We start from the raw sequence: 57083 nt of genomic DNA on the forward strand, positions 1-57083 counted from the left end.
TTCACTCCCAATATGATTTAGTCCAGTGTACACAAAAACCCTGAGCAGTAGACTTTTTTTTAGTGTCTACTACTCAGGGTACAGTTTATGTCACATAACGCGTTTAAATAGCTTCTCGAGCTCGTACGTGCTCCACTTCACTAAAATCGGACGACCGTGCGGACACGTGTACGGAGACGTCGTCTGATTCAAATCGTGAAGCAATTGCCGCATCATCTCGTGGTTCAACGGATAGTTCGCTTTAATCGACCGTTTGCACGCCATCAAAATCGACGCATCTTCCCGATATTTAGCGATGTCAATAAAGCGATCCCGAATCGCCATCTCTATCAAATCACGGACCGTTCCTTCTAAATCATGTTGCGGGTACCACGTCGGAATCTCTCTAACGAGGAACGTATTACCGCCGAACGGCTCCAATTCGAGACCTGCTTCTTTTAAAAGCGGAGTGACTTCTTCAATCGCGAGCGCCTCTTCTTGCGTGAACTCGAGCGTGAGCGGAAGCAGCAACAATTGGTATTCCTTGTCAGGATTCCCGAGCTGCTCGTAAAACAACTCATATTTGATTCGTTCCTGGGCCGCGTGTTGGTCGATGACGTACATCCCGTCCTCGGCACCACAGACGATATAACTCGCATGCAATTGACCGATGACGTCGAGCGGCGGCAACCGCTCTCCTTTCGTCTCGATTGTTTCCGATTCGACCGTCGACTCTGTCAGCTCAGGCGCTTCATTGACGAGCGGGGTCGGCGACCAACGACTCGGTGACGTGACAGGCTCACGTGGAATTGGATAATTCCACGTCGGCGCTTCTTCCTTGACCGGCGTCCGTTCAACCGTGAAATCAAGTCGCTCTTGTTCGGTCCGATTGACCGGTCGCTCTTTCGGTTTGACCGACGGGATTAAACGCTGTTCCCGGAGTGTCAGTTGGACCGTCTCACGAATCAATTGACAGAGCTCTTTCTCTTTTGAAAGCCGAACTTCTCGTTTCGTCGGGTGAACGTTGACATCGATTAGCATCGGGTCCATGTTCACTTCGAGGACAGCGATCGGATAACGACCAATCGGTAGCAGCGTGTGGTAGCCTTCGAGCACACTTTGGGTCAACGCAAAGTTCTTGATGCTCCGACCGTTCAAGATGAGCGTCACGTACTGCTTGTTCGACCGGGTCACTTCCGGACGGACGAGATGGGCGCTCAAACTATAGTCGTTCGTCTTACTCGACGCCGTGACAATTTGGGCCGCGACTTGACGCCCGTAAATGGCGAGCATGACTTGTTTGATGTCTCCGTTCCCGCTCGTCCTGAGCAGCTCCTTGTCTTCATGGAACGCCGTGAGGCGCACTTCCGGGTGGGACAAGGCGATCCGGTTCAACGTGTCGGTGATGCTCGCCAGTTCCGTCGCGGACGTTTTCAAATACTTCAATCGGGCTGGTGTATTATAGAACAATTGACTGACGGCTATCTCCGTCCCGACGTTCGCCGCGGCCGGTGTTTGCGCCGTGACAACGCCGCCTTGAAGCGTCATCTCGAACCCGTCTTCCTCGGCCCGGCGTGACTTCAGCGTCACATGGCTGACCGAAGCAATCGAGGCGAGCGCCTCCCCACGGAAGCCGAGCGTGCGAATCCGGAACAAGTCGTGCTCGTCCCGAATCTTACTCGTCGCATGACGTAAAAAGGCGCGCGGGGCGTCCTCTTCATAAAACCCGTGCCCGTTATCGCGGACTTTAATGAGACGGATGCCCGCTTCCTCCAAATCGACTTCGATCTTGGTGGCGCCGGCGTCAATCGCGTTCTCGACGAGCTCTTTCACGACCGAGGCCGGTCGCTCGACGACTTCGCCAGCCGCGATTCGGTTGGCCAGTTGTTCCGGTAACTCCTGTATGATTCCCATCGACTCACCCCTTCTTCGCGGATTGTTGGAGCGCATAGAGCGCTTGCATCGCCTCGATCGGGTTCATCGCCAACAAATCGAGTTCGAGCAATTGTCGTTTAATCTCGTCTTCCGCCTCAAAGAGCGATAGTTGGGCCACGGGTTCTGCCGTTCCCGGATGTTCAACAGCTGCCCGTTCCGGTTTCGAGTCCGTCTCAAGTTGAGACAAGATGGTCCGCGCTCGTTCAATCAAATCACGGGGCAATTCAGCGAGCTCAGCGACATGAATCCCGTACGACTTATCGGCCCGCCCCGGATGTACTTCATGTAGAAACACGACACGCCCGTCTCGCTCGATGGCGCGGACGTGCACGTTCTCAAGAGCAGGGATCGTGTCTTCGAGCACGGTCAGCTCGTGATAGTGGGTCGAGAACAACGTCTTCGCTCCAATTGTCGAAGCGATGTATTCGACGATAGCCTGGGCGAGCGCCATGCCGTCATACGTCGATGTCCCCCGACCGATCTCATCGAGCAAGATGAGGCTGTGTTCGGTCGCCTCTGTCACCGCTTGGCGTGTCTCCGTCATCTCGACCATGAACGTCGACTGACCGCTCACCAAGTCATCGGCCGCACCGATGCGGGTAAAGATTCGATCAAACAATGGAATCTCAGCCGCTTCAGCCGGCACGAACGACCCGATTTGATGCAAGATGGCGATCAAGGCGAATTGACGCATATACGTCGATTTACCGGACATGTTCGGTCCGGTGATTAAGAGCATGCGCCGCGTGTAGTCTAGCGTCAAATCGTTGGCGACGTATTCACCGCGTGGTAGCACCGTCTCGATGACCGGATGGCGCCCACGATCGATTTGGACGTTGTTTGACGTCGTCGGGCGGACGTAGTCCCGTTTTTCGGCGACGATGGCGAGCGCGAGCAAGACGTCGAGCTCACTGAGCGAGCGCGCCAGTTGTTGGAGCGGTTTCGTCTCTTGCTTGACTTGGTCACGCAAGGCGACGAATAAATCATACTCGAGCGTGCAACTCTTCTCTTCAGCCCCGAGAATGAGCGCTTCTTTCTCTTTTAACTCGGGTGTGACGTAACGCTCGGCGTTCGTCAGCGTCTGTTTCCGTTCGTAACGTCCCTCTTCGAGCAGGCGGGCGTTCGCTTTCGTCACTTCCAAGTAATAACCGAAGACACGATTATAGCCGATTTTCAGCGACTTGATGCCGGTCGCGACCCGTTCCTGTTGCTCGAGATTGGCAATCCATGTCTTTCCGTTCGCTTTCGCCTCGAGCAGTTCGTCGAGTTCGGCCGAATAGCCGGCACGAATCATCCCACCCTCTTTAATCGAGATCGGTGGCGCCTCGACAAGCGCTGCCTGGAGCATGCTGGCTAAGTCGTCGAATGTGTCGAGCGTATCATCGATTTGACGAAGCCGTGAGGCCGTGACGCCTTCGAGCAAGGCCCGCACCGCCGGGATGCGCTCGAGTGTGTTCCGAAGTTGGACGAGGTCACGGGCGTTGGCCGTCCCGTAACCGACTTTGGCGACGAGCCGTTCGATATCGTAGACGTGACGTAGCTGTTCACGCAACTGGTCACGAAGCATGAAGTCATCGACCAAGTTCTCGACCGCATCTTGTCGGTCCCGAATCGCCTGCTCGGTATAGAGCGGCTGTTCGAGCCAACGTTTCAGCAACCGTCCCCCCATCGCCGTCGTCGTCTCATCAAGCAAGGCGAGAAGCGACCCTTTCCGTTCACCGGACCGGGCCGACCGAAACAATTCCAAGTTCCGGGCCGTGTTGGCATCGAGTTGCATATGGGCCTCGACTTCATAGGCGACGGCCGGTTGGAGATGATCGAGGGCGCGTTTTTGCGTGCGCGTCAAATAAGCGAACAGCAATTCAAACGCGCTCACTTGCGCCTCGTCTTTCGCTCCGCTCGACAACGGGCTCGCTAGCCGCTCTGTCTGGACCGACAACGGGATGCCTAGCGGAGCGAGTTGTTGTCTTAATTCGTCGTCGGCAACAATAATCTCACTCGGCGCTAGCCCTTCCACTTCTCGTGACACAGCTTCTTGCGATGACAACGTCGTTAACCATGACTCACCTGTCGTCACATCGCCGCGGGCAATCCCGAAACGGCCTGCTACGTTCACGACCGATAGTAAATACCGGTTCTCTTTCTCACCGAGTGCAGCCATGTATGTACCCGGCGTGATGACTTGGATGACTTCACGTTTGACGAGCCCTTTCGTCGCTTTTGGATCTTCCATCTGTTCACAGATGGCCACGTTGAACCCTTTTTCGATCAGCTGTTCAATGTAGATAGCGGCAGAGTGATGTGGTACGCCACACATTGGAATCGGGTGCTCAGCGTTCTTCCCGTTTTTCGCGGTCAATGTCAACTCAAGTTCTTTGGCGACGATTTGGGCATCTTCAAAGAACAGCTCGTAAAAGTCACCTAGCCGGTAGAAGAGAAAGGCGTCTGGATAATCGGCCTTGATTGAAAAGTATTGTTTCATCATCGGGGTTTGATGTATCGTTTCCATTCGTGTTCACCTCTAGAAATTAGAACAGCTGACCAAAGGCCAGCTGTCTGTTTGTTAGTATCCGCAGCCGCCGCGTGATTTCTCCGCTGCCATACCGCTTCCTGTTTTACCCGCTAGAACGTCACCGTCCGTCGACTCGATAATGCGATCTGTCACCGAGTTGGCGAGTGTGACCGTCACGTATTGAAGCAAATCGTTCACTTCGACTTGCGTCTCCTGAAACGCCTGGACAACCGGGATCGAATCGAGTTCGTCCATCGCCTTGTCGATTTTCAGCTCGACTTTGGCGAGTGCTTCCGTCTTCCCGTAGTGCTTGCAGTTGACGGCTTCTTTTTGTAAGTATTTGATACGTTTGATCAACGTTTGAACGCGTTCACTTTCGTTCACTTTCGTTTCCGCTTCTTTGAAGCGGGCCACTTCCGGCGTGCTCGCCAATAAGTCGGCTAATTCTCTCGCTTTTTGAATCACAGTTTGATCAGTCACCATCGTAAACCCCTTTGCTCTCTATGATTGAACGCACGTCTTGACGCACGCAAGTATTCCTCATCATTCTACCACGAACTTATGGCAAACGGTACCGCATCGATTCACTTCGAGACGGTCGCCATCCGAACCATATCGACGTGAGGAATCCCGTCCTCTAAGTACTCCTCGCTCGTTCGTGTGAACCCGAAGCTCGCATAGAACGGCTCCACGTATGTCTGTGCTTGCAAGTACAAATCGCGATCCCCAAAGTCAGCCACGGCTTCTTGCATCAAACGCCGCGAATGGCCTTGTCCCCGATGCGTCGATTTCGTGACGACACGGCCGATGGCGACCGGCGACTCCTCCTCGAGGACACGTAGCGCCGCGATCGGGCGACCATCAGCCTCAATCCAGTAATGGACCGCCGCCACGTCTTTCCCATCGACTTCTTGATATGGGCAATCTTGTTCCACGACAAAGATTTCGGTCCGGAGCGCCAATAACTCATAGAGTTCTCTCGTCGTCAATTCGTCAAACCGTTTTTTATGCATCTCCACTTGTCTCCCCTCATAACTTCGAACCGAGCGCTCGGGCGACATGAAGCCCGCTCGTCATCGCCCCGATTGTGCCTGCCCCCGGAAATACTGTATCCCCGCAGACATACAGGTTCGGCAAGGTTGTCCGGTAGCTCGCCGCATGGAACAAAGCTTGTTGCGGTGTTTGGGCATAACCACCGACCGCGCCGTGCGGACGTTTCGTATATTTCACCCACGCCCCCGGTCCTCCGGGCAACATGACAGACGATTCGCCGTTCCAGTCCGGGAACGCTCGACTCACAACCGAGACGAGGCGCTCGGTCCAATCTGTCTCTAGTTTCTCATACGTCGCCTTGTCTTTCCAAGCCTGCCACTCTGTCAAATCGATATGGGTCGAGACGGTGACGGTCCGTTCCGGTCGCTCGGTCCGGAGCGAATCATCTGCGGCTGACATCGAGATGAAGGCGTGTCCTGACGGTAAGTCATCGCTATACACTTGTTGGAACAGCGGACGGTTCATGCATATCGCTTCGGGTAACGTGACGTACAGACTGAACGTTCCCCATTGCGAGCGCTTTAAGTGACGCCCGTACTGCTTGCTGAATTGACGTGACGTATCTCCGCTCAGCAGTTGAGCGGTCGCCTCGAGCGGGATGGCGGAGACGACGACATCGACGAGGTCGAGCCGGCCCCGCCGATCGGTCAAGAGCCAACCGTCCGCCACGCGCTCGAGTTTGACGATTTGTCGTCCGAGAAGGGTTTGTCCGCCGTCTTTTTGAATCGAGCGCTCCAAGGCGTGAGCGAGCGTGTACAAGCCGCCATCGATGTAAAATGCCCCTTCGTGGTAAATCGATAACGCGACGGCCGCGAGCAAGTGACTCGCCTCGCGAGCTCCGGTCTGAAGACTATCGAGCAAAATCCCGTCGATGACCCGTTCGAACGCCGTCCCGTTCAATCGATGCCGTTTTAACGTTTTACCGAGCGGCCGGTATAACTTCCGAAACGCACGTAGTTGCGTCGGTCGAAAACCACGTATCGCAACCGATGCGTCATGAATCGTTCGAAACGGCAACGCCGGTAGCGTCTCAAACAAAGGACGGATCGTCTCAAAATCGGTCCATACTTCATTCAAGAAGGCACGAATCCGCGGAGCGAGCTCGGGAAATGTCGATTCAAGTTCAAGTAAAAAACGAGTCGGGTCTTGATAATAGCGGACCGTTTTCCCGTCCACATGAATCTGCATCACCTCGGTTAACGGGCGAACGTCAATCGTTTCACCTAAGTAGGACAAGACTCGCTCATGCAGGCCGCCTGGTTCAAATCCCATCCCGAGCGTCGCCCCGGCTGGGAACCGGTAGTCACCGCGCTCGAACTTACCGGCGCAACCACCCCACTCCTGCGATGATTCAAACACCGTCACGTCATGACCAATCCGACTTGCCAACGCCCCGGTCGTCAACCCGGCAACTCCTCCACCGATAATCCCGATTCTCATTCCTCATCCCCTCCTGACTTCATCATACATGGGTTCCTTGTATCCGAGATGTTTCGACGTGTTTCGGCAACATATTCAAGCTTTAGGCAGGGTTCTGCCAGAAGATGGCGAAAAAAATCGATAAAGGACAGGTGAAACTATATGCGAAGTCGGGTCATCATTTATCTGCTCATCCCTATCTTAATTTTTATCGGCATTCTCATCACCCCGCCATCGGAAGAATCACAAAAATTGGCCACGATGACGGCTGTGAATATTCAAGAGATGATTCCGTATGAACGCGAGTACACGGCACAAAAAGTGTTACTCAAGGAAGTGAACGATGGCCGCGAGGCAATTATCGAGGAGTGGCGACTCGAACGCGGGGCGCGCACGACTTATAGTTACGTGTTACGACTCCAAGGGTTCGATACGGTGATTCAAGTCGATGCTGGGGCGGCCAACACGCGTTCGGACGGTTATTATGCCATGCAGGCGCACAGTCCCGTCTTCGAAGCGGACGAACCGCTGTCGACCGGTTATCCGATTGTACTCTTCGCCACCGAGCAGCGGCTCGTTTTAAACCAGATGGAAGTACGCGTCCTATACGAAGAGGACGGTGTCATTGAAAAATGGCGTATCCTTGAATCCACAGACTCCTAACAAAGGCGGAATCGATATGAATCTCACGTTTCAACGAGCAACCGAATCACAACTGACCGAAATTTATAGTCTTGCAGGTGTCAACCGCGAAGAAGCAACCAATCACGTCTCGGCTGATAGCCGGGAAAAGATGATTGAAGCGTACGAACACTCTGCGAAATTTGGTGCCTATTTCCTCTGTCTCGTCGATGGTGAGACGCTCGTCGGCTGGACGCAAATCGATAAAGCATTCGACTATTTGACGGGTGCAGAGGTCGGTTGGGTGAACGACCTGTATATCAAGCCCGCGTTTCGCGGTCACGGCTATGCCAAACTATTGATGCGAGAAGCACTCGATACGTTCAAACAGATGGGCCATACTGATGTGCGCCTGAACGTGTATGCTCACAATCAAACGGCGATGCAACTATATGAACAACTCGGTTTCACAGACGTCAGTAAATTTATGAAGATTGACATTTGAAAGGTGGTATTCGATGCAAAAAATACTTCTCATCGGCTCAGGCGGTTCGGGCAAATCGACGCTCGCCCGCGTGTTGGGAACCCAACTCGGCATCGACGTCCATCACTTAGACGCCTTACTATGGAAACCAAATTGGTCACCCGCCACACGGCAAGAACAAATTAAAACGCAGTCCGCATTGATTGGATGCGATTCATGGATCATCGACGGCAATTACGGGAGCACGCTCGATTTGCGCCTTCATGCTGCCGACACGATTGTATTTCTCGACTTGCCGAGGATCATTTGTACGTATCGCGTCTTGAAGCGCATGCTTTCCTATCGTGGCAAGACACGTCCGGACATGGGCCCAGGTTGTGAGGAACGGTTTGACCCGAAGTTCTTGAAATGGGTGTGGGATTATCCGAAATCGCAACGCCCGAATGTGATCAACCGATTGCAAGCCCTTCCTGATAACAAACAAGTCATCATATTGCATTCACGGACAGAGGTTCGTGACTTTATAACGCGCGTCGGTACGGAGCAACACCTATGATTCCTAAACTTGAACCAATTGTAGCAGCGAAGACGTTCGTCACAACGCGTTTCCCCCACTGTCGGGCCGCACTGCTCGCCGGGAGCGTCGTCCGTGGTGAGGCGACCGAGACGTCAGATTTAGACATCGTCATTTTCGACGACACGCTCGTCTCGTCTTTTCGGGAATCGTTCATCGAGTCCGGATGGCGCATCGAGCTGTTCGCCCATAACTTGACGTCGTATCGGACGTTCTTCGAGCAAGATTGCCGACGTGCCATTCCGTCGTTGCCGAGAATGGTCGCCGAAGGGATGGTGATGAAGGATACGGATGTCATCGAAAATATCAAGCGTGAAGCGAGAGCCTTGCTCGACAGCGGGCCCGAGGCTTGGGTGGACGAGACGATCGAGATGAAACGATACTTTCTGACCGATGTGCTCGATGACTTGATTGGATGCACAAGTCGTGCAGAGGGCTTGTTCATCGCGAGCGCCCTCGCCGCATTAGTCTGTGAGTTCATCCTGCGCACGAATCGACAATGGATGGGCTCCTCCAAATGGACATACCGCGCTCTCGACCGCTACGATACGCATGCAGCCCGAGAGCTCGTCGCTGCCCTCGAACGCTATTATCAAACGAACGAACCCGACGCGCTCATCCGTTACGTCGATGAGACGCTCTCCCCGTTCGGCGGCCGGTTGTTCGCCGGATTCAGCCGCGGGAAATCAAACGAAACGTGAGGGTACTCCATGTTCTTTCTTCAAATGTCCGGTTTCCCTGGGTCCGGCAAATCGACGCTGTCTCGGGAAATCGCTCGACGACTGGATGCGGTCATCGTCGATCACGATGTCACGAAGACGGCACTGCTTAAATCGACTTCACAACACCGTTTATGCATACGCTTACAATTGATACGGACTGCCCCCTCGAGACGTATTTACCCGACGCCATCGCCTATCTCCAGGCGATGGATTGACCACCTGATGCATCCTGTGACTTTTTCTTGGATGTATTTTTTTTAATCGTTTTTGTATTTTTATGCTTTACAATTAATAATCATACATATACACTTAGTCTCATATCTTGAAGGAGGAATTCATACATGAAAAGGTGGGTCATTACAGGGGGATTAGTGGCAAGTGCATTACTAGCAGGATGTAGCCAAGAGACGACGGGCGAAGAGAAAAAAACACTCGTCATGGGGACGAGCGCCGATTACTTCCCGTATGAGTTTGTCGATACGGCGAACGGGGATGAGATTGTCGGATTTGATATCGAGATCGCCGAAACCGTCACGGAACGCCTCGGCTACGAACTCAAAATTGAAGACATGGACTTCGGCAGCCTGCTCGGGGCACTAAACGCCGGACGTGTCGACTTCGTTATGGCCGGTATGACGCCGACCGAAGAGCGGAAAGAAAATGCCGCCTTCTCGGATATCTACTTGTCGGCGGCGAACTTAGTCATGACGAAAGATGAGTCACTCGAGTCGATTGAGGCGCTCGCCGGCAAGAAAATCGGCGTCCAAACCGCTTCGATTCAAGAGAACATCGCCAAAGACCAAGCTCCGGAAGCAGAGCTCGTCTCATTGAACAAGATTCCAGAGATCGTCCAAGAGTTGAATACGGGTCGGATCGACGCGATGGTCATCGAGGACACGGTCGCCCAAAAATACTTGGACCAAGATGCCGGACTGTACACGTTCGCCTTGAAAGAAGATGGCGAGAAAGGTTCAGCAGCCGCCTTTAAATTGGAGGACGACCTTCGCGATCAGTTCAACGAGGAGTTGAACAAGATGATTGACTCAGGTGAAATCGACAAACTCGCCAAAAAATGGTTCTCGATGGAGCCGACGGAATGAGACCAGTCTCGCTGCCGATTTATCCAGTCACCTATCTAGACGGGTACCGTTTGAATCAAAACGAGAGTCAGTTCCCGGTGCCGTCCCGCCTCTATGACCAGCTCGCGACGATTTCGTTCCAAGACTTGCATGAGTATCCGATCCAACCGATTGACGAGTTGTTCACCCGTTATGCGGCCTACGCCGGTGTCGAGCCGAATCAATTGCTCGTCGGTTGCGGCAGTGACGAGATGATTCACGTCGTCACCCAGGCGCTGTTGGCACCGGAAGACGTCGTCTTGTCACCGAGCCCGGATTTCGCACTCTATCCGATCTTCACGACAATCGCGCACGGCCGGCACGTGCAAGCCGATGACCTGTCGTATGACGCACTCGTCCAGGCGATCACGCAACACACACCGAAGCTGTTGCTGTTGTCGAACCCGAACAATCCGACCGGAAAATTGTGGAGCGTCGCTGAATTGGCCGAACTCGCGGGACTCGTGCCGTACTTGATCGTCGACGAAGCCTATATCGACTTCACACCGACGTCGAGCATGGTGGCCCATCTTGATTCATTTGCGAATGTGATTGTACTGCGGACGTTATCGAAGGCGTTTGGCCTGGCCAACGTCCGCCTCGGTTTCATGGTCACGACGACCGAACTCGCCGCTTATTTCCGTCAGTTCGTCCCGCCATTCAACATTAGCGGTGTCAGCGCGAAAATCGCCAACATCTTTTTACAAGATGCGACGTATCTCGATGAGGCCATCGCATGGCACGCCGACATGCGCGGACAGTGGACCGACTTGTTCGCCACCATCGGACACGTCCATCCCGCCGAGGCGAACTTCATTTACGTCACGCTCGATGAGCCGGAGGCCGTCTGGGCCCACCTCGCCGCGCATGGGGTTCACACATCGAAACAACCGAACGGGATTCGCATCACGCTCGGCAATGAATCTGCTCTCGAAGCAGCACGTCAGGCACTGGTCACCTACGCGTCACAACCGACAGCATAAGCAAACGACCCGACATCACGTCGGGTCGTTTCGTCATGGTATGAACTTGAGCACTTTTGCTGGATTCCCCCCGACGACGGCACGGGCTGGCACGTCTTTCGTCACAACGGCGCCAGAGGCGATGACGGCATCGTCCCTGACTGTCACCCCTGGGTTTAGAATGGCACCGCCGCCGATCCATACCCGATGTCCGACCGCGACCGGTTTCCCGTATTCAAGACCCGAGATCCGTTCGGTCGGGTCGAGCGGATGCGTCGCAGTATACACATGGACACCCGGCCCGAGCATGCAATCGTCACCGAATGTGATCGGACAGATGTCGAGGAATACGCAATCAAAGTTAGCGAAGAACCGTTCTCCGAGATGAATGTTATAACCGTAGTCGCATTTGAACGTAGGCTCCAAATAAAACGAACTTCCGGTCGAGCCGAACAGCTCCGCTAACACTGCTTTTCGGTCGTCGAGTTCATCGATCCCGGATCGATTAAATCGTTCCGTCAAACGCCGGGCCTGACGCCGGTCGGCGACGAGTTCCTCGTCCCCGGCCAAGTAAAGCTCGCCCCGAATCATCTTTTCTTTTTCAGTCATCTGCATCTCCCCCTATTCTGTCATCATTATAGAGGAATTTCTAGCGAAATGGGGAATAGGAACATGACGAACTAGAGGAGGAATAGACAGATGAAACGAATTCTTGATTGCAGAGCCAGTGATTTCTTGACGTTCAACCGCTCGGATTTGATTGGATCGATTCGCAAAGCCGAAGGCCGGACCGTACTCGCCGAAGTCATCCCGACCGTACAACCACTCTATCCGGAAGTGACGAACGCCGAACTCGCGCGGGCGTTCGGTGCCGACATGATTCTTTTGAACATGCTCGACGTGTTCCACCCGTACATAAAAGGTCTCGAAAGCCACGCCTTGTTCGGAAACATGCCGGGCGAGACGATGTCTGACAATCCAATCATGGAATTGAAGCGGCTCGTCGGTCTCCCGCTCGGGGTCAACCTCGAACCGGTCGACTTCTCTGAGAAATCGGAGGATATGTATGATGTGAAACAAGGACGGCTCGCGACACGGGAAGCGTTCGCTAGAGCGTCAGAGCTCGGCATCGACTTCATCTGCCTGACCGGAAACCCGAACACCGGGGTGACGAACGAGGCGATCGAGCAAGCCATCATCAACGCGCGCCAAGAGTTCGCGGGCGTCATCATCGCCGGGAAGATGCATCAAGCCGGCGTCGGCCGTGTACTTGATCAAGAGGCGTACGTCCGTTTTGCTGAAGCCGGGGCCGATATTATCTTGATTCCAGCGCCCGGCACCGTTCCTGGCGTCCGTGAAGATGAATTCTATGAAGTCACGCGCGAGATTCAGGCGTTGGATAAACTCGTCGTCGCCGCCATCGGCACATCACAGGAAGGGTCCGATGAAGCGACGATTCGTGACATCGCCTTGTCCTCGAAGCGCGGTGGGACGGACATCTTCCATATCGGCGATGCTGGGCTGTCCGGAATCGCCACACCGGAGAATATCCAGGCGTTATCGATTGCGATTCGGGGACGGCGCCATACGTACATCCGTATGGCCGCCTCGGTCAACCGCTAATCAAAAGGAACGAAGCCGATTGTGGCTTCGTTCCTTTTTGTGTTACCAGTCGGTGACGTCTCGGCGTGGTTTCGCCGGAGTCGTCGTCCCGTGCCGTTTGGCGAGGAGCGCCTCAACGTCTTGTAATGACACGCCTTTGGCGGCGAGCAAGACGAGCAGGTGGTACAAGAGATCGGCCGACTCTTCGACCAAATTTTCATCGTTCAGCGCCGCGATGACGACCTCGAACGACTCTTCCCCAAACTTCTTGGCAATCTTGTCGACACCTTGGTCGAATAAATAAGATGTATACGACCCTTCTTTCGGTGACGCCTGTCGTTCTTGAATCAACTTCTCTAATTCGTGAATCATCCTTCCACCTCCGTGAAAAAGCAGCTTCGATTTCCTGTATGGCACGTCGGCCCATTGGCACGGACACGGACCAACAACGCGTCTTGATCGCAATCGACGTGGATGCTCTCGAGTTCGAGCGTATTCCCGCTCGATTCCCCTTTCATCCAAAGTCGCCCTTTTGAACGTGACCAGAACGTGACCGTGTTCGTCTTGAGCGTCTTCTGAATCGCCTCCTCGTTCATGTAGCCTAACATGAGGACGGCGTCGTCTTTGGTCGACACGATGATGGCCGGGATCAATCCATTGTCGTCGTAACGAACCGCATCGGCAAGTTGTGCTCGCTGCATACGTGTTTCACCTCTTCCACTGTCGTTTTCCGGTCATGCAAAATCGAGGCGAGTAGCGCCGCATCGACCTTCTCGAGCGCGTCGACGACGTGATTCGCGTTCCCGGCACCGCCAGAGGCGATAATCGGGATATCGACGGCGTCCCGGAGCAAATCAAGGATTCGCAAATCGTAGCCGCTCTGCTTTCCATCCTGATTCATCGACGTGACGAGCAGTTCACCCGCCCCAAGTGCGGCCACTTGCTTTGCCCAATCGACGGCCCGCAACTCGGTCCGGTTCTTCCCGCCATACGTATAGACGAAGTAATCGTCGTCTTCGAACTTAACGTCGATGGCGATGACGATACATTGTGACCCGAACCGCTCGGCCGCTCGTTTGATCAAATCGGGTGATTCGACGGCGAGCGTGTTGAGCGACACTTTATCGGCCCCAGCTTTTAAGAGCGAGGAAATATCCTCAAGCGACCGGATGCCGCCACCGACCGTGAGCGGAATGAACACTTTCCGGGCGACAGCACTGACGACGTCAAGCATCGTCTGCCGGCGTTCCGTACTCGCGGTGATATCGAGAAACACGAGCTCATCCGCACCGGAGGCGTCATAATACTTGGCAATCTCGACCGGGTCGCCGATGTCACGTAACGCGATAAACTCGATCCCTTTGACGACACGACCGTCTTTCACATCAAGACACGGAATGATGCGACGTTTAAGCATGGCGCGCCTCCCACTCGATCAAGTCATCAAGACTGACTTGTCCGGAGAGTAGTGCCTTCCCGACGACCGCCTCGTCGATGCCGGCCGCTTGAAGCGCCTCGACGTCAGCCTCGGTCGTCACGCCACCCGAGGCGATGATCGTGACTGAAACAGCATCACGGAGCGCCTTCATCCGCTCGAGGTTCGGTCCGTTCAATTTCCCGTCCGAACCGATATCCGTATAGAGAATCGTCTTGACCCCACGGTCGACGAGTTCTTTCGCGGCATCGATATCTTTTAAGTCGGTCGCTTCTTGCCATCCGTTGACGGCGACGATGCCATCATAGGCGTCGAGGGCGACGGCGACACGATCCCCGTACTTCGCGAGCGCCCGGTCCAAGAAATCCGGGTCTGTAAACGCCTTTGTCCCAAGCAAGATACGGTCGGCGCCGGTCGCCATGACCGCATCGAGCGCTTCCTCGGAACGGATGCCTCCGCCGGTCTGGACGAAGAAGCCGCACGATTTGGCGAATCGGACGACATCAAGATGTCTCGGTTCGCCGGCTTTCGCCCCTTCGAGATCAATCAAGTGAAGCATCGGAACGCGCCCTTGCCATTCCTTCAATTTTTCGTATGGGTCGCCATACTGTTCTTCTGTATTGAAATCGCCTTCCGTCAAGCGGACGATTTTTCCGTCAATCAAATCAATGGCCGGTAGTAATCTCACGTTCGACCGCCTCCTTCCATTCTGTCAATAAACTTAATCCGAACGCGCCGCTCTTCTCGGGATGAAACTGCATCCCCGTGACGAGTCCTTTTTGCACGATGGCTGGCACGGTTTCACCCATATAATCGGCAGAAGCGATCACATGGACCGGGTCGGTCACGACGTGATACGAGTGGACGAAATAGACGTCCTCGTCTCGCAAAATCGAGTTCCATCCGACGTGTGGCAGACGTTTCGCCCGCATCCGCTCGACGCGCCCTTCAATCAAACCGAGTCCTTTCGTCGGCACCCCTTCCGTGCTCGACTCGAATAAGAGTTGCATGCCGAGACAGATGCCAAGGAACGGTTTTTCCTGTGCCGACCGTTTCAACAGCGGAATCAGCCCCGTCTCGCTCAGCGATTGCATCGCCTGCGGGAACGCTCCGACCCCAGGCAGCAAGATGGCATCAGCTGCCTCGATTTCCACTGGATCGTTCGTGATGATGACGTAACAGCCGATAGCTTGGAGTGCCCGTTCGACGTTGAACACGTTACCCATTCCATAATCGATGACCGCGATTTTCATCCTTCGATCAGTCCTTTCGTCGACGGCAATCGATTCGACCCGTCTTGCCCAATCGCCTCGGCGAGGGCGCGACCGAACGCCTTGAACAACCCTTCAATCATGTGGTGCGAGTTCGACCCGTAGAGGACCTCTAGGTGCAGTGTCAACCGGGCGTTCATCGCCACGGCCCGGAAAAACTCTTCGGCGAGCTCGGTATCAAAGTCTCCGAGTTTCGGATTTTTGATATCGGCGCGGTAGACGAGGAACGGACGGCCCGATACGTCAACGACGGCACGCGCGAGCGTCTCGTCCATCGGCAAATAACTCGTGCCATAGCGGCGAATGCCGACTTTGTCGCCGAGCGCTTGATTGATTATCTGCCCAAGGGTGATCCCGACGTCTTCGACCGTATGGTGGGCGTCGACCCACGTATCCCCTTCGACATGGACCGTCAAATCGATTTGGCTGTGGAACGCGAACAGTGTCAGCATATGGTCAAAGAAGCCGACACCTGTCTTGATGTCACTTTGTCCTGTCCCATTCAAATCAAGCTTGAGCTCGATGTTCGTCTCTTTTGTCTCTCGTTTCGTCTCAGCTGTTCTCAAGTGAAGTCACCTCTTCTATCGTTTGTTGAAGCAAGCGGTACGCCTCGTCCGTGCCGGCACTGACACGAATCCCGTCTGCGAACGCGCGAACATGGACATCCTTTTCTAAGAAACGGGCGGCCCAAGCTTCGCTGTCCGGTGTTTTGACGTATAGGAAATTGGCACGGCTCGGTAAGACGTTTCCAATCGGTGCGAGCAACGTTTCAAGCTTTTGTCGTTGCGTTTGATGGAAGTTGATCGACTCCTCGATATATTCGGAGTCGTTCAACACGACCGTCGCCACGGCCGCACTCAGCCCGCTCACGTTGAATGGCGAACGGAACCGGTCAATCTTCTCGATTAAGCGCTCGTCGGCAATCATGAAACCGATGCGCAGATTCGCGAGTCCGAACGCTTTCGATAACGTACGGAGAATGATGACGTTCGCGTGGTCCGCGAGTCGGTCTTTGAATGAATCTTCCATCGTGAAATCGATATATGCCTCGTCCACGACGAGATATGGAACACGGCTGGCGACCGTTTCGAGTTCATCGAGTGACCACATCTTTCCCGTCGGATTGTTCGGGTTCGACACGAGCACAAGTTTCGGCCGTTCCGCCTCGATCGTCTCGAGCAATGATTGAATCGACAATCCGTCCGCATCCGGCTGCACAAAATTCCCGCGAGCGATATGCGTATAAATGCCGTACATCGAAAAATCGGGAATCGGGGCGGCGACGACGTCATCGGCGTCAAGGATTGCCTGACATAAAATGGCTAGCAGTTCGTCACTGCCGCTCCCGACCATGAGTTGTTGCGGATCCACACCAGCATATGTCGCATAACTTTGTTTCAGCGCTGCCAACTCATCGACCGGATAATGGCTCAAATCGAGCGGAAGCTCTCGGATTGCCGTCTTTAACCGCTCTGGGAACTCATATTGGCTCTCGTTTTGATTCAACGCATGTCCTTTGACCGCCTGCGGGATGTAGCGGGGAATCGTCTCATAGTTCAGTCTCATACGTCCTCCAATCGAACCGCCATCGCTCGGGCGTGGCCGTCAAGTTGTTCTTGTTGTGCGATGCGAATCGCGGCGCGTGTGACACGTTCATCGAGCTCCGTCATCTGAAGGAACGTCTGTCTCCGGTAAAAATCATCGACCGAGAGGCCGCTCGAGAAGCGGGCCGTCCCGCTCGTCGGCAAGACGTGATTCGGTCCCGCGATGTAATCGCCAAACGCTTCCGCGGCTTCATGACCGAGGAAGAACGAACCACCGTGACGGATGGCTTGCATGTAGTCTTCCGGGTCGGAGACGGCAAGTTGCACGTGCTCGGCTGCCATCTCGTTGGCGACTTCGATAGCACGTTCGCTCGACATGATGCGTACCCCGCCTCGTTTCAATGCCTCGACCGCAATGTCACGGCGTGGTAGCTCGGCCAGCTGGCGTGCCAATTCCTGTTCGATCCGTTCGGCCAACTCGACTGACGTGACGAGAGCGAGTGCCGTCGCTTCGACGTCATGTTCGGCTTGGGCGAGCAAGTCGGCGGCGACCCATTTCGGATTGGCCGTCTCATCGGCGATGATGAGTACTTCAGACGGCCCAGCGACCGAGTCGATGCCGACGATGTGAGAGACGAGCGACTTCGCGGTCGCGACATAGGCGTTACCAGGTCCGACAATCTTGTCGACCGGTTTGATCGTCTCGGTGCCAAACGCAAGCGCGGCCACGGCTTGTGCCCCGCCGACCAGATGACACTCATCTGCCCCTGCGATTTTTGCCGCAATCAATAGCGACAAGTCGATGCCATCTGGTTTTGGCGGCGTCACCATGACGATCCGTTTCACACCGGCCACTTTCGCCGGGATGACGTTCATCAAGACGCTCGAGGGATAGACGGCCGTCCCACCCGGTACGTACACGCCGACCGAGTCGAGCGGCATGAAGCGACGTCCGAGTCTGAACATGCCATCTTCATACGCGTCGTCTTGACGACGCTGACGCTCGTGGAACGTGCGAATGCGTTTGGCGGCGAGCGTCAACGCCTCGGTCAACTCCCCGTAAGCTTCAGGTGGCGTGAAGGCCGTCAAGTCGACCGTTTCGATTACGTCGACACCGTCAAATTTCTTTGTAAACTCTAGGAGCGCCTCATCTCCGTTCGACTCCACGGCCTCGAGAATTGGCTTAACCGCTTCCGCCCAGCTTTCACGCCGGCTCCGATTCGTTTCCGTGCTCATTTCGCTTCCTCCTTGCTTAAACGACGAATCCAGGCCTTCAATTCATCAGGATCGTTGGCGAGCGCCGTCTCACTCGTGATGAACTTGGCGTTCACCGTGAAAATCGTTTCGTATTCCTCGAGGTCGTTCGCACGAAGCGTCGCCCCCGTCTCGACGATATCGACGATGCAATCGGCGAGTCCCGTGAGCGGTGCGAGTTCGACCGAACCGTTCAACGCAATCACTTCAACGTTCTGTCGCTTCGAAGCGAAGTGAGAGATGGCGATATTCGGATACTTGCTCGCGACTTTCAATTTTTTCGTCCCATTTTTCCGTTCTTTCGGTCCACAGACCGCCATCCGGCAACGGCCGAACGGCAAATCGACGACTTCGAGAACGCCAGGCGTCTTCTCTCGCAAGATGTCGCCTCCGACGACGCCGACATCAGCCGCGCCGTGCATGACATATTTATAGACGTCATCCCCTTTGACGAAGATGAACTCATGCCCGTCGACTTCGACAGTCAGTTCCCGGCCGCGTTTTTCGGGCCAGACGGTTAATCCGACTTGTTCGAAATAGTCTCGGGCCGCTTTTTCAATGCGTCCTTTCGCGATGGCCACTTTCATAAAATCACCTCACCTAACTGTTCTAAATCAAGCGACAATCCGAACGCCCGTCGCGACTGGCCGAAATGTCCATATAGCGAATCATAGCGACCGCCCGAGAGGACGCGCCGTCCGTCGATGCTTCCTGTCACCGTCAATCCTGAATAATAATCAAAATCGCCGGTCTGTCCAAAGTCGTACGATACGTTCAAACCGATGGCGCGTAAATGTTCGACCGCCCGCTCGACTTCATTGATCGCAGCCGTCAACCCTGGCTCGGCGACTTCTCGTAGTTCAGCGAGTGCCGAATCACCGATTAAGAACGGTAGCTTCGCGATTAACGGGTATTGGTACGTATCCGCGAGGTCACGAAGTGATTCCAAGTTACGGAGCGCCAAATATTGACGGAGCGTCCGCTCTGGGATCCCGGCCTCTTCCGCCACGGCCGCGACCAAGGCAGCCGAGCCGACTTGAATCCGAAGCCCGTCTTGCGGCAACACCCGCTCGGTCATACTGAGGAATGACGCGATCAACTCCATATCGGGAGCGTCCCCGTCAATCCATTCAAGCCCGAGCTGTTGACGCTCATGCGGCTGACCCGAATGTTTCGGGGTACGCCGATAGACGGCACCGGCATAGGCGACTCGCATCGGTTCATGACCATCGGCGAGCTTCCGAGCGATTTGCAACGTATAGTCCGGACGCATGACGAGCAACTCGCCGTCATTCCCGAACAGACGATAATAGGCCGACTCATCGAACAAGGCCAAGTCTTGATAGTGCGAATAATATTCCACGAGCGGCGGCTCAATGACACTGTAGCCATTTGACTCGGCTCGCTCTAAAAATGACAACATCCACTGCTTCGGACGCAGAACGTCTTCCCCTTGCAATTCGTGCCATCCTTCCGGGATGGATCCTTTTGTATTGAACCAGATCATCAACATCACCCTTTATCTTATTATCACTTTACCAAACTAAAGTAGTGTGTTAAATTTATCAAACCAAGCCGTTGCTGTCAACCGGCGAACTCGAAAGGAATGTCGACTGATGATTGACTTTACCCGTGATGGTCACCTTCACACCCCATTTTGTCCGCATGGCTCATCCGATTCGCTCGAAGCGTATGTAAAGCGCGCCTTGAACCAAGGAATCAAGACGCTCACGTTCACGGAGCACGCTCCTCTCCCAGCCCGGTTTCAGGACCCGACGCCAGAACAAGATTCAGCGATGGCACTCGATTTGCTCCCTCGTTATATAGAAGCTTTGCAGACGTTGAAGCGGTCGTATCCCGAACTTGATCTCCGCATCGGTTTGGAGATCGACTATTTGCCCGGATATGAGTCCGAGACGCTGGCGTTGCTCGAGCCGTATGCCTACGTATTAGACGAAGCAATCTTGTCCCAACACTTTCTCCTCGTCGACGACGAGCTCCTGCCTATCGACTTTTCGGCCGACACGTTTGATGTGCTCGTCGAACATGTCGGCTCGTTCGAGGCCGTGATGAAACAATACTACACGGCGCTTGAGGCTGGCCTCGCCTTCCCTTGGGAGCGCTTGAAAGTGGACCGCATCGGACATATCGACTTACCGATCAAATATCAACACAATTACACGTGGGACCGCTCGAACGTGCAGGACGACCAGACGCGCTTGCTACAAACGATCGCTACGCGCGGTTTCGGTCTCGATTTGAACACGGCCGGGCTCCGCAAGCCCGATTGCGGCCAACCTTATGCCATTGACGTCGCGTCCGAGGCGGCCGCACTCGGCATCCCGTTCGTGCTCGGTTCAGACGCCCATATCGCCTTTGATGTCGGCGCCGGGTTCGAAATTATACAAAAAAAAGCCACGTTCCTATGAACGTGGCTTTTTCACAGCGATCTAGCTATCTAGATCCCCATTTTTGGTTGTCGATAACGATATGGCGTTCCATTTCTTCATCTATTGACAATAATACCATACTGAACCCGCATTGCAACCCGAAAATGAAAAAAGGATGACGTGGGTGTCATCCTTAAAAAGTTAGACCGCCATCTCGGCGTATAGGTCTTTTAACTCTTCCGTCGCTGCCTCGTCCATTTGTAACGCGACGAGTTCAACAAACCGGAGCGCCGGATCCGTATCCCCTGATAAGGCGACGATCTCAGCTGCGGCACCATCGAGCGCTAGCAAGATGCCCGAGACACCGAGCGTCGGATAGTAGCGAAGCAACGCCCGAACGTGCTTCAACTCCGAAACCTCATTTCCGTTGATCTTTAATGACTTAACGGCGAGCTCTTTATGCGTCCCGATGGCAAATTTATCTTCCCACACCTCTTCGAGTGTGATCAACGCTTCCACATCATAGGCACCATCTGTGAAACGAACTTGTTTTTCCATGTAACATTTCCCCTCTCGTTAATCTACTTTCATTATAAGAAAGAAACCTACGAAAAGATTGTGAAATATTGAACATTATGTGTAAACTTTGTCTCACCTGTGCTTAGCCATAAAAAAAGGTCCCTCCGAAGAGAGACGAATAATGGAAGAGTAAAACACCATTGGCAGTACATTAATAATATAACATCGAATGTAAACGTTTACAATGTGTTTTTGAAACTTTTTTCGAGTGGCATATGTACCACGTCAATCCCACTCTCACGCATCAAATCGAGGCCGTCACCGTGCTCATAGCCGACCGCATAGACGACACGGGCTACGCGTGATGCGATCAAAGCGAGCGAACAGGCATGACATGGTGAGTGGGTCACATAGGCTGTCGCCCCGAAGGCGTTCGTCGAATCCGCGGCGAGCTTACCGATCGCGTTGATTTCGGCGTGGATTTCATGTTGCTTCGACCAATTATGGTGGTCGTATGGGTCCGAACATCTAATAAATGTCACACCCTCATGGATGAATGAAACCGGTGCCTCGAGCAAATCGACCGCATCTTCTGACACGTACTCGGCCCGTTTATAAAAACCGTCTTCCCGTTTTAAAAAGATCTCATTGCAGTTCGTATGCCCGGGTGGCGTCCCATTGAGCCCAATCGAGATCGGCTTCTCATCTTTGACGATGACGCAAGCGACACTTTTCGAGGCGCATTTCGAATGGCGTACCGCCATCATATCAGCGAACTGCAACCACGTCTCATCCCATAGTCGTTGTTTTTCCATTTTCTTATCCTCCTCAAAGAAAAGGAAAGTCTGAGAGCTCAGACTTTCCTCGTTCAATATCCAGTCTCTTTTGGCAACTCTTTGTTTTTTGAAGCAATCTCGATAACTTTTTCTTTCAACTCGTGCTCCATGCGATCGAGTTCACGTTCGGCCTCACGGCGCTTCTGACGTCCTTCTTGTTGAATGCGGAGCGTCTCGTCGAGCGTCGAGAGCAAGTTCTCGTGCGCCACTTTGAGCGATTCGACCGAAACGATGCCTTTCTCGTTCTCTGTGGCGATCTCGATCGATGAGTCTTTCAACATCTTCGAGTTCTGCTCGAGCAACGTGTTCGTCGTCTTCGTGACGTCTTGCTGCATGCGGAGCGCCGTCTTTTGTCGTGTCAAGCTGAGCGCGAGCACGACTTGGTTTTTCCAGAGCGGAATCGTATTGACGACCGCCGACTCGATTTTCTCGGCTAGAATCTGGTTGTTCTGTTGGATGACCCGGATTTGCGGTGCCATCTGCAGACTGATTGTCCGGCTCAGTTTCAAATCGTGCAATTTTTTCTCGAATCGGTCCGCGAGTTGAATCATGTCGTTCAACTGTTGAAGTTTGACCTGGTCTTTCGACATCTCCACTTCTTGACGGAGCGGGGCGATCTCATAGCTGCGCACGTGGTCAAGTTTCGTCTCACCGGCGGCGATATAGACGTTAAGCTCTTCAAAATAACGCTTGTTCTTATCGTACATCTGATCGAGCATCGTGATGTCCTTCATCAAACCGAACTTGGCCCGGTCTAGATTATGGATGACTTCTTCTAAATAGACGCTCATTTTTTCAAACTGGAGTTTGTAGTTCTCGGCTTTCTTCTTGGCCCGTCCGATGAGCGGCAAGTTGTCCATAAAACTCTTCTTCTCTGGCTGCAACATGTCCGGGTCCATCTTGCGTACGTTCTGCATTAAGTCGGACAATAGCTTTCCGGCGTCACCGCCATCCTTCATCCGGACCTCGGTCAAGATTTGGTCTGAGAATTGTGATAGTTCACGTTGCACGTTCGAACCGAACAACATGACGGAATCTGTCTTTTTAATATCGATCGACTCGGCGATGCGCGTGATTCGTTCCCGGTGTTCCTGCGGGACATCTGGATTCACTTGAATCGCCGGCACCTCATGTTTCTCTGTCATAGATGACCAGTCCACGGACGGGTCCGAAATCGCATCGGTCTCCGTCTTCGTTTTCGTCTGTGAAGTGAGCTCTTCTTCTGGCCATGACTGCCAGTTCGTTTCATTCGATGAAGTCATGTTTTTTTCTCCCTTCTGGTTGATCGGCCAATACTTTTTCCATCATGATCAACTCTCGTTCAAAGTCAACCGCATCATCTTCTAATAGACGGCTGCGTTGCTGTTTGAACTTGTCGACGATGAGTCGCATATTGGTGATCAGCTGTTCACGTGTCTCTTCTTGAATGACGACGCGTTTTCCTTCTAGTTCTTTAAATTTCAACACGACCGACACAAGCGAATCCAAATAGAACGTGAAGAGATCACGAACATGTTTCGCGTCTTGTGGATTCTCGAACAGTTCGGCGAACAGTTCGTGAGCTTCCTTCGAAACGGCCTTCATCTCACGCCGCACGTCGATGTCCTTGATTTCCGGCAAGACGCGGTCAATCTGTTGTAGCTTTTCATAGCCTTGCTCAATCGTCCGCTGTAAAAATTGAAGCTCTAAGTCGTCGGTCGCCTCGAACTGACGCACCGGTGCCGCTTCTTCAAGCGGTTTCAAGATGCGCGAACCAACGAACGGCTCGTCTTCATCGAGCAGCAGTTTCTTCTTGGCCCGTTTGGCAACAGGAGCCGGCGCCCGTTTCCGGCGTTTATTGGTCGACCACACTTCGTTTAATACGAGCGCCCCGACGATGATAAACAGCCAAGAAAAATCAAAAACGTTTATGGCAAAATATAGGATTGCCCCGGTCAGGGCCCATTTCATCCATGTTTTCATCCGTTTCACCTCGTCTCATGATACTTCTATTGTACCTTACGTGACCCTTCAAAAAAAGTTTCGTCATCTTTATAAGCTTAGCATAATGATACCTGGCGCTCTCTCGGTCGCAAGAACGAAATAGTCTCGACCATCCTTCACCTAATACTCGAAATTAGCTTTTAAATAACAGGGCATCTTCATATACAAGTACTCTCAAAGCCAAGACGATTGTTATTCGTCTCAACGAAGCACAAAAGGAGCTGAACAGCATATTTACATTTCCAAAGATCTCATTTGGGAAACTTTCCATCGTTTTTTTCCTATTTGTTGTCTTGAGCGCCATCTAAACTACTTTAGCTTTCATAGGTATATCTCGAATTACAGTGAACATCTTCTCTATTGAAGGACTTGTGGTCATTATCGCTGCGACAGTCATGGGCATCAATGCCATTTGGCGTCAGACAGAACGGAATATGTGGGTGTTTGCCATCGCTACCCTAGGTGTTCTCATCATGTTGTTTTTAGTGCATAAGCCCACCTTCTCCTGAACCTTTTTAAACGAAAAACATCCTCTTACTACACCATAGGTAGCGAGAGGATGTTTTTAATAAACAGGTTACGTTTCAAGCAACGTAGTGATCCATGTCGACACCATGACGACGGCGACCGTCACCGGAATGATGTAGCGAATAAGGAAGCGCCACACTGGATACAGCTTCACACCGACATCCGACGTTTGAATCTCTTCTTTCAAGATGCGTTGATCAACGACATATCCGACGAAAATGGAGGTCAGAAGCGCGCCGATCGGCATCAAAACGTAGCTGACGACGTAATCCATCACATCGAAGAACGTCATTCCATCAAAGAATTGTAACTCGCTCATGACACCGAACGAGAGAGCTGAAGGGATACCAACCGCAAAAACGATCGCTGCTGACAAGAGTGTGACGTTCCGTTTCGACATCGTCTGTTTCTTTTCGTTCAGTCGGTCGGTCACACCGGCGACGACGACTTCAAGCATCGCAATCGATGACGTGATCGAGGCGAACGTGAACAGCAAGAAGAACAATACCATGAAGAAACCACCGAGCGGGACTTGATTGAAGACGGCCGGCAAGACGACGAAGAGAAGCGCCGGGCCTTCAGCCGGGTCGAGACCTGATGCGAACACGGCCGGGAAAATCGCGAGACCCGCCAACAGTGAGACGGCGATGTTCAATAGAACGATCATGTTCGCCGAGCGATTGAGTGTGCCTTTCGTTTTAATGTAGGACGCATACGTCAACATGGCCGCAACCCCGAGTGATAGCGAGAAGAACGCTTGACCGAGGGCGAACAAGACCGATTCCCCCGTCAAGGCAGAGAAGTCAGGCTGCAAGAAGAAGCGAACCCCTTCCATCGCCCCGTCGAGCGTCAATGAGCGGATGACGAGGACGATGAAACTGACGAACAAGAGCGGCATCAAGATCTTGCTCATCCGCTCGATTCCAGCTTCGACGCCTTTTAGCACGATTAAGAGCGTGATCAATAAGAATAAGAATTGACCGAACACGGCGATGCCTGGTGACGAGACGACATCTCCGAAGACGGCACCAAATTCGTCAGGCGATCGGCCGTTCAATGTCCCGCTCAAGCCGAGACCGACATAGATTAAGACCCAACCACCGATGACACTGTAGAATGAGAGCAATAAGAAACATGCGATGACACCAAGGTAACCGACGATCGTCCAACGGCCGTGTCCTAATTTTTTGAATGCGAGCAGTGCCGTTTTTTGTGTCGAGCGTCCGACGATGAACTCACCGATCAATAACGGGAGACCGAGTAAGAGCGTAAACGCTAAAAACATGAGCAAAAAGGCGCCGCCTCCACTTGTGCCGGTGACATACGGAAATTTCCAGATCGCACCGAGACCAATCGCTGACCCTGCAGCCGCTAAGATGAATCCAATTTTTGAGGCGAACGAGTTTTGCGCCATTGCCGTCCCTACTTCCTGTTTTCATATCTATTTTCATAATAATAGTGAAATACTAACACGGTTCAGAAATGAGAACAACAAAAAACAGAGAAAAGTCTGAATTCTTTTCTCTGTCTGGTTTTTAGTGGGATGGGACAAGGAATGTCAGTTCACTTGTCAAGACATCGATGTGTAATCGGTCCGCCTCAAAATGTTCCCCATCGACGTCGATAATCTGTGATTCGCTCAAATGGACGGTCAGTTGAGACATCTGTAGATGGACCCACTCCGGCGACGAATGTTCGAGTCCGAGTTGTTGCGTAAGCAGTTGCCGAATCATTGGAAAGCCGATGGCCGAGCTGTGCACGACTTCGACGAGTCCGTCGGTGAACGATTGGGTCGGTAACTTTGTCGGTACCGTACCAAGATATGCCCCGTTTCCGACGTACAAAAAACTGATCGGCCCATCATGGACGACTTCTCCGTCCTGCTCGATGCGGACGTCGAACGGGTCGAGTTCACGAAACTGCCGGATTGTCGCTAAAAAATACCCGATGGATCCGAGTGATTCTTTTTGGAGCGGATCGATTTGTCGCGATGCGTCGGCGATCAGGCCGACCCCAATAAAATTGAGGCCATATCGATCATTGACCCGCATGACGTCGACGGGCTGGACATGACTCATCTTAAATAACCGGGCCGCCTCAATCGGTTCGACTGGTAAATCGAGCGCACGGGCAAAGTCGTTGCACGTACCACCGGGGACGAGGCCGACCGTCGGCCGCTCGTCCTTCGGAAGTGACATGAGGCCGTCGACGACCTCATGCAGGGTCCCGTCCCCACCGATGACGATTAAATGCTCGAACGACCCACTCGCCTCGGCAAAGCGGGCAGCATCTCCTTGTCCGAGCGTCTTTCGAATCAGAATCTCGTCATACAAGGATTCGACCGTCCCGACAACCTCACCGAGCATCGTTTCACTTGCACCGGATGTTGGATTCGAGATAATCATTGCTCTCATAGGAGACCTTCCTGCTCCAAGAAGTCTTGTGCGACGTCATAAGCACGCTCATTCCCATACGCGACGCGGCGGTTGAGTTCAGACATTTCTTCATCTGTAATTTTACCAGCCAATTGATTGAGCGCGTCCTCGATTTCAGGGTGCTCGTCTAATGTCTCTTGCTTGAGCAACGGTGCCCCTTGATATGGCGGGAAGAACTGTTGATCATCTTCAAGGACGAGCAAATCATTCTCGGCGATATCCGGGTCCGTCGCGTATGCATCGACAAGGTTGACGTCACCACGAGCGATGGCGCGGTAACGGAGTTTCTGTTCCATCGAGACGACCGACGGAAAGTCGAGACCGTAGGCTTGCTGAAGTCCAGGGTATCCGTCTTCCCGGTCCGTAAACTCGAGCGTGAAGCCGGCTTTAATGTCCGTTTGCACGTTTCGTAAATCAGAAATCGATGTGATGCCTTCCTCTTCGGCGTAGTCGCGTGGGATGGCGATGGCATATGTGTTGTTGAACTGCATCGGCTCAAGCAAGGCATAGCCGTCGTCTGCCAGCGCATCACGAGCCTGTTCATACACTTCGCGAGCGTCATTTGAGTTCGGTGTCTCTTTCACGAGACTGGCGAGTACCGTCCCTGTGAATTCTGGGTAAATATCGACATCACCAGATTGGAGCGCACCCCAGACGAATGTCGTCTCGCCAAAGTTTGGTCGGACAGAAACAGTCAAATCAGTCTCTTCCTCGATCAATAATTTATACATGTTCATTAAAATTTCAGGCTCTGGTCCAAGTTTTCCGGCGACGACGAGATCGGTCTGTTGCGTGCGACCGAGCGCGAGCGGTGCCGCGACGATTAACGCCAAGACGGTAGAGACAGCAATCAATTTTGTCTTATTCCGCGTAGCTGTCGCGCCTTCCATTTGTCGGAGCAGGAAATCGAACAAGAGAGCAAGGATGGCGGCCGGGATGGCGCCGAGTAAAATCAAGTAGTTGTCATTCCGGTTGATTCCTAGAAGAATCAACGTCCCGAGCCCACCTGCTCCAACGAGGGCAGCGAGCGTCGCCGTCCCGACGATGAGAACCATCGCCGTCCGAATCCCGGCCATAATGACCGGCAAGGCGAGCGGGAGCTCGACTTTCATCAAGCTCTGGTTCGGCTTCATGCCGCAAGCTCGTGCCGCTTCGATGAGCGATTTGTCGACCTCGTTCAGTCCGGTGAACGTGTTTCGTAAAATTGGGAGTAAGGCGTACAACACGAGGGCAATCGTCGCCGGCAAGGCGCCAATCCCAACAAGTGGAATCATCAGTCCGAGGAGCGCCAAAGAAGGAATCGTTTGAATGATGGCAGTGACACCGATGGCGGTCTCGGCCACTTTTTTACGGCGCGTCAACCAAATACCGAGCGGGACGGCAATCAAGACCGCGATCAATAAGGAGACGACGGAGAGCTGCAAGTGCTCGATGAGCGCCTCGACGAGTTCCCCTCGTCGGTTTTGGAATGTCTCAAGCATCAACCTCACCTCTTCCGCGTTGTGTAAAGTCGAGGACGAACCGGTCCGTGCTCGCTCTGATTTCGTCTGGTGTCCCGACGACGACCAACTCGCCGTCACGCATCAATGCGATACGGTCTCCGAGTTTCATCGCTTCCTGCATGTCGTGGGTCACGAACAAAATCGTTTTCCCAAGTTCATCGTTCAAGCGTTTAATATCGTCTTGGAGTTGACCCCGGCTGATTGGGTCGAGTGCCGAGAACGGCTCATCCATCAAGATGACGTCAGGATCGGCCGCGAGCGCACGGAGCACCCCAACGCGTTGCTGTTGTCCACCGGATAGCTCGGTCGGCTTTTTAGCCCGCAAGACGGGATCTAATCCGGCGATTTCCATGAGTTCGGTCACGCGGTCTTTCGTCTTTTGCTTTGGCCACTTCAATAGTTCAGGAACGACAGAAATATTTTCTTCGACCGTTAAATGAGGGAATAAGGCAATTTGTTGAAGTACATAACCGATATTGCGGCGTAACTCATAAATATCGAATTGGTAAATCTCTTTCCCATCAATCAAAATTTTCCCGTCGGTATGATCGATCAGTCGATTCACCATTTTCATGGTTGTCGTCTTGCCACACCCTGATGGGCCGATCAAGACAAAAATCTCGCCTCTTCGTACTGTTAAATCCAAATCTTTGACGGCTAACGTCCCGTCTTCGTAACGCTTAGATACATTTTGGAATTCTATCAACTCTACCCCTCCTCGGCTCGTAACTTTTCATAAAGGTCAAATATTAGTTTGCCCGTTTCCAACGATTGTTAAACAATGAAACGTGCTGGGACGCGGTCGAAAGACTGCCAACCCACGAGGCGAGACAAAAAAGGTTCCCCCGCAGGAGAACCTTTAGATTATGGCAATGTGATTGTGATATGACGACGACCCCAATTGATGGCCTCGCTCTTCGTGTCGACGAGTAAATCGACGATGTTCCCTTTAATGCGTCCTCCTGTATCAAGGGCGATCGCTTGGCCGATGCCGTCGATTTGAACGACCGTACCGAGCGGGATGACAGATGGGTCGACTGCGATGATACGCATGCCGTTATAATAAATCGAGTCTGTCACGTCATGGCCTGTCGCCGTCAAGACGCGCCCCCCGTAAGAACCGTTGTCAACTGCATCGTTCGTGTAGGCCGTTGACTCGGCTTGAATGACACGTCCTTGTGTCGAGACCGGTGTCACGGTCGCACTCGATGCCGCTTGTTGCTTCTTCTCGGTTTTTGCTGCGGCTTGGCGTTTCGCTTCTTCTTGTCGTACCTTTTCGGCAGCGACGCGCTTTTCTTCTTCCAAACGTTCTGCTTTCGCTTTCGCTTCACGCTCGGCCTCTTCACGTTTGGCTTTCTCTTCTGCCAAGCGCTTTTCTTCGGCTAAACGTTTTTCTTCAGCGAGCCGTTTCTCTTCGGCAAGACGTTTCTTACGTTCGATTTCTTGTTGGCGCTCCAACTCAATGGCCTGACGTTCTAATTCAAGTGGGTTTTGGACAATTTTCTGTTCAGTCCCGATTCCAATTTGGGCGGCATCGGCATTCGCAGCAAACACGAATGTTCCAACAGCGGCAAATAAAATCGCGATTATATATTTTAAGGAATGCATTAATAGGTCAGCACCTTTCTCGTCATCTAACGAACAGGAGTAAATTTACCATGTCGTTTCAATCACGAGAAGGGATTTTGACGAAGTGAAATATTTCTGACACATCAAGAAGGAACTGGTTACAATCTGTAACATTTACAATAAACCTAGGGTTACCAACCGTTTTCGAAAAAAATTACAGATTCGTTACAACATAACGTGTAACAAATCTGTAATCTGATTGTCATTCTGTTTCAGCTTCAATCGAGCGTAAATCATGGGGGCGAACCATGCCCCAAGGTGCCACGTCGACATCCACTTCGAACGTTTTCGCACCTTCGATCGCCGACGTTTCTTCTTCGGCGACCCGATACGAACTCATGTCATCGATATACACTTGCCGGTCATAGTAATTGGCACGAGTGCCACCGAAGAACGGCCGTGAACTGACCCGATCAATGGTCGCGTAACCGTCGTCCCCCGTTTTGAACGACACGTATACCGTCCCTGATTCGACATCTTGTCTGCCGTCGAACGAATCGTATTCCAAATAGACAAAGTCTCCAAAGAACGGATCGTACGGCTCATAGGAGGTCGCTTTGAACGTATACGTCTCTCCGAACCAGGAGACCGCATAGACGAGCAGAATAAAACCGACAGCGATCACTACTTGCAAAACCGGCACTAGCCAAGGCGTCAATCGTTTCATGTCTGAGCATCCCCTCTCGTACGGCTACGGCTGCGCCACCACAAAGCGAGCGACAGTGCGAAGACGATCAATGCTCCGATGAGGAAGAACAGCGAAATGTCGAGTCGATCCCAAACGTAAATGAAGTAGATCGTCATTTGGACGAGCAAGAAATAAATGAAAGCAAGCACGATCGGTTTGCGATTGTGGTCTTGATAGACGAGATAGGCGAGTGCGACCACTTCAAGTAGCACCGCTAGCAAGATGCCGGAGTCTTCGAATAACGAGAACGGGATGACAGCGAGTAAACTGACCCACATCAAGTCCTGGCGTCGGTGAAGTAAATAGACGGCGACGAGGATGACCGAAAGGATCGTCGCCTCGATGACCGAGGGCGTTCGTTGCGACAACCAGCCTTCCGTCGCATTGATTAAATAACCGATCGATAGGACAGCTGCGACGAAGAGGTACAAATAATTCCACTGGGCCCGCTCACGATAGATAAGGAATAGGACATGTAAGGCAGCAAGGGCCCATAGCGGCCAAAAGCGTCCTTCGTAGTCGGCATATTGACCGATTGTGATGAGGAGGCCATAAAAGCCGAACCAGGCGAAGATACGATCGAGCTCGTTGTCTCCGTAATGGAACCAGACCCAGGTCACGAGGAACCCGAACGCGATCAACGTGATGCCGATGCCTTGAAAACTGTTCGTGACCGCCAAAAAGGCAGCGAGCGCGGCCAGGAACGTGTAGATGGGATGCTTATAGATCAATTTATGCAGAACAGCGACGGCAAGGAAGAGCCAAAATAAGAGCGGAATTTGCGAGGACAGATTATAAGTGGAGAAGATGACGATCATCGTGGCGACGAAGAAAGCGACGCCTAAAAGCCGGAACAGCGTGACATAGCGTGACGCCTTCACTTGCAGGCGTTCGGCGGTCACATACATCCCGACCATAAACACGAGGAAAATAGCGACTTTCACAAGGTCAGGAATCGCTTGCCAATTGGCCGCGACAAAGCTGAATAGACTGAGTGCGAGCAAAATAGAACCGATGATCACAAGAATAGGCGGTTTGTGCTCACGTTTGTCACCGACCGCCAATTTCTTATGTTCATATTCGACCAAGCGCTGACCGGTCACTTCATCAAGTAAACCGGCCTCTTCCCATTCACGAACTTTTTTGTCAATGGACACCTGAATCATCCCTTTCGATTAAAAGGTCAGCTGGCGCGTTCGATCAATTCCAAATCTTTTTTCAGTAAAACTTGCTTCTCAAATTCGAGACCAAGCTGTTGAAATTCTTCCATGATGGAAACGTCCCCGATGACCGTATTGGTCAATACGGCAGTCACTTCTGCGACCCAACCTTCACGAGTTGACTTGACGATATCACCCACAACGAATTCTACAGACACAGCCATTCACTTCCAATCTTAAATTTGTTTCTATCATTATAACGAAATTATATCGGTTTGAATACGTTTTCTTTAAGTCGTTTAATAAATTGTGTCAAAATTTTTCCAGTCAATCCCCAAATAATGTAGTCTTCATGTTCATAAAAAGGTTCTCTCATTTTAATTACCCGTTTTTCGTACGCTTTAGCATTTGCCATCCGTTCAAATGGGATATTTTGATCCGGGTTCATCGTCCATTCCATCTCCCCATGGAACGGGTCTAGCAAAAGCAACGTCTCGACCGGGATTGAAAATAAATGGTCGACCTCATCCGTATGATGCACGTCCGGTAGCAGTGGAATTACCCCGACGAACGGATAGATCAGTTGCCGGTGCGGCGTCGCGAGCGGCTGCAGGCGACCGATGACTTCGATATCGGATAAGGCGAGCAATAACTCCTCACTCGTCTCTCGAACAGCGGCCTCGACCGGTGTCTCGCCGGGATCGAGACGGCCGCCCGGAAATGAGATTTCTCCGGGTTGACGCCGCATTGTATGGGCGCGTACTTCAAAGACGACGTGCCACGTCCCGTCGACCTCGGTCAACGGGATCAAAACGGCTGCCGTCTGTTCATAGTTTTCTTCCATCGAGAAACTGTCACGTAGTTGTTGTTCCGTGATCCACGATTTGTCCATTCTCTCCACCTCGTTCTCTTTGTTTCTACACTTCCACCGTTGTCTCCTCGTTTAAACGCATCAAATGTCGGAAATATCATTATTAACGATAGGAGTTGGTGGATGTGGTGGATAAAAAAGTTGATGTATTGATCGTCGGAGCGGGCCCGACCGGACTCACGCTCGGATTGACGTTAGCCAGATATGGGATCTCATTTGAAATCATTGATCGTAAGACGACCCCGTCGAACAATTCCCGGGCCATCGGGATTCAACCGCGAACGATCGAAGTGTTCTCTCGTCTCGATGTCGCCAAGGAAGTACTCGGCCGGGCACGGACCATCGAGAAAGGCAATCTATACTTCTCGGGTCAATGGACGGCCAAACTTGAATTTTCTCGCCTCGTCACGCCGTACCCGTTCGTGACGCTGCTACGCCAAAACGAGACCGAGGCGATTTTAGAGGATGCGTTAAACGGACACGGTCATTCCGTCCAGCGCGGTGAATCGCTCGTCTCGTTGACACATTACCCGTCTCGAGTGCTCGCCCACCTTGAGTCAGATGCATCAAACCGGACGATCGAAGCCAAATACGTCGTCGCTGCCGATGGGGCGAACAGTTCGATTCGTCGGATGCTCGCCCTTCCGTTTAGCGGAAAATCATTCAAAGAGTCATGGGTGCTCGCCGATATGAAAGCCAAATGGAACATCTCGCGCGAAGAAGTGCATATTTTCTTTTCCGACCGGGGCGTCTTAGAAGTTTTCCCGCTCACGGATGACACGATTCGCATCACAGGGAACCTCGCGAGCGACGAGTCGTTCAATGAGTCGGAACTGCGCAATTTGATTGAACAGCGAAGCCATATGGATGTCGAGATCGACGAAGTTGAGTGGTTCTCGCTCTTCCGGGTCCACAACCGTATGGTCGACTCGTTCATCCACAATCGAGTCATTTTAATGGGAGACGCCGCCCATATCAACTCACCCGTAGGCGGACAAGGGATGAATACCGGCATCGCCGACTCGTTCAACCTCGGGTGGAAGTTGTGGCTTCATTTGAAGGCTGGTGCCCCGTTCCGCGTCGTCGCCTCGTATCGCGACGAACGTGAACACGTGGCTCGTAACGTACTTCAGACGACGAACGTGGCGACTGAGGTGTTACAGACGACGTTGCCTGTCTTCTTGCCGTTCCAAGCGCTCGGCGCCGACGTCTTTACGCGCGTCAACTTGGTCAACCAAAAAATAACGGAACGAATCGCCCAACTGCACTTGTCTTATCCCGGGCATTCCCGAATTCCGTTTTTGCGTGTCGCCAAGGGCAAGATCTTCCCGGAGATCGAGATCATCCGGACCGATGACGGGTTGCGCACCAAAATCTCGGAGATTGCGGACGGCCGGTTCCAAGTGCTCATCCTAGACGATGATAAACGTGATGCGACCGAACTCTATGATTATTTGAACGATCATCAATCGTTCTTCCAAATCATCACGCTCTCGAAGACGAGTCGTCCCTTCTTCGACCAAGGCAACGAGCTCGCGAAATCATTGTTCATGAAGCGCGGCGTGCTCGTCATCCGACCGGACGGCTATTTGCTTCATAAACAGCGGCACCTGCGCCCTGATTCGTTGCAAGAGACGATGTCCACTTGGCTCCCGACACCATGACAAAAGCTCCACTCGAGATGAGTGGAGCTTTGTTTACGCTTGGTTATAATAAAGCGTCCCTGGCTTCGAGAGCGTCAAATCGTAGAACGCCTCAAACGCTTCAATGTCCTCTAACTTGCGGAAATCGACTTTGTCCGTCTCTTCATTCGGAATCGCGACGACGATTCCGTCTTCGGTTTGTTTGATCATCCCGGTCTGCCCGTTATGGATGCGGATGTAGAGCACGTGCTTGTCTTCTAGCAGCGTCACGGCTTCGCGACGCGATTGAATCGTTGTTTTCATCGTCATCCCTCACTTTCTTTTGAGTATACCGGTCTATCGTTGTTGCTTTCAAGCGGTTGCACCCTTAAAATTATGTAAAGAAGGGGTTGAACGCTTTGGATTTGGAAACGCTATTGATTATCGTCTTAGGCATCACATTCGTCGTGCTCGTCTCGATCCGCGCCGTCCGTAATTTACAGTGGGTCCGTTTCGGCGAGGCGTTTGGCAAGCAAGGCGAGGCGCTGCTCGACGACTATACGTATTTGACGGAACAAGGCATCACGTGTCGCGTCGAACACGGCTTGCCGACCGGGCGCCTGTTCCGCCCGCTCGCAAAAAACTTGGACGACCGGGTCGCTTTGTTCGTCCATCGTAAAGATGCAGAACAAGCCCGACAATTATTGAAATGAAAATGGCGCTGAAGCTTCAGCGCCATTTTCATTTATGTACTTGACGCTCCGAGCAATAGTAGGCGATGTGTTTAATTGTCGCCTCCGACAACAGCTCGAGCTTCGTTTTCGCGATGACGTCATCGATCACATCGAACGTATCGGCACAGTTGGCTTTGATGCGTTCGACCTTGAGACGGGATGTCTCAGGGAAAATCAAGAACGACGTGACAGGGACTGCCTGTCCGCATTGCTTCTTCAGGACGCTCCTGACGTGCTTCGTCATCCGCTCAAGCTCTTCCATCGGATGCGGATAGATGTTTTTCCAACCGAGCGACGTCTCGAGACGACAGTCACGGTTCGTCATATGGACGGCCGACGTCGTCCGATTGATGCGGACTAAAAAGACGCCTTTCGGGCCGACCAACACATAATCGAGAACGTCATCGCCGAGCTGGACGTGTTCAATCATCATCCAATCAAAGCGACACGTATGACGAATGATCTCAACGATCTCGTCCGTGTACGACTTCGGCGGTGCGATGACTTCTTCTTTCGTGCGGAACAAGCCTTTCGTCTGTCGTTTCTCAGGTTCTTTTTTGACGGCCGTCAATACTTGTAACATCTTCTCCACCTCCTCACTTTATTCGCTCGGGCCGACCTGTTTTCCGAAGACGGCCTTTTCTAAATTCGAGATGCGACGCAACATGTCATAGTTCGACGCGACAGGCTGGGCCGGTTTGACCGGTTCTGCTTGTTCGTTCGAACCGCGGCGGAGCGACTCGTTCTCTTGGCGCAACCGTTCGATTTCTTTCGTCATCTTCTCATAATCGCGGATGACGACGTCCAAAAACTGGTCGACTTCTTCTTGTGAGTACCCACGAAGGGCGGTCTTGAATTCTTGTTTATAAATGGCTTCGGCTGTTAATTCAGTTTGCATCATTTTCACTCCCAATGTTGTTCCCATTGTTTTTCTTCTTCGATCACGCGTAATTCTTCCTGTGTGATCAAGAATAACTCCATCTGGTGTTTTCGTTTAGCCCCTTCGACGAGAAAGCGTGGGCTTCCTCCCGTCTCTTCGTCATACAGTGTGATTAATCCTGCTGCTTTGTCTAAAAAGAAGGCAGTTTTTGCCCGCAACTGGCTCGGGTCCTCGTAAGGACGCTGGGTCAGTGCTTCAAAAAAGTCGGCCTCGAGCTGCAAACGAATGAACAATTCTTGCTCGTACGGCTTATACTTCTCTTCCATCTGTAAAAAAGGTGGAAATACGGCGATTTTGATTGGATAAGTTTCTCTTAACTCTAACAATACTTCTCCAGCCCATAATTCACAACCGTTCGTGCCACTAAAAATGAACCATTCGGCTCCTAGCTCGATGGCTTCGACAATTTTTCGCTCATACGCTTCCTTGATGATGCCGATACCGGGATGGTCGGCTTTGAAGATGCCGAGCTCATGCGGCCGGTATCCTGTGATGGCGACAACTTTCATGACTGCTTCCTTTCTAGCCGGTTCATCCGGTGCCGAAGCGCCCGCATCTCGGTCAAAGCGGTCTGTCGAAGCACCGTCTCTTTCCGTTCCGCCAAAGCGATGGCCTGTTCGGTATAGATGATGGCCCGATTGATGTCTTTTTCGCGATGTTCGGCGTATTTCGCCAATTCGACGAGCGCCTCGACCGTACCGACTTGTTCGAACAGCGGCAACGCCTGCTCCATCTGACCGGTCCGTTTTAACAGGAGCGCTTGACGCATCAAGGCCCGCTTCGTCGGCTGTTCGAGCCGCTCGTACTCTTGAAGCGCCGCCTCGGCGTTGCCGAGGTCGTTCAACCAGTGCGCCCGTTCTTCACCAAATGGCGTCTCGTCGGCTTCGACGAGATGACAGAGCCGTTTGTAGAGCGAGACGAGGCTTAGACAATCGGCATGATGGTGTTCGATGACCGGCTGTAAAATATCCGGTTCCCGGTCCTTCACATATTGGAAATAGTGCATCGGGGCCAAGAAGCCGGGCAAGTCGTCCGTCCGGGCGTGACCGAAATGGGCCTCGACCGCCTTGAGCGATACCGATTCGAGCGTCGGTTTCAGCAATCGCCGTGAGGCATGCAACAAATCAACATGGCCGACGGCCGGTAACGCTTTGACTTTCGAGCGGACGAACGTGTGCCGTGTCTTGATTTGGGGCCAGTCGAACGATTTTCCGTTATACGTCACGAAACGGACCTCGTCGCCGATGTCGTTCAAGAAGTGATAATAAAACGCTGTCTCGAACGCGGGATGAGGCAACACGTATTGGATCATCTCGAGATGGTCTCCTTGGAAACGCGCGAATCCGATCAAAAAGATCGAGGTCCCCGATCCGCGGAGCCCAGTCGTCTCGGTATCCATGAACAACACCTGCTCGGACGGGACATCGACTTGGAAAAAGGGATGGGTCGATGTCGCGAGTGAAGCTTTGGCGGAACCGAACGTAAAGTCGTGGTACGTCTCGTCGAGCGGATAAATCTGCTTCAAGCGGACACACCACTCTTGTTCGAACGTCAGGATTTCTCCACCCCGGGCCCGCCATTTTGCTTGTTCGACGTCGTCCGGCGTCACGGCTGTTTGTTTCGGTTCATTCGTTTTGATGAGTCGTGATAGTTTTGCTTTCATATCGATCCTTTCAATGCATGCAACTGCTGGACGACCTGCTGTTTGAAATCACCGTACCCAATCATGCCGACGCACCGCGGACAGCCGCTCTCACACGGACAGTCCTCGACCGTACGGATGGCTGCACCCAAGACCTCATCGGCGTCGCGATAAAGTGCCTCGCTCAATCCGATGCCGCCTGGGTAGCGGTCGTATAAATAGACGGTCGGTTTGTTCGTATGGGTCGCTTTCATTTGAATCGTCGTGAACAAGTCGAGCGTGTCACACATCAAATAGAGCGGGGCGAGCCGCCGTAAGAGATCACTGACCGCTTCGAGCTGATCTTCCATGTCGGCTTCCGAGTAGGCGAACCGTTCGTCGAGCGTGAACCACGTCGCCGTCGTGTGCAGTTCTCGTTCCTGCAAATGAATCGGTCCGGAACCGATATTCTCGTGCGTCCCGAACTTGATTTTCTTAAATAGTGTCGCCATCGCGATGACCGATACTTCTCCGAACGTCTTCACGCCGGTCGTCTTGTTCTCTTCCAACACTTTCAGTTCGACCGCCAAATTGGCGTCCGTATAGTAATCGACGTCGACACGTCGGACATAAGCTTTCTTCTCTTCAAAGTCGAGTCGTTCGACTTGGTATTGTTCGGCCCCATGTAAATAGATGGCTTCGTCGTGGAGCAACGTCATCGCGCTGAACGTATCCATCTCACCGATGACCTGGTTCTTCGCGGTTTGATCGACGATGACGACGTTCTCTTGGTCACTCGTCCGCAGCGAGATGTCGTGAGCCGGGAATGCGTCCGTCATCCAATAATATTTATTGGCCCGTTCATGCAAGATGTGGGCGTCCGTCAAGAAATCGAGAATTTCTTCCGTCTCGACCGTGCCGAATCGTTCCCCTTTTGAGAAAGGCAGTTCGAAGGCGGCACATTTCATATGGTCAACGAGAATGATTAAATTGTTCGGGTCGAGACGAGCCGCTTCCGGAGACCGGTCTAAAATCAAATCGGGTTGTTCGACGACGAGTTGGTCGAGCGAAGACGACGAGGCGACAAAAATGACGAGCGCCTCGGAATGACGGCGCCCGGCCCGGCCCGCTTGTTGCCACATCGAGGCGACCGTGCCCGGATAGCCGTTCAAGACACACGCCTGCAACTGGCCGATATCGACGCCGAGTTCAAGCGCATTCGTCGAGACGACAGCTTTAATCTCACCGTTACGGAGCCGACGCTCGATTTCACGACGCTCCGACGGTAAGTAGCCGCCCCGATAGCCAACGATCGATTTTGGTCCGAGCTCGCGCCGCGTCAGTTCTTGTAAATACGTCAACAACACCTCGACCCGTACCCGTGAGCGGGCGAAGACGATCGTCTGAATGTCCGCTTCGACGAGCTTTGAGGCGATCCGCTTCGTCTCGAGCGTAGCGCTCCGACGAAGCCCGAGCGCCTCATTGACGACGGGCGGATTGTAGAAAATCAAATGTTTCTTCCCTTGAGGCGCCCCGTTGTTGTCGACAAGGACGACGTCCTCTTCGGTCAACAGTTCAGCCAGCTCGACCGGGTTGGCGATCGTCGCTGACGTCATGATCCATTTCGGATGGCTCCCATAATAGGCACAGATCCGTTTCAAACGACGAAACACGTTGGCGACGTGGCTACCGAATACCCCTCGGTACGTGTGCAACTCGTCGACGACGATATATTCCAAGTTCTCGAACAAGCGAATCCATTTCGTATGATGCGGCAAGATTCCAGAGTGAAGCATATCGGGATTCGTGATGACGATATTGCCGGCGTCCCGTACTTTCGTACGAGCCGCTGGCGCCGTGTCCCCATCGTAAGTGAAACAGCGGAGGTCACCTTCGAGCGCCTCGACCATCTCCATCAAATCACTGTTTTGGTCTTGGGCGAGCGCTTTCGTCGGGTACAAGTAGAGCGCCCGGGCATTCGGTTGTTCAATCATTTTCGATAAAACCGGCAGATTGTAACAGAGCGTCTTCCCGGAAGCAGTGGGGGTGACGATGACCGTCGAGTTGCCTCGAGACGTCTGCTCGATTGCTTCGGCCTGATGGGTGTACAGTTGTTCGATTCCGCGGCCATGCAGCACCCGGACGAGATCTGGCGGGACGCTCGATGGAATCGGCGAATACCGGGCCGGCTTCGCCTCGACCGTGTGCCAATGCGTCACGTTGCCCGAGAAACCCGGGTCGGTCTTGAGCGTCTGAATCATTTCTTCCACGGAACTTTTTTTCCGCATAGAGTTCACCTTCTTTACGATTTCGAAGGTGCAAGACGTTCCACGACAGCCTTGACTTGGCTGATCCGTTCGTCATGTACGAGCCGATGGACGGCCGGCAAACGGAGCACGTCCATCGCTTTGAACGAATCGGCGACATGCTCATTCTCTTCTTCGAGACGCGTGATCGCATCGTCATACAACCGTTGCGTCGACCGTCCGAACAAGACGATGGTATGTAGCTTCGTGCACTTCGAGTGGACCGCTTGTAAATGCTTCGTGTAACGCTGCACCGCTTTATGATAATCTTCATGCGTCGCGAGCGCTTGGCGCTTGCCCCGCAGAAGTTCAGGGTAATATGACTCGTCGCCGAGAAACATCGTCTCAACGCCGATCCGTTTCAAATAGGGATGGCCACTGGCCTCGGCCACGGCTTGATCATCAATCAAGCGTCCGAACGGAATCGATTCCTCGAGGAGCAATCGGCCCATCTTCAAGCCATTGACGCCATGTAACGGGATGCCTAAATCATCCTCTTGCAGTCGGTCGATCACAAACAATACTTTCATCTTACGTTTCAATGAGAGTTGTACCATGTGTCACCATCCTATTCGCTTTCTTTTCATTATAGCAAACGAAACAGAAAAACAGGGCGCTGATGTCGCCCTGTTTCCTGTGAGTCAGATTAGTCACGACCCCCGTTGCCATTCCCGTTGCCGTTGTTACGGTCATCCGAGTCTGACGTCGATTGACGGCTGACGTCCCCCTCCGAATCCGACTCCCCGTCTGTCTCATCGGTTGTCGGTTCTTCTTCGGTCGGTTCTTCCGTGTTCTCGTCTTCGGTGTTGTTGTCGTTTCCGTTATTCTCATTGTTTTCGTTATTGCCATTGTTCTCGTTGCTCTCACCATCGGTTTGCTCGCCTTCTTCTTCAGGAGGCGTCTCTTCCGTGGCTGGCTCTTCTTCCTCTTCGGCAGCAGGCTCCTCGCTCCGTTCGACCGTGTAGGAAGTTTGGAGCGGGCTCGACTGTTGATCGCCGACGAGCGCGTTCGTCGCGTTGGCGACAATCGTGAACGTCGTCTCCCCTTCACCGAGGCCAGAGATGGCGATGCTCGTGTCTTCGGTCGTCCCGACGACACGCTCGCTACCGTCCGGACGTGTCTCCGTCACGGTGAACGAAAGTCCTTGGTAACCAGCTGCTTCGACTGCTTGCTTGTCGTATGACCACGAGAGCGTACCTGTCTCGCCTGGCACATCGTAGTCAATCGATGCGCCGGTCGGCGCGGCGAGTTTGTCCGGCTGCAAGTCTTTTGGTTTCGTTCCTTTGACGTACAACTCGTTTCCGAGCGAGAGCACCGATTCCGGTTGCTGGAAGCGATCCGGTTGACCCGTCGCTTTCGTCACTTCTTGCATCATATACTCGAAGTAATATTGGGCGTAGTTCGGTTTAAACAACGATACGGGTATGTCATTTGATGCACGAGCCGTCCATACCGAAATTGAGTAATCGGTCGTATAGCCGGTAAACCATTTATCATTCTCCTCGCCCTTTTCATCGTTCGTCGTCCCGGTCTTCCCGGCGACGTCGTACGGGAACGCGCCTGGTTCATACGTCCCGTTCGAACCGCTGACGACGTCACGAAGCATATCCGTCAACATGTAAGCCGTATAATCTTCCATCGCCTGCTTCGCTTTGATCGGCGAGTTGATCGTCGAGCCGTCGTTGAACTCGATTTTTTGGATCAAGTGCGGCTTCGTATACATGCCGTTCGTGCCGAGCGCAGCGTAAGCAGCCGCCATTTGTGTCGTGCTCGCTTCTGCTACACCAAGACTGTTTGCCGGCAGAATCTCGTCACCCGCACGCGCCGGCTCGATGCCGACGTTCTCGACGAACGACTCAATCGCCTCCGAACCGAACTCTTCCTGTACTTCATAGAAGGCACGGACGGCTGGAGTGTTACCAGAAACCGTCAAATAGTAACGCATCGTGTTGGCACCGCGGAACCCTGGATAGTAGTTCCCTGGTTTAAAAGTTTCGCTTTCGTCAAACTCTTTATCAATCAAGACTTTCCCAGTCGACCACTGTGCGTTCTCGATCCCTGGACCGTAATCGAAGAACGGTTTCGCCGTCGACCCGATTTGGCGTTTCTCGCGCGAATAGTCGCGATAGTTCTTATCGCCTTGTTTCGCTTGTTCACTGTCGATGACGGCGACGATTTCACCCGTCTTCGTATTCAACACGGTCGCGCCCATGCGAAGATCTTCTGGGAACTCACTTGTTGGAAGGTTGACGTTATCGTTCTTAATGTCGTTATTGAACTTCGTATGCAAATCTTTATTGATTGACGTATACACTTTCAAGCCCGTCCCGTAAATGTCGGCCTGCTCGAGACCGTAGTCTTCCTCGAGCTCGGCTTGGACGCGAGCGTAAATGGAGCGCGTGTACGTCTCTTCTTCTGTTTCTTCACCTGGCGAGATGACGTCCGCAATCTCGACGTCGAGCGCCTGGTTGTATTCTTCTTCCGTGATATGACCGTCACGCTTCATCGCTGAGAGCACTTGCTCTTGACGATAACGCGTCAGTTCCTGGTCCCCGTTGATTGGGTCATAGGCACTCGGACGTTGCGGGAGACCCGCCAAAATGGCCGCCTCTTGGTAATTCACTTCTGAGACCGGCTTATTGAAGTAGCGTTTCGATGCCGTTTGGACACCATATCCGCCTGTACCGTAATAGTTCTTATTCAAGTACATCTCGAGAATCTGTTCTTTCGTGTACTCGCGCTCAAGTTTGATGGCGAGCCACTGTTCTTGCAGCTTCCGCTTCAATTTCTTGTCGGTCGACAAGAACGATTGTTTGACGAGCTGTTGCGTGATTGTCGAACCACCTTCGGCCCCGAAGCCGTCCGTCAAGTTCGCGACAACGGCGCCGCCGATACGGCGCAAGTCGATCCCGTTATGTTCATAGAAGCGACGGTCCTCGATTGAGATGACCGCTTGTTGCATCACTTCTGAAATTTCATCGATGGAGACGTACTCCCGAATTTGTCCACTTCCTTCGAGCGGTTCGCCTTCAGCTGATAATAGTTGGATCGGATACGTATCGACCAACTTCTCTTCATCGAGCGGAGGTGCCGTCGCGATCGCATACGCCGTGTATGCGGCGCCGGCGATGACGCCGATAATGAATAAAATCCCTAAAATCGTTAAAATGCGTCGAAACTTCGACTTCTTCGTTTTTTGTTTCGGCTTTTTGGCCGCTGGTTTACGTTTATTGCTCGTCGTATCTTGTCGACGTGCCATCCGACTTCGTTCCATTCACGCTTCACTCCTTCTATTTCAATCGAGCCACGCCTCAATCGCCGTCAAATAATCGACGGCGGGCATCGCCCGGGTTGGAACTTCAATTGCTTCTTGCTCGATATAGGAGAGCGGAATCGACTTCCGTCCCGATTCGCGCTGTTCCCACCAAACTAATAATTGCTCCGTTGATAACACATATTGCGTATTATAGCGGCTAAACCGAATGATGACAAAACAAACCCCTCCATGCCGCTCGCACTCACGCATGTGGTTGATTTGGTGGTCGTGGAAGTTTCCGAGTGGAAATGACGTCTTATTGTTTGTCTCTTTCGCCTCGAAATCGATGTACTTCCCGCGATACACCCCGTTATAATCGGTCGTCGACGCTTGCTTGAAATACGCCTCGGTCACTTTCGCCGCGCTCCGTTTCGGGTAATCGACTTTCACGATTTGCAGCGGTGTCGGCTTCTTATGGATGACCGCTCGTCCATGAAGTCGGTAAAACTCATTTGTGTCGTTCAGCAGCGTCTCAAGGTTCATGCCTCGATTCGCATACGTCTGCGGATTAGAGCGGACCGGCGTTGCCGCAGGTTTCGGCTTTTTCCCGTTCGGATAATGGAACAATGTCGTCACCCCTAGTCTCTAGTTTAACAGGTTGGTCCAGCCGTTCCTTCCGTCTGAAGTCTGATTGTCGAGTTCTGTCGCTCGACTCCTGTGTGGATTTTCCGCAATCCATATCGTACCAAACTCACGTATGTTAAACTAGTAGGTAGTTCATTGTGTAGTCAAATTGACACGACCTTGTTACGGAAGAGCTATTTATTTTTCTGAAATAAGTCTTCTACTTATTAGCCATAATCAAGACAGATTAAACGCAGATTGACGTAAGTTTGAAAAAGTGCGCAATAAGCAATGTAAACCAAGGTTGGAAAACAATTAGCAGGCTCGCTTGGATAAACAGTTGAGCCATGGTTGGAGGAGTAAGATGGAAACACAAAAGAAGTATGTCATGTTCGTCGATGAGACGGGCACGCCAAAAGGAAATACCCAGTTCAACCTCACCGGCGTATTGATGGAATACAAATATGCGATCGATGCCGACGAGGCCGGGATGCCGTGCGAGTTGAAGCGCCGGTTACATGCCTTCAAACGCGACGTGTTCAAGACGGAGAATATCCCGCTCCATTTAAAAGAGATTTTAAAGGCCGAGCATCCGTATGGGAAAGAGGATGGCATCACGATCGATATGCTTCGTGACTTTTGGAACAAGTTGCCGGACTTCCTACGCGATATCAACTGTACGATCATCAGCGTCGAGGTCGATAAACAAAAGCTTCACGACTTCTATTCAACGCCGAAAGACCCGTACGTCGTCGCCTTCGCCCACTTGATGAAATCGTTTTATGCATTCTTAGAAGAGACAGAAGCGGTCAGCGCCCGTGTCGTCTTGGAGTCGCGAGACGACTATCAAAACTTGCTCATCCAAAAAGCATTCTTCGATATCTTCAATTCAGGGACGGTCCATCTCGACGTCGAGAAGAGCCGACAAAAGATTAAAGGTTTCATCTTCTCGGAGAAACAGAACACAATCTATCAGTCTGGGCTTGAAATCGCTGACCTCGTCTGCCTCCCGCTCTCGCGTGTACGTCGCGGCGTCATCGAAGTGAAACCACGGTTCGTCCATTATGGGGATGAGAATCGGATCTTCAAAGCCATCAAGGACAAGATTTACATTCGTAAAGAAAGTCCTGACCAAGATTTCCGTAACTGGGGATTCAAAAAAGTACCCATCACGAAAAAACGCCGCGAATGGAGCGACCATCCGTGGAACCATTAAAAAACTGCCTTGCCGAAGCTTCGGCAAGGCAGTTTTTTGATTAACGCAAACCTGGAAGTGTCTCCCGCAAACGACCGAGCGCATTGAGTCCGGCCAGGAACGGTAGGACGGCCACAAGCCCGATGGCCCAATCGATGGACAATATGTCGGTCAACACCCCGGCAAAGATGGCTCCGAACGCATAGCCGCTGTCGCGCCAAAACCGATAGACGCCCATTGCTGAGGCGCGCCAATATGGCTCGGCGACGTCACTGATCGAGGCTTGGAGCGTCGGATAGACCATTGCCGTCCCGATGCCGAGCATGACCGCGGCGAGCACCCATTGCCAATAGTCGGACATGACGAGAATCGCCCAAAGCGAACCGGCCTGGACCCACATCCCGGCGACAATCAATCCTTTGCGTCCGATGCGATCGCTCCATACCCCGGTGAACAGTTGGAAGAAGCCCCACGCCGCCGGATAGACTGCCACGATTAATCCGACTTCAGCTAGACTGAGCCCTTGTGCGGCGAAATAAATCGGGAACAAGCCCCATGCCATGCCGTCTTTCAGATTGGTCGACAGACCGGCCACCGTCAGACTCGAGAGCGAGCGATCTTTCCAAGTCGTCGTCATAAATACGTCTCTCGCAGAACGTGTTTTCTCAGACCCGCTCGTCGGTTGGAGCTGTACCTGATTCGTCGTATCACGGACGAACAATGATAACCCGAGACCGATGAATGCGACGAGGACACCGATATAAAACGGTTCCGGCCGACTGCCGTACGTGACGGCAATCATCCCAGAGACGGCGGCCATCACGGCGACACCGACATAACCGGCGAATTCATTCAGTCCGACCGCGAGCCCACGCTCCGTCGGTTTAGCCAAATCAATCTTCATATTGACCGTCATCGACCACGTCAGTCCTTGGTTAATCCCAAGCAAGACGTTCGCCACGATGATCATCCACCAGGCCGGGGCCAACATGACGAGCACGGGGACGAATACCCCGATCCCCCAGCCGAAGACGAGCACTTTCTTGCGCCCGAATCGATCGGCGATGGCTCCTGCGAAGTAATTGACGACAGCCTTCGAGAACCCAAAGCTGATGATGAACGATAGCGCCGCACTCGTCGAGACGAGACCGAAGTCCTCTTCTCCGATGATGGGCAAGATCGTCCGTTCGAGGCCGACCATCGACCCGACGAAAAAGTTCGTCACGACGAGTAAGATAAAGTTCATTTGATTTTCTTTTATTCCAATCCGGGTTTCACCCATATACATCCTCCTTGCCGATTGCTAACTGGATTGAGTATACCAAAAAATACCCCCCTACGTATAAAAAGCGTCTTCCCGATCATGAGATCAGGAAGACGCTTGTTCATTGTCCGGTCGCTTGCTTGGACTTCATTCGTTTCTTGCCTTCGCGGCACATGTGCAACAGCGGGCACGTCTCGCAGGCAGGACGTTGCGCTTTACAATGGTAACGTCCGAAAAAGATGAACTGATGATGGAGCTGAGACCATTCTTCGCGTGGGAACTTCTTCATGAGCGTGTCCTCGACTTGACGGACGTTGTCTTTCCAACGACAGATTCCGAGCCGTTTCGAGACGCGCTCGACGTGTGTGTCGACGGCGAACGCCGGTTCATGAAACGCGACGGACAAGACGACGTTCGCCGTCTTCCGTCCGACGCCAGGCAATGCCTCGAGCGATTCGCGGTCCGACGGGACGATTCCGTTATGACGTTCCACGATTTGCATCGACAGCGCCTTCACGTTTTTCGCCTTGTTCCGATAGAGACCGATGCGCTTGATTAACGCCTCGATGTCGGCGACGTCTGCCGCGGCCATCGATTCGACGGTCGGATAGGCCTCGAACAGACCAGGCGTCACTTTGTTGACGAGTGCATCCGTCGCCTGCGCCGATAACGCCACGGCCACGACCAGCTCGAACGGGTTGCGGTGCGTCAACTCACAGTGGGCGTCCGGGAACATACGGCGCATCTCGTCCGACACTTCGTTCAATTGGGCTCTCGTCAACATCACTTTTTCCTCCGTTGATAATCGACGAGGTCCTCGAGCGACTCGACGTTATGGTCTTGCCACACCCGGAGGATCTTGTCCATATATTTGAAGTTCCGTACGTTGCGTAGTTTCGCTTCCCGAAGCGCGGCCATGATCAGCTCTTCGCTGAAGCCGTCCTCGGTCAACCAGCCGACAATCTGCTCGATCTCAAATGGAGTGATTGTCCCGAACTCGCGCTCAAACGTATGAATGATGTTCTCATTCAACGAATGGGCCGATTTTTCAGGTGCCGCCCCTTCCTCGAGCGCCAAGAACAATGGAAGCAGACTGTATCGTTCGACCTCGGCCGACGCGTCGATGGCGATCAACTCTTTTTGGAGCAGGCCGAGCAACACGGCGCGGGCCTCGCTCTCGGCCACGTTCATCCGGTCCCCGAGCTCACTCGGGAGCGGCATCTCGATGCCTTCCCCGATCATTTCAAGCAGATGGATGACGAGATTGAACTCGACCGGCGTCAAGTTGAGGCGACGTGCCTCGGTGAACAGTTTCCTCGGAACGACGACTGGATTTTGTTCGAACAGCTTGATTATATTATGTGCATCCATGTCGCACATCCTTTCTAGACAAATCAATCGGGGAAGACAAAGTCATCCCCGATCGGCGATTATGGGTGAATGCGGTTCAAGAGACGTGGGAACGGGATCGCTTCGCGGATATGCTCGATACCGCTAATCCAAGCAACCGTCCGCTCAAGGCCGAGGCCGAAGCCAGAATGCGGGACCGACCCGTATTTACGGAGTTCGAGATACCAGTCGTACGCGTCCGTCTCATCAAGACCTTCTTTGATGATTTCTTCTTTCAAGCGGTCGTAGTCGTCTTCACGCTGCGAGCCGCCGATGATTTCGCCGTAACCTTCCGGCGCGATCAAATCGGCACAAAGGACGAGTTCCGGGTTCTCCGGGTCGACTTTCATGTAGAACGGTTTGATGTCTTTCGGCCAATGGGTGATGAACACCGGGAGGTCATGCGCGTTGGCGATGGCCGTCTCGTGCGGTGCACCGAAATCGTCACCGTACTCGATGTCGTCGAAGCCTTCCTCTTTCAAGAACTTGATCGCATCCGTATAACGGACGCGCGGGAACGGTGCTTGAACTTTTTCAAGTTTTGACAAGTCACGTCCGAGCAGTTCCAATTCGTTACGGCAGTTCTCAAGTGCCGACTTGGCGATGTATGAGACGTAACGCTCTTGGAGCTCGAGGCTCATGTCGTGGTCGAAGAACGCCATCTCTGGCTCGATCATCCAGAATTCGATCAAGTGACGGCGCGTCTTCGATTTTTCGGCCCGGAACGTCGGTCCGAACGAGAATACTTTCCCGAGTGCCATCGCTGCGGCTTCCATATAAAGTTGGCCCGTTTGCGACAAGTAGGCCGGCTGTCCGAAATAATCTGTCTCGAACAATTCCGTCGTGCCTTCCGGTGCGCTCGACGTGATGATCGGTGGGTCGATCTTCACGAATCCTTCTTGGTTGTAGAACTCGTACGTCGCCCGGATCAATTCGTTACGGACTTTCATGATCGCGTGCTGACGACGCGAGCGGAGCCAAAGGTGACGGTTGTCCATCAAGAACTCTGTCCCGTGCTCTTTCGGTGTGATCGGATAGTCGACCGATTCCGCGATCACTTCCATATCTGTCACCTCGAGTTCGAACCCGAGCGGCGTGCGACCACCGTCCGATTTGACGGTACCGGTCACCCAGACCGATGTTTCTTGTGTCACGCCTTTGGCGAGGGCAAACAATTCTTCGGCCACATCGGCTTTGACGACGACCGCTTGGGCGAAGCCGCTCCCGTCACGAAGTTGAAGGAACGCGATCTTTCCGCTCGAACGTTTGTTGGCGATCCAAGCTCCGACCCGGACCGTCTGGCCTTCATAGTCTTTAAATTGGCTGATTGAAATAGTTGTCATGTTCATATCCATCCTTTCGCTTATCGAGCGTTACGTGTAATGAAGTCTTCCACTCGATCGAGCGCTTCTAGTACTCGTTTTAATTCTGTTGCATATGACAAGCGGACGTAGTCGTCCTGACCAAAACCTGAACCCGGGACGAGCGCGACGTACGCCTCACCGAGGACGGCCTCGCACCACGCATCGACCGAGTCGTAACCGCTCATCGTGGCCGCTTCTTTGGCGTTGGCATATAAGTAAAATGCGCCTTGCGGCTTCAAGCATGTGATTCCTGGAATCGCAATGAGTCGTTCATAGACGATCTCGAGTCGTTCAGCAAACGAGACACGCATCATCTCGACGTCATCTTGTGGCCCATTGTAGGCTTCGACCGCCGCAGCTTGCGCGATCGACGTCGGGTTCGATGTCGAGTGCGACGCGAGGTTCGTCATCGCCTCGATGATCGTCTTGTCACCGACTGCATAGCCGATGCGCCATCCCGTCATCGCATGCGACTTCGAGACACCGTTGATGATAATCGTCCGTTCCCGCATGTCAGGAAGCGTCGCGATGGAGACGAACTCCGCCTCACCGTAAACGAGTTTCTCATAAATCTCGTCACTGACGACGAGCAGATCGTGCCGTTTGACGACGTCCGCAAGCGCCGAGAGTTCAGATTCTGTATAAATCATGCCGGTCGGGTTCGATGGGCTGTTCAAGATGACCGCCTTCGTCCGATCCGTGATGGCCGCCTCGAGCAGCTCCGGCGTCAATTTGAACATCGTCGTCTCGTTCGTGTCGACGTAGACCGGAACCCCGTCAGCCAGCTTCACTTGCTCCGGATAACTGACCCAATATGGTACCGGAATGATGACCTCGTCCCCTTCATCTAAAATCGCTTGGAACAGCGCATAGAGGGCGTGTTTCGCACCGGAAGCAACCATGACCTCTGGACGTGTGAACGTTAAGTTGCTGTCGCGTTTCGTCTTTTCGATGATCGCGTCTTTGAGTGCGACCGTCCCGCCAGATGGGGTATACTTCGTGTCGCCATCGCGTGCAGCCTGACAGGCTGCCTCGATGATGCGTTCAGGCGTATTGAAGTCCGGCTCACCGGCCCCTAGCCCGATCACGTCTTGACCCGACGCTTTTAACGCTTTCGCTTTCGCCGTGATGGCGAGTGTCGTTGAAGGTGTCAACTGCTTTACACGTTGTGCCAATAGATGTTCCATTGAGATCCCCCTCTAGTTTCGTCAAGGCGAGTCCGTCAATTGGACCCGTCGAATGAATTCGCCCGCTTGGAGCGTATAGTACGAGTACGTGTAAGACGTGCCCGCTTTTGTCACGACTTCGATCAATGCCCGTTCATCGAAGCCATATTTACAGCTGACGAGCGTACCGCCGGTCTCTGCGACCGAGTCGGCACAGATTTGTTCTGAATCGACCGTTGCGATGTCCCGTGTCTCGATTGGCAACTTGTCGTCGACCGGCACGAACTGGACCCGATCCGTCTCCTCGAAGACGACATACGGTTCTGTCCCGTTAAACAGTTCGGCCCGTTCAATCGAGACGGACGGTTGCTCGTCGACGAGTCGCTCGCGCGCTTCCTCGATCATTTTCTCTTTCGTCCGCTCGGTGTGGCCGACCGTGAACCAATAAATGCCACTAAATACGATGACGACACCGATGAGTGCCGTCATGAACGCAATCACTACTTTTGTCTTCCGTGTCATTCCGTCCGATAGATGGTGAACACCATCTCTTCTTTCTTCGGATCATTCACTTTTTTCTCTAAAGCAAGACCGAACATTAAATCTTGGCTCTTCAACGTACGATTCAACAAGTCGACGATTTTGTAGACGTCTGCCGTCGGCTCGATTCGAACCGTCGCCAACGTCTCAATATTCGAATTCATGATTACTCCTCCTTCAAAAAACACTATACCCATTATTATAAAGCGATAATTTCACGATGCCTAGCGTTATCTCTGATTTCCTAGCCCGGTCTTCTCTTTCTCGTCTAAAAACAGCTCAAGTTCAGCGAGTGCGGTCTCGAGCGGTCCGTCAATTCGATCGACGGACGGTAGACTGTTGATGAACTGCTTGCCATAACGCGTCGTCTCGACGCGACGGTCGAAAACGAAGATGGCGCCGTAATCCTCTTTCGAACGGATCAGGCGACCGACCCCTTGCTTGAAGCGGATGACCGCTTGCGGAAGCGATAGTTCAAAGAAAGACGATTTACCGGTCGCCTCGATCTTCTCGGACCGAGCCTGCATGACCGGCTGGTCGGGCGGCGCGAACGGAAGCCGGACGATGATGAGGCAGGTGAGTGCCTCGCCCGGAATATCGACCCCTTCCCAAAAGCTTGCCGTTCCGAACAAAATCGACTGGTCGATCCGTTTGAACTGTTTCGTCAAGCGGCTTCGCGATCCACCGCTGACGCCTTGGGCGAGGAGCGTGTACGCCTCATCCAATTGGTCTTTGACAGCCTCGTGCGTCAAACGCAACAGTTCGTTCGACGTGAACAAGACGAGCATCCGTCCTTTCGTCACGTTGGCGATTTGGGCGATCGAGTCCGCAATCTGCTCGACGAACCGCGGCAACGGAACTTCGTTGATGAGCGGGATATCGGACGGGACGAACAGTTTCGCTTGCTTCTTGAAATCAAACGGTGACGCCAGGACGACGCGGCGAACGTTTTCCCCATCGAGTCCGAGACGCCGCTCAATGAAGCCAAATCGTCCTGAGACGGTCATCGTCGCCGACGTCAGGATGGTCGGCCGTTTGGCGAACAGCCGCTCATGCAGGAGCGGTCCGATCTCGACCGGCTGGGTGTACACCGAGGTCAACTTGCGATTAGCCAGATTGAGCTCAACCCAACTGACGGCATCGTCGTCCCGCGTGAGCATCGTCTCATAGAGGACGCTCTCTATATCGCGCACGTCGCCGATGAACGCCTTCAAATCACCGAGCACGGCCCGTTGTTTGAACGTCATATGCTCTTTATGCTCATCGAGGAGACGGTGCAGTTGTCGCAATGTCGTCCGTAACGTGCGCAGACGGTCTTCGAGCCGTTTCGCCACTTCACGGATCGGTCGGAACGGTTCCCCTTCCCGCTCGAAGCGGACGGTTTGACGTTGCTCCCGTTTTTTCCCGAGTGACTGGAGCGCCGTGAGCAAATCGTTCAGCTCATCGTCGACGCGGGCGAGTGCTTGATCGGTCGCTTTGCTGAACGCCTCCGCCTCTTCCGAGACGGACGTCAAATCGGCGAGCCCGAGCACGCGCGAATGAAACTTGCCGTCGGCACCGTAGCCGAACCATTTGAACAGGCGGTCAAATTGAATCGCGTCAAACGTGACTCCGAAGTGATGCGACGCGACTTCCTCGACTTGATGCGCCTCGTCCAAGACGAGTGGCGTATCGGTCGGGAGAATCCCAGCCTGGTGTTGCAAATCAGAGAACAACAAAGCATGGTTCGTCACGATGATATCGGCCTCTTTCGAGCGCAAGACGGCCCGGGTGAAGAAATCACGGCTATACCAAGGGTCGAAGCGACCGAAGTCAGAGGCTGCATCGGCCTGGATCAGCCGTTTGAACGAGGCCGGCCCTTGTGACGCCGCACCGGGCAATGACAACTCTTCCAAGTCCCCCGTCTCGGTCTCGGTCAACCAGACGAGGACCATCGCCTTGCACATCGCCGGGAGCAGCCCGTCATTCGTTTCTTCGAGAATCATCTCGAACTTTCGGAGGTCGATGTAGTTGCGTCTCCCTTTCAAAAGTGTGAACTCGATTTCAGGGAAAATCGCTTTTAAGATTGGTAAATCTCGATTCAACAACTGTTCTTGCAACTGAATCGTATGTGTGCTGACGACGACCGGGCGCTTCGTCTCGAGGGCGTGGTGTGCGCTCGGAATCAAATACGCCAATGTCTTTCCGGTCCCCGTACCCGCCTCGATCAACAGCGTCGCCTCGTCGTCGAGCGCCTTATAGACGTGTCGCATCATCTCGAACTGGCTTTGACGCGGTTCAAATTGACCGAATAGTGCCGGAAGCGTCTCTTCGATCGTCCGGTGAAGAAACGGCTCGAACGGTTCGCGTTCGACAGCGGGTTCGAACGTATCGACGAGACGTCGGAGTGCGATTTTCCGATGAATATCGAACGTCGTCTCATCGTCGGCTCGGATCCCGACCTCAAGAATCAACTCGTCGAGGAGCGGTTCGACGTTGCTCGTCCACGACTCGGACAGGCGTCGTAACTGTTGTAACGTCACGAGCGGCAAGGCGCGCAACCGTTCAATCAAACGAATGAACAGTTCCGCCGTCGCCTCGGCATCGCTGAGCGCCCGGTGCGCGTCAGTATGCACGAGATCAAACGTCTCGGCGAGCGACTCGAGCGCATGGCTCTCAAGCGTCGGGTATAGGATCCGGGCCAGCTCGACCGTGTCGATGGCCCGTCCCTGGAACGGGATATACCCGGCTTGCTCGAGACTTTCATTTAAAAAATTCAAATCGAAAGACACGTTGTGGGCGACGAATATTCGCCCATCGAGCATCTTCCATATATCTGGGATCACTTCCTCAAACGTCGGGGCTTCCGCCACGTCTTGGTTTGTGATCGTCGTCAACTGCGTGATAAAAGGCGGGATTGGGCGACTCGGGCGAATCAAGGTACTGTAGCGCTCAATCACTTCACTCCCTTGAACGACCACCGCCGCAAATTCAATCAGTTCGTCGCCGGACTTGACGGAATGACCAGTCGTCTCCAAATCCACTATCACATAGGTGTCCATAACATCCATCCCATCTTCGGCACGCTCGTGCTTTCTGTCTGTCTCATCTTACCATAGAACGATACACGAAAAAACGGGGATGCCTCTATCGGACATCCCCGCTCGTGTCATAGAATCGTATGGGCGATCTCTTCATAAAGAAGTTGATCGATCTCGTTCCGTTCGTTCAAGACGGCGACTTTCGGACGATGCTGTTTCGCTTCCTCGGCCGTCATTTGGCCGTACGCCATGATGATGACGACATCTCCGACTTGGAAGTGGCGGGCCGCTGCCCCGTTCAGACAGACGACACCCGAACCTCGTTCTCCTTTGATGACATACGTCTCGATACGAGCTCCGTTATGGTTGTTCGTGATGTGCACATGTTCGTTTTCCATGATGCCGACCGCGTCCATCAAATCTTCATCGATTGTGATTGAACCGACGTAATGCAAGTTCGCCTCGGTGACGGTCGCTTTGTGTAGTTTCGCGTGCATAAATGTTCGAATCATTGGATTCATCCTCTCTTCCAAATCACATTATCAATCAAGCGGGCCCGTTCGAACTGCACCGCTACGGCAATCAATAGTTCGGTCGACGCGGAGGTCACCTCGGTCAACGTCGGGTAGTCTTTGATCTCGATATAGTCGATCGTACTGTTTGGGACGTTCTTCAGGCGTTCCTCGAGATGTGCTTTCACATCTTGAATCGTCTCACCTTGCGCAAGGGCGTCTCGCGCCTCGATCAAGGCACGGTTGATGTCACTCGCATCCGCCTTCTCCATCTCCGACAAATAGACGTTCCGGGACGACTTGGCGAGACCTGATTCTTCACGGATGATTGGACAGCGTCGAATCTTGACCGGGACGAAATAGTCACGGACGTATCCTTCGATCAAGGCGACTTGTTGCGCGTCCTTCAAACCAAAATAAGCGCGCGTCGGACGGACCAAGTTGAACAGCTTGGACACGACGGTCAAAACGCCATCGAAATGACCGGGCCGGCTCGCTCCGCAGAGAACATCTGCGCCGGTACGTACCGTGACACGAGCCATGTCGAGCGGATACATCGTCTCCGTGTTCGGGTAGAACAAGACGTCGACACCCGCCTCGCGGGCGAGCGCCTCGTCCCGCTCGAAATCACGCGGATAGCGGTCGAGGTCCTCGTTCGGACCGAACTGGGTCGGGTTGACGAAGATGCTCATGACGATGAGGTCGTTCTCTGACTTGGCCGCCTCGACGAGACTGAGGTGCCCTTCATGCAAATAACCCATCGTCGGGACGAAACCGATCGTCCCGGCGTCGTTCAACAGTTTCTGTAAGTCATGTGGTGTCGTGACGATGTTCATGCCTTGCCCCCGTAGAGCGTGTCGAGCAACGACTCATCCATCGTGAACGTGTGCCGTTCGAGCGGGAACGAGCCGTCTTTCGTCGCCTCGACATAATTGCGGATTGCCGTCGTCGCGACCTCGTTCACATCGGCATACGCCTCGACGAACTTCGGCAGACGGTCGACGCCATATTTCAAGATATCGTGATAGACGAGCACTTGACCGTCCACGTCGGCACCGGCACCGATGCCGATGACCGGGATTGTAAGTGCCTCGGCAATCTTATTGGCCAATTGGTGCGGCACACACTCGAGAACGAGCATCTTCGCACCGACCCGTTCGGCCTCGAGACTGTCGGCGATCAACTGTTCGGCATCCTCGAGCGATTTTCCTTGTACTTTATAGCCTTCAAGCACACCGACCGATTGTGGGGTGAGGCCAAGGTGGGCGACACACGGCATACCGACTTTCGTCAGACGTTCGATCGTCTCGAGCACCTCGCCGGCCCCTTCAAGTTTGATGGCATCGGCCTGACCGTCTTGGAACAACGTCGCGGCCGCTTGAAGCGTGCGGTCGAAGGCGCCATGGTATGTCGCGAACGGCATATCGACGACGACGAACGTGTTCCGTGCCCCGCGGCGCACGGCCTTGGCATGGTGCACCATGTCGGAGGTCGTCACCGGAATCGTCGAATCGTAGCCGAGCACGACCATTCCGAGCGAGTCCCCGACTAAAATGATGTCGACCCCTGCTGCCTCGGCCAGTTTCGCCGACGGATAATCGTAGGCCGTCAACATGACCAATTTCTCTTCTTGCTTCATCTTCTTCAATAACGAAGTCATCGTATGCATATGGTTCTCCTCCTAAATGTGGAGACAGGTTACAAAAAACGCCTTCCTACACGAATGGTAAGAAGGCGCACGAAAACGATCTCAAGTAGTTGAGTGTCCTTCTGTCCCTGTCAAAATGATCAAGGCAGACAAAATATAGAGTGGCGGTCTGCAGTTCCGGTACACTTCGCGAGCGATAGCGTCCGGCACATTCATTATAGACCACGAACCCGTTTCCATCAATCATTCCAAACTGCGATCTCCGCCGAATAAATCGGCTCGATGATTCCTTCTTGTTCCAAAAGGAGTGCGCCTTCTTCCGAAATACCGCGCATCGTTCCATACCTCGGCTTACCTGACGCCGTCAACGTGATCGATTCGTTCAGATAGGCGGCATGCTCGAGCCAATGCTTGCGCACAGGGCCGAACCCAGACTCAAGGAACAAATCATATTCGCTTTCAAGCTCGGCGAGTAAGTTGGCAAGCAGCTCGCTTCTGCGATGCGTCTGATTCGTCTCGAGTTTGATCGATGTTGCCCGATGCGCGAGCTCTTCCGGGATGACCTCGCTGTTGACGTTCATCCCGAAGCCGAGGATGACGGCTTGAATCCGGTCACCCTCCGTCTGCATCTCGGTCAAGATGCCGCCGATTTTTTTCCCGTTGAGCAACAAGTCGTTCGGCCATTTGATGGTGGCCGGGATGCCTTGCGCGTGCAGGGCGCGCGCGAACGCGCTCGCCGCCATGAGCGTCAGCTTCGAGGCGTCTCGAATCGGCAACGCCGGCCGCAAAATCACGCTCGCCGCGATATTGACGTGGCTCGGATTATACCAGTTCCGGCCGAGTTGGCCTCGGCCCG

58 protein-coding genes and 3 pseudogenes (1 of these 61 running past the window's edge) are annotated in these 57083 nt (G+C 53.2%); 12 read left to right on the top strand and 49 right to left on the bottom strand.

Going from position 1 to position 57083, the window contains the following annotated elements:
• Window positions 1-90: 90 nt before the first annotated feature.
• The 5 genes from mutL to KNP06_RS13330 all read right to left on the bottom strand — a co-directional run bounded on the left by mutL (window position 91) and on the right by KNP06_RS13330 (window position 6919).
• Window positions 91-1893 carry a DNA mismatch repair endonuclease MutL gene (gene mutL / locus KNP06_RS13310; RefSeq protein WP_214789387.1) on the bottom strand — a complete coding sequence of 601 codons (1803 nt, stop codon included), beginning with the start codon at window positions 1891-1893 and terminating at the stop codon, window positions 91-93.
• 4 nt (window positions 1894-1897) lie between these two features.
• The gene (mutS, locus tag KNP06_RS13315) at window positions 1898-4423 is read right to left on the bottom strand and encodes a DNA mismatch repair protein MutS (RefSeq protein ID WP_214710999.1); all 2526 of its coding nucleotides are present in this window, start codon (window positions 4421-4423) and stop codon (window positions 1898-1900) included.
• 54 nt (window positions 4424-4477) lie between these two features.
• Window positions 4478-4909, bottom strand: coding sequence for a YlbF/YmcA family competence regulator (locus tag KNP06_RS13320; RefSeq protein WP_021067281.1), 432 nt, complete (start codon window positions 4907-4909; stop codon window positions 4478-4480).
• A 101-nt stretch (window positions 4910-5010) separates the two neighbouring features.
• The gene (locus KNP06_RS13325; RefSeq protein ID WP_214710998.1) at window positions 5011-5439 is read right to left on the bottom strand and encodes a GNAT family N-acetyltransferase; all 429 of its coding nucleotides are present in this window, start codon (window positions 5437-5439) and stop codon (window positions 5011-5013) included.
• 16 nt (window positions 5440-5455) lie between these two features.
• Window positions 5456-6919, bottom strand: coding sequence for a phytoene desaturase family protein (locus KNP06_RS13330; protein WP_214710997.1), 1464 nt, complete (start codon window positions 6917-6919; stop codon window positions 5456-5458).
• A 141-nt stretch (window positions 6920-7060) separates the two neighbouring features.
• Between KNP06_RS13330 and KNP06_RS13335 the strand changes: the two genes are divergently transcribed.
• The 7 genes and pseudogenes from KNP06_RS13335 (at window position 7061) to KNP06_RS13365 (ending at window position 11400) form a co-directional block, all read left to right on the top strand.
• The gene (locus KNP06_RS13335) at window positions 7061-7561 is read left to right on the top strand and encodes a hypothetical protein (protein ID WP_214710996.1); all 501 of its coding nucleotides are present in this window, start codon (window positions 7061-7063) and stop codon (window positions 7559-7561) included.
• A 16-nt stretch (window positions 7562-7577) separates the two neighbouring features.
• Window positions 7578-8024 (top strand): GNAT family N-acetyltransferase, encoded by a 447-nt coding sequence (locus KNP06_RS13340; RefSeq protein ID WP_214710995.1) that lies wholly within the window; start codon window positions 7578-7580, stop codon window positions 8022-8024.
• A gap of 13 nt (window positions 8025-8037) precedes the next feature.
• Window positions 8038-8559, top strand: a complete 522-nt coding sequence (locus KNP06_RS13345) for a DNA topology modulation protein (RefSeq protein WP_214710994.1) — start codon at window positions 8038-8040, stop codon at window positions 8557-8559.
• Window positions 8556-9278 (top strand): nucleotidyltransferase domain-containing protein, encoded by a 723-nt coding sequence (locus tag KNP06_RS13350; RefSeq protein WP_214710993.1) that lies wholly within the window; start codon window positions 8556-8558, stop codon window positions 9276-9278. Before KNP06_RS13345 ends, KNP06_RS13350 begins: the two co-directional genes overlap by 4 nt.
• Window positions 9279-9287: 9 nt before the next feature.
• Window positions 9288-9422: pseudogene (locus tag KNP06_RS15355) on the top strand (P-loop nucleotide/nucleoside kinase family protein); the annotation flags it as partial.
• Between the two features lie 218 nt (window positions 9423-9640).
• Window positions 9641-10399, top strand: a complete 759-nt coding sequence (locus KNP06_RS13360; protein ID WP_214710991.1) for a transporter substrate-binding domain-containing protein — start codon at window positions 9641-9643, stop codon at window positions 10397-10399.
• Complete coding sequence (locus tag KNP06_RS13365; RefSeq protein ID WP_214710990.1) at window positions 10396-11400, top strand: pyridoxal phosphate-dependent aminotransferase; 1005 nt, start codon at window positions 10396-10398, stop codon at window positions 11398-11400. Before KNP06_RS13360 ends, KNP06_RS13365 begins: the two co-directional genes overlap by 4 nt.
• 33 nt (window positions 11401-11433) lie before the next feature.
• On the opposite strand, the gene KNP06_RS13370 is transcribed toward KNP06_RS13365, so the two are convergent.
• Window positions 11434-11988, bottom strand: coding sequence for a maltose acetyltransferase domain-containing protein (locus KNP06_RS13370; protein ID WP_214710989.1), 555 nt, complete (start codon window positions 11986-11988; stop codon window positions 11434-11436).
• Between the two features lie 90 nt (window positions 11989-12078).
• Here KNP06_RS13370 and KNP06_RS13375 point away from each other — a divergent pair, with 90 nt between their 5' ends.
• Window positions 12079-13002, top strand: a complete 924-nt coding sequence (locus KNP06_RS13375) for a DUF7916 family protein (protein WP_034777393.1) — start codon at window positions 12079-12081, stop codon at window positions 13000-13002.
• A gap of 42 nt (window positions 13003-13044) precedes the next feature.
• On the opposite strand, the pseudogene hisIE reads toward KNP06_RS13375, so the two are convergent.
• From hisIE to KNP06_RS13425, 9 genes and pseudogenes are all read right to left on the bottom strand, one after another.
• A pseudogene (gene hisIE, locus KNP06_RS15525) lies at window positions 13045-13682 on the bottom strand (bifunctional phosphoribosyl-AMP cyclohydrolase/phosphoribosyl-ATP diphosphatase HisIE).
• Window positions 13631-14398: an imidazole glycerol phosphate synthase subunit HisF gene (gene hisF / locus KNP06_RS13390; RefSeq protein WP_214710986.1), complete on the bottom strand. Its 768-nt coding sequence runs from the start codon at window positions 14396-14398 to the stop codon at window positions 13631-13633. Before hisF ends, hisIE begins: the two are co-directional and overlap by 52 nt.
• Window positions 14391-15104 carry a 1-(5-phosphoribosyl)-5-[(5-phosphoribosylamino)methylideneamino]imidazole-4-carboxamide isomerase gene (hisA, locus tag KNP06_RS13395; protein ID WP_214710985.1) on the bottom strand — a complete coding sequence of 238 codons (714 nt, stop codon included), beginning with the start codon at window positions 15102-15104 and terminating at the stop codon, window positions 14391-14393. Before hisA ends, hisF begins: the two co-directional genes overlap by 8 nt.
• Window positions 15082-15669: an imidazole glycerol phosphate synthase subunit HisH gene (hisH, locus tag KNP06_RS13400; RefSeq protein WP_214789389.1), complete on the bottom strand. Its 588-nt coding sequence runs from the start codon at window positions 15667-15669 to the stop codon at window positions 15082-15084. Before hisH ends, hisA begins: the two co-directional genes overlap by 23 nt.
• Window positions 15666-16253, bottom strand: coding sequence for an imidazoleglycerol-phosphate dehydratase HisB (hisB, locus tag KNP06_RS13405; RefSeq protein ID WP_138859524.1), 588 nt, complete (start codon window positions 16251-16253; stop codon window positions 15666-15668). The genes hisH and hisB overlap by 4 nt, the downstream gene beginning before the upstream one ends.
• Window positions 16240-17253: a pyridoxal phosphate-dependent aminotransferase gene (locus tag KNP06_RS13410; RefSeq protein ID WP_214710983.1), complete on the bottom strand. Its 1014-nt coding sequence runs from the start codon at window positions 17251-17253 to the stop codon at window positions 16240-16242. The genes hisB and KNP06_RS13410 overlap by 14 nt, the downstream gene beginning before the upstream one ends.
• Window positions 17250-18509: a histidinol dehydrogenase gene (gene hisD / locus KNP06_RS13415; RefSeq protein WP_374224091.1), complete on the bottom strand. Its 1260-nt coding sequence runs from the start codon at window positions 18507-18509 to the stop codon at window positions 17250-17252. The genes KNP06_RS13410 and hisD overlap by 4 nt, the downstream gene beginning before the upstream one ends.
• Window positions 18464-19072: an ATP phosphoribosyltransferase gene (hisG, locus tag KNP06_RS13420; protein WP_034777382.1), complete on the bottom strand. Its 609-nt coding sequence runs from the start codon at window positions 19070-19072 to the stop codon at window positions 18464-18466. The genes hisD and hisG overlap by 46 nt, the downstream gene beginning before the upstream one ends.
• Window positions 19069-19992, bottom strand: a complete 924-nt coding sequence (locus KNP06_RS13425) for an ATP phosphoribosyltransferase regulatory subunit (RefSeq protein ID WP_214710981.1) — start codon at window positions 19990-19992, stop codon at window positions 19069-19071. Before KNP06_RS13425 ends, hisG begins: the two co-directional genes overlap by 4 nt.
• A 109-nt stretch (window positions 19993-20101) precedes the next feature.
• On the opposite strand from KNP06_RS13425, the gene hisJ reads away from it, so the two are divergent.
• Window positions 20102-20914 (top strand): histidinol-phosphatase HisJ, encoded by an 813-nt coding sequence (gene hisJ / locus KNP06_RS13430; RefSeq protein ID WP_214710980.1) that lies wholly within the window; start codon window positions 20102-20104, stop codon window positions 20912-20914.
• Window positions 20915-21076: 162 nt separating this feature from the next.
• On the opposite strand, the gene KNP06_RS13435 is transcribed toward hisJ, so the two are convergent.
• The 13 genes and pseudogenes from KNP06_RS13435 to KNP06_RS13495 all read right to left on the bottom strand — a co-directional run bounded on the left by KNP06_RS13435 (window position 21077) and on the right by KNP06_RS13495 (window position 33047).
• The gene (locus KNP06_RS13435) at window positions 21077-21433 is read right to left on the bottom strand and encodes a hypothetical protein (protein ID WP_034777378.1); all 357 of its coding nucleotides are present in this window, start codon (window positions 21431-21433) and stop codon (window positions 21077-21079) included.
• A 200-nt stretch (window positions 21434-21633) separates the two neighbouring features.
• The gene (locus KNP06_RS13440) at window positions 21634-22209 is read right to left on the bottom strand and encodes a deoxycytidylate deaminase (protein ID WP_034777377.1); all 576 of its coding nucleotides are present in this window, start codon (window positions 22207-22209) and stop codon (window positions 21634-21636) included.
• Window positions 22210-22262: 53 nt separating this feature from the next.
• Window positions 22263-23492 (bottom strand): toxic anion resistance protein, encoded by a 1230-nt coding sequence (locus tag KNP06_RS13445; RefSeq protein WP_034777376.1) that lies wholly within the window; start codon window positions 23490-23492, stop codon window positions 22263-22265.
• A complete protein-coding gene (locus KNP06_RS13450) occupies window positions 23476-24192 on the bottom strand; it encodes a 5-bromo-4-chloroindolyl phosphate hydrolysis family protein (RefSeq protein WP_214710979.1) in 717 nt (238 codons plus the stop codon). Before KNP06_RS13450 ends, KNP06_RS13445 begins: the two co-directional genes overlap by 17 nt.
• Window positions 24193-24790: 598 nt before the next feature.
• Window positions 24791-26155 (bottom strand): sodium-dependent transporter, encoded by a 1365-nt coding sequence (locus KNP06_RS13455; protein ID WP_214710978.1) that lies wholly within the window; start codon window positions 26153-26155, stop codon window positions 24791-24793.
• 121 nt (window positions 26156-26276) lie between these two features.
• Window positions 26277-27155, bottom strand: a complete 879-nt coding sequence (locus tag KNP06_RS13460; protein ID WP_214789391.1) for a diacylglycerol/lipid kinase family protein — start codon at window positions 27153-27155, stop codon at window positions 26277-26279.
• On the bottom strand, window positions 27152-28657 hold the full coding sequence (locus KNP06_RS13465; RefSeq protein ID WP_034777372.1) for an ABC transporter permease/substrate-binding protein: 1506 nt from the start codon (window positions 28655-28657) through the stop codon (window positions 27152-27154). Before KNP06_RS13465 ends, KNP06_RS13460 begins: the two co-directional genes overlap by 4 nt.
• Window positions 28658-28667: 10 nt before the next feature.
• Window positions 28668-29384, bottom strand: a pseudogene (locus KNP06_RS13470) (ABC transporter ATP-binding protein); the annotation flags it as partial.
• 158 nt (window positions 29385-29542) lie between these two features.
• Window positions 29543-30286 carry a 3D domain-containing protein gene (locus KNP06_RS13475; RefSeq protein ID WP_214710975.1) on the bottom strand — a complete coding sequence of 248 codons (744 nt, stop codon included), beginning with the start codon at window positions 30284-30286 and terminating at the stop codon, window positions 29543-29545.
• A gap of 223 nt (window positions 30287-30509) precedes the next feature.
• Entirely contained in the window at window positions 30510-30974 is a 465-nt protein-coding gene (locus KNP06_RS13480; protein WP_034777369.1) for a GDYXXLXY domain-containing protein, read from the bottom strand.
• Window positions 30971-32161 (bottom strand): DUF2157 domain-containing protein, encoded by a 1191-nt coding sequence (locus KNP06_RS13485; RefSeq protein WP_214789395.1) that lies wholly within the window; start codon window positions 32159-32161, stop codon window positions 30971-30973. The genes KNP06_RS13480 and KNP06_RS13485 overlap by 4 nt, the downstream gene beginning before the upstream one ends.
• Before the next feature lie 17 nt (window positions 32162-32178).
• On the bottom strand, window positions 32179-32379 hold the full coding sequence (locus KNP06_RS13490) for a DUF2187 family protein (protein ID WP_214710973.1): 201 nt from the start codon (window positions 32377-32379) through the stop codon (window positions 32179-32181).
• Between the two features lie 41 nt (window positions 32380-32420).
• Window positions 32421-33047: an NUDIX hydrolase gene (locus KNP06_RS13495; RefSeq protein ID WP_214709992.1), complete on the bottom strand. Its 627-nt coding sequence runs from the start codon at window positions 33045-33047 to the stop codon at window positions 32421-32423.
• Between the two features lie 104 nt (window positions 33048-33151).
• Between KNP06_RS13495 and KNP06_RS13500 the strand changes: the two genes are divergently transcribed.
• A complete protein-coding gene (locus KNP06_RS13500) occupies window positions 33152-34690 on the top strand; it encodes an FAD-dependent monooxygenase (protein WP_353048615.1) in 1539 nt (512 codons plus the stop codon).
• A gap of 33 nt (window positions 34691-34723) precedes the next feature.
• Here the strand turns inward: KNP06_RS13500 and KNP06_RS13505 are convergent, their stop codons facing one another.
• Window positions 34724-34972, bottom strand: coding sequence for a hypothetical protein (locus KNP06_RS13505; RefSeq protein WP_034779838.1), 249 nt, complete (start codon window positions 34970-34972; stop codon window positions 34724-34726).
• Between the two features lie 95 nt (window positions 34973-35067).
• Between KNP06_RS13505 and KNP06_RS13510 the strand changes: the two genes are divergently transcribed.
• On the top strand, window positions 35068-35361 hold the full coding sequence (locus KNP06_RS13510) for a hypothetical protein (RefSeq protein ID WP_235420186.1): 294 nt from the start codon (window positions 35068-35070) through the stop codon (window positions 35359-35361).
• A gap of 28 nt (window positions 35362-35389) precedes the next feature.
• On the opposite strand, the gene KNP06_RS13515 is transcribed toward KNP06_RS13510, so the two are convergent.
• The 8 genes from KNP06_RS13515 to recU all read right to left on the bottom strand — a co-directional run bounded on the left by KNP06_RS13515 (window position 35390) and on the right by recU (window position 44141).
• On the bottom strand, window positions 35390-35965 hold the full coding sequence (locus tag KNP06_RS13515) for an NERD domain-containing protein (RefSeq protein WP_214789400.1): 576 nt from the start codon (window positions 35963-35965) through the stop codon (window positions 35390-35392).
• A gap of 18 nt (window positions 35966-35983) precedes the next feature.
• On the bottom strand, window positions 35984-36280 hold the full coding sequence (gene gpsB, locus KNP06_RS13520) for a cell division regulator GpsB (RefSeq protein ID WP_034777365.1): 297 nt from the start codon (window positions 36278-36280) through the stop codon (window positions 35984-35986).
• A gap of 5 nt (window positions 36281-36285) precedes the next feature.
• Complete coding sequence (locus KNP06_RS13525; protein ID WP_034777364.1) at window positions 36286-36831, bottom strand: SLOG family protein; 546 nt, start codon at window positions 36829-36831, stop codon at window positions 36286-36288.
• Window positions 36828-37985, bottom strand: coding sequence for a ribonuclease H-like domain-containing protein (locus tag KNP06_RS13530; RefSeq protein ID WP_214789402.1), 1158 nt, complete (start codon window positions 37983-37985; stop codon window positions 36828-36830). The genes KNP06_RS13525 and KNP06_RS13530 overlap by 4 nt, the downstream gene beginning before the upstream one ends.
• Window positions 37982-40231, bottom strand: coding sequence for a DEAD/DEAH box helicase (locus KNP06_RS13535; RefSeq protein ID WP_214789404.1), 2250 nt, complete (start codon window positions 40229-40231; stop codon window positions 37982-37984). The genes KNP06_RS13530 and KNP06_RS13535 overlap by 4 nt, the downstream gene beginning before the upstream one ends.
• Window positions 40232-40245: 14 nt before the next feature.
• Window positions 40246-40806 (bottom strand): hypothetical protein, encoded by a 561-nt coding sequence (locus tag KNP06_RS13540; protein WP_251129347.1) that lies wholly within the window; start codon window positions 40804-40806, stop codon window positions 40246-40248.
• A gap of 89 nt (window positions 40807-40895) precedes the next feature.
• The gene (locus KNP06_RS13545) at window positions 40896-43523 is read right to left on the bottom strand and encodes a transglycosylase domain-containing protein (RefSeq protein ID WP_214709985.1); all 2628 of its coding nucleotides are present in this window, start codon (window positions 43521-43523) and stop codon (window positions 40896-40898) included.
• A gap of 21 nt (window positions 43524-43544) precedes the next feature.
• A complete protein-coding gene (recU, locus tag KNP06_RS13550) occupies window positions 43545-44141 on the bottom strand; it encodes a Holliday junction resolvase RecU (protein WP_084592793.1) in 597 nt (198 codons plus the stop codon).
• 352 nt (window positions 44142-44493) lie between these two features.
• Here recU and KNP06_RS13555 point away from each other — a divergent pair, with 352 nt between their 5' ends.
• On the top strand, window positions 44494-45345 hold the full coding sequence (locus KNP06_RS13555; protein WP_034777355.1) for a DUF3800 domain-containing protein: 852 nt from the start codon (window positions 44494-44496) through the stop codon (window positions 45343-45345).
• A 40-nt stretch (window positions 45346-45385) separates the two neighbouring features.
• Here KNP06_RS13555 and KNP06_RS13560 read toward each other — a convergent pair whose 3' ends face one another.
• From KNP06_RS13560 to KNP06_RS13615, 12 genes are all read right to left on the bottom strand, one after another.
• Window positions 45386-46606: an MFS transporter gene (locus tag KNP06_RS13560; protein WP_214789406.1), complete on the bottom strand. Its 1221-nt coding sequence runs from the start codon at window positions 46604-46606 to the stop codon at window positions 45386-45388.
• Between the two features lie 103 nt (window positions 46607-46709).
• Window positions 46710-47372, bottom strand: a complete 663-nt coding sequence (gene nth / locus KNP06_RS13565; protein WP_034777352.1) for an endonuclease III — start codon at window positions 47370-47372, stop codon at window positions 46710-46712.
• Window positions 47372-47959, bottom strand: a complete 588-nt coding sequence (locus KNP06_RS13570; RefSeq protein ID WP_034777350.1) for a DnaD domain-containing protein — start codon at window positions 47957-47959, stop codon at window positions 47372-47374. The genes nth and KNP06_RS13570 overlap by 1 nt, the downstream gene beginning before the upstream one ends.
• A 59-nt stretch (window positions 47960-48018) precedes the next feature.
• Window positions 48019-49320, bottom strand: coding sequence for an asparagine--tRNA ligase (gene asnS / locus KNP06_RS13575; RefSeq protein ID WP_214707529.1), 1302 nt, complete (start codon window positions 49318-49320; stop codon window positions 48019-48021).
• Between the two features lie 20 nt (window positions 49321-49340).
• Window positions 49341-50528: a pyridoxal phosphate-dependent aminotransferase gene (locus tag KNP06_RS13580; RefSeq protein ID WP_034777347.1), complete on the bottom strand. Its 1188-nt coding sequence runs from the start codon at window positions 50526-50528 to the stop codon at window positions 49341-49343.
• A 21-nt stretch (window positions 50529-50549) separates the two neighbouring features.
• Window positions 50550-51008: a hypothetical protein gene (locus tag KNP06_RS13585; RefSeq protein ID WP_235420184.1), complete on the bottom strand. Its 459-nt coding sequence runs from the start codon at window positions 51006-51008 to the stop codon at window positions 50550-50552.
• 17 nt (window positions 51009-51025) lie between these two features.
• Entirely contained in the window at window positions 51026-51211 is a 186-nt protein-coding gene (locus KNP06_RS13590) for a YpmA family protein (protein ID WP_016509977.1), read from the bottom strand.
• Between the two features lie 66 nt (window positions 51212-51277).
• On the bottom strand, window positions 51278-54088 hold the full coding sequence (gene dinG, locus KNP06_RS13595; RefSeq protein WP_214707527.1) for an ATP-dependent DNA helicase DinG: 2811 nt from the start codon (window positions 54086-54088) through the stop codon (window positions 51278-51280).
• A 107-nt stretch (window positions 54089-54195) separates the two neighbouring features.
• A complete protein-coding gene (gene panD, locus KNP06_RS13600; RefSeq protein ID WP_021067221.1) occupies window positions 54196-54579 on the bottom strand; it encodes an aspartate 1-decarboxylase in 384 nt (127 codons plus the stop codon).
• A gap of 5 nt (window positions 54580-54584) precedes the next feature.
• Complete coding sequence (gene panC / locus KNP06_RS13605) at window positions 54585-55415, bottom strand: pantoate--beta-alanine ligase (protein WP_214707525.1); 831 nt, start codon at window positions 55413-55415, stop codon at window positions 54585-54587.
• Window positions 55412-56248 carry a 3-methyl-2-oxobutanoate hydroxymethyltransferase gene (gene panB / locus KNP06_RS13610; protein WP_214707523.1) on the bottom strand — a complete coding sequence of 279 codons (837 nt, stop codon included), beginning with the start codon at window positions 56246-56248 and terminating at the stop codon, window positions 55412-55414. Before panB ends, panC begins: the two co-directional genes overlap by 4 nt.
• Window positions 56249-56466: 218 nt before the next feature.
• A protein-coding gene (locus tag KNP06_RS13615; protein WP_214707521.1) for a biotin--[acetyl-CoA-carboxylase] ligase crosses the window boundary here: on the bottom strand, window positions 56467-57083 show its 3' portion. It continues 346 nt past the right edge of the window; 617 of the gene's 963 nt are visible here — the last part of the coding sequence; its start codon lies off the right edge, out of view — the gene reads right to left on this strand; the stop codon is at window positions 56467-56469.

The organism is Exiguobacterium sp. s21, assembly GCF_018617975.1.
GTDB lineage: Bacteria > Bacillota > Bacilli > Exiguobacteriales > Exiguobacteriaceae > Exiguobacterium > Exiguobacterium mexicanum_A.

Excerpts from the sequence above, each read along its gene's own strand:
- panC (WP_214707525.1), bottom strand. The coding sequence starts at position 55,415 with ATGAACATCGTCACGACACCACATGACTTACAGAAACTGTTGAACGAC.
- KNP06_RS13485 (WP_214789395.1), bottom strand. The coding sequence starts at position 32,161 with ATGATTCAGGTGTCCATTGACAAAAAAGTTCGTGAATGGGAAGAGGCC.
- KNP06_RS13460 (WP_214789391.1), bottom strand. The coding sequence starts at position 27,155 with ATGAGAGCAATGATTATCTCGAATCCAACATCCGGTGCAAGTGAAACG.
- panD (WP_021067221.1), bottom strand. The coding sequence starts at position 54,579 with ATGATTCGAACATTTATGCACGCGAAACTACACAAAGCGACCGTCACC.
- KNP06_RS13410 (WP_214710983.1), bottom strand. The coding sequence starts at position 17,253 with ATGAGACTGAACTATGAGACGATTCCCCGCTACATCCCGCAGGCGGTC.
- KNP06_RS13505 (WP_034779838.1), bottom strand. The coding sequence starts at position 34,972 with ATGAAAACAACGATTCAATCGCGTCGCGAAGCCGTGACGCTGCTAGAA.
- KNP06_RS13465 (WP_034777372.1), bottom strand. The coding sequence starts at position 28,657 with ATGCTTGAGACATTCCAAAACCGACGAGGGGAACTCGTCGAGGCGCTC.
- KNP06_RS13545 (WP_214709985.1), bottom strand. The coding sequence starts at position 43,523 with ATGGAACGAAGTCGGATGGCACGTCGACAAGATACGACGAGCAATAAA.
- KNP06_RS13425 (WP_214710981.1), bottom strand. The coding sequence starts at position 19,992 with ATGATCTGGTTCAATACAAAAGGATCCATCCCGGAAGGATGGCACGAA.
- KNP06_RS13370 (WP_214710989.1), bottom strand. The coding sequence starts at position 11,988 with ATGACTGAAAAAGAAAAGATGATTCGGGGCGAGCTTTACTTGGCCGGG.
- KNP06_RS13325 (WP_214710998.1), bottom strand. The coding sequence starts at position 5,439 with ATGCATAAAAAACGGTTTGACGAATTGACGACGAGAGAACTCTATGAG.
- KNP06_RS13335 (WP_214710996.1), top strand. The coding sequence starts at position 7,061 with ATGCGAAGTCGGGTCATCATTTATCTGCTCATCCCTATCTTAATTTTT.
- KNP06_RS13570 (WP_034777350.1), bottom strand. The coding sequence starts at position 47,959 with ATGGATGCACATAATATAATCAAGCTGTTCGAACAAAATCCAGTCGTC.
- KNP06_RS13490 (WP_214710973.1), bottom strand. The coding sequence starts at position 32,379 with ATGGCTGTGTCTGTAGAATTCGTTGTGGGTGATATCGTCAAGTCAACT.
- dinG (WP_214707527.1), bottom strand. The coding sequence starts at position 54,088 with ATGGACACCTATGTGATAGTGGATTTGGAGACGACTGGTCATTCCGTC.
- KNP06_RS13330 (WP_214710997.1), bottom strand. The coding sequence starts at position 6,919 with ATGAGAATCGGGATTATCGGTGGAGGAGTTGCCGGGTTGACGACCGGG.
- KNP06_RS13535 (WP_214789404.1), bottom strand. The coding sequence starts at position 40,231 with ATGCGGAAAAAAAGTTCCGTGGAAGAAATGATTCAGACGCTCAAGACC.
- KNP06_RS13480 (WP_034777369.1), bottom strand. The coding sequence starts at position 30,974 with ATGAAACGATTGACGCCTTGGCTAGTGCCGGTTTTGCAAGTAGTGATC.
- nth (WP_034777352.1), bottom strand. The coding sequence starts at position 47,372 with ATGTTGACGAGAGCCCAATTGAACGAAGTGTCGGACGAGATGCGCCGT.
- KNP06_RS13515 (WP_214789400.1), bottom strand. The coding sequence starts at position 35,965 with ATGTTACAAGTATTGACGGCCGTCAAAAAAGAACCTGAGAAACGACAG.
- mutS (WP_214710999.1), bottom strand. The coding sequence starts at position 4,423 with ATGGAAACGATACATCAAACCCCGATGATGAAACAATACTTTTCAATC.
- KNP06_RS13525 (WP_034777364.1), bottom strand. The coding sequence starts at position 36,831 with ATGAAAGTTGTCGCCATCACAGGATACCGGCCGCATGAGCTCGGCATC.
- hisJ (WP_214710980.1), top strand. The coding sequence starts at position 20,102 with ATGATTGACTTTACCCGTGATGGTCACCTTCACACCCCATTTTGTCCG.
- KNP06_RS13440 (WP_034777377.1), bottom strand. The coding sequence starts at position 22,209 with ATGGAAAAACAACGACTATGGGATGAGACGTGGTTGCAGTTCGCTGAT.
- KNP06_RS13560 (WP_214789406.1), bottom strand. The coding sequence starts at position 46,606 with ATGGGTGAAACCCGGATTGGAATAAAAGAAAATCAAATGAACTTTATC.
- mutL (WP_214789387.1), bottom strand. The coding sequence starts at position 1,893 with ATGGGAATCATACAGGAGTTACCGGAACAACTGGCCAACCGAATCGCG.
- KNP06_RS13530 (WP_214789402.1), bottom strand. The coding sequence starts at position 37,985 with ATGAAAGCAAAACTATCACGACTCATCAAAACGAATGAACCGAAACAA.
- KNP06_RS13455 (WP_214710978.1), bottom strand. The coding sequence starts at position 26,155 with ATGGCGCAAAACTCGTTCGCCTCAAAAATTGGATTCATCTTAGCGGCT.
- KNP06_RS13555 (WP_034777355.1), top strand. The coding sequence starts at position 44,494 with ATGGAAACACAAAAGAAGTATGTCATGTTCGTCGATGAGACGGGCACG.
- hisG (WP_034777382.1), bottom strand. The coding sequence starts at position 19,072 with ATGAAAGTGGCCATCGCGAAAGGACGCATTGAAAAAGCGGCCCGAGAC.
- KNP06_RS13340 (WP_214710995.1), top strand. The coding sequence starts at position 7,578 with ATGAATCTCACGTTTCAACGAGCAACCGAATCACAACTGACCGAAATT.
- KNP06_RS13495 (WP_214709992.1), bottom strand. The coding sequence starts at position 33,047 with ATGGACAAATCGTGGATCACGGAACAACAACTACGTGACAGTTTCTCG.
- asnS (WP_214707529.1), bottom strand. The coding sequence starts at position 49,320 with ATGACAACTATTTCAATCAGCCAATTTAAAGACTATGAAGGCCAGACG.
- hisH (WP_214789389.1), bottom strand. The coding sequence starts at position 15,669 with ATGAAAATCGCGGTCATCGATTATGGAATGGGTAACGTGTTCAACGTC.
- KNP06_RS13580 (WP_034777347.1), bottom strand. The coding sequence starts at position 50,528 with ATGGAACATCTATTGGCACAACGTGTAAAGCAGTTGACACCTTCAACG.
- gpsB (WP_034777365.1), bottom strand. The coding sequence starts at position 36,280 with ATGCAAACTGAATTAACAGCCGAAGCCATTTATAAACAAGAATTCAAG.
- KNP06_RS13475 (WP_214710975.1), bottom strand. The coding sequence starts at position 30,286 with ATGCATTCCTTAAAATATATAATCGCGATTTTATTTGCCGCTGTTGGA.
- KNP06_RS13445 (WP_034777376.1), bottom strand. The coding sequence starts at position 23,492 with ATGACTTCATCGAATGAAACGAACTGGCAGTCATGGCCAGAAGAAGAG.
- KNP06_RS13345 (WP_214710994.1), top strand. The coding sequence starts at position 8,038 with ATGCAAAAAATACTTCTCATCGGCTCAGGCGGTTCGGGCAAATCGACG.
- KNP06_RS13375 (WP_034777393.1), top strand. The coding sequence starts at position 12,079 with ATGAAACGAATTCTTGATTGCAGAGCCAGTGATTTCTTGACGTTCAAC.
- KNP06_RS13365 (WP_214710990.1), top strand. The coding sequence starts at position 10,396 with ATGAGACCAGTCTCGCTGCCGATTTATCCAGTCACCTATCTAGACGGG.
- panB (WP_214707523.1), bottom strand. The coding sequence starts at position 56,248 with ATGCATACGATGACTTCGTTATTGAAGAAGATGAAGCAAGAAGAGAAA.
- hisF (WP_214710986.1), bottom strand. The coding sequence starts at position 14,398 with ATGCTTAAACGTCGCATCATTCCGTGTCTTGATGTGAAAGACGGTCGT.
- KNP06_RS13450 (WP_214710979.1), bottom strand. The coding sequence starts at position 24,192 with ATGAAAACATGGATGAAATGGGCCCTGACCGGGGCAATCCTATATTTT.
- KNP06_RS13350 (WP_214710993.1), top strand. The coding sequence starts at position 8,556 with ATGATTCCTAAACTTGAACCAATTGTAGCAGCGAAGACGTTCGTCACA.
- KNP06_RS13540 (WP_251129347.1), bottom strand. The coding sequence starts at position 40,806 with ATGGTACAACTCTCATTGAAACGTAAGATGAAAGTATTGTTTGTGATC.
- KNP06_RS13590 (WP_016509977.1), bottom strand. The coding sequence starts at position 51,211 with ATGAATTCGAATATTGAGACGTTGGCGACGGTTCGAATCGAGCCGACG.
- KNP06_RS13435 (WP_034777378.1), bottom strand. The coding sequence starts at position 21,433 with ATGGAAAAACAAGTTCGTTTCACAGATGGTGCCTATGATGTGGAAGCG.
- KNP06_RS13360 (WP_214710991.1), top strand. The coding sequence starts at position 9,641 with ATGAAAAGGTGGGTCATTACAGGGGGATTAGTGGCAAGTGCATTACTA.
- KNP06_RS13320 (WP_021067281.1), bottom strand. The coding sequence starts at position 4,909 with ATGGTGACTGATCAAACTGTGATTCAAAAAGCGAGAGAATTAGCCGAC.